Annotated in this window: 36 protein-coding genes and 3 pseudogenes (2 of these 39 cut by a window edge); 22 read left to right on the top strand and 17 right to left on the bottom strand. The window is 40.8% G+C overall.

All coding sequences use genetic code 11. The features are described 5' to 3' along the window. The 4 genes and pseudogenes from nhaD to AM608_RS12660 form a co-directional block, all read right to left on the bottom strand. On the bottom strand, nt 1-73 hold the 5' end (the start) of the coding sequence (gene nhaD, locus AM608_RS11035) for a sodium:proton antiporter NhaD (protein ID WP_053581778.1). 1253 nt of this gene lie to the left of the window's left edge; only the first 73 of its 1326 coding nucleotides appear in the window; its start codon is at nt 71-73; its stop codon lies beyond the left edge, outside the window. Between the two features lie 71 nt (nt 74-144). Then, complete coding sequence (locus AM608_RS11030) at nt 145-3075, bottom strand: glycoside hydrolase family 3 N-terminal domain-containing protein (protein WP_053581777.1); 2931 nt, start codon at nt 3073-3075, stop codon at nt 145-147. Nucleotides 3076-3163: 88 nt separating this feature from the next. Continuing rightward, on the bottom strand, nt 3164-4540 hold the full coding sequence (locus AM608_RS11025) for a sigma-54 dependent transcriptional regulator (protein WP_002670899.1): 1377 nt from the start codon (nt 4538-4540) through the stop codon (nt 3164-3166). 1367 nt (nt 4541-5907) lie between these two features. Continuing rightward, nucleotides 5908-5994, bottom strand: a pseudogene (locus tag AM608_RS12660) (glycosyltransferase); the annotation flags it as partial. Between the two features lie 202 nt (nt 5995-6196). Here AM608_RS12660 and AM608_RS11020 point away from each other — a divergent pair. From AM608_RS11020 to AM608_RS10990, 7 genes are all read left to right on the top strand, one after another. Further along, nucleotides 6197-7426 carry a 3-phosphoshikimate 1-carboxyvinyltransferase gene (locus AM608_RS11020; RefSeq protein WP_053581776.1) on the top strand — a complete coding sequence of 410 codons (1230 nt, stop codon included), beginning with the start codon at nt 6197-6199 and terminating at the stop codon, nt 7424-7426. A gap of 227 nt (nt 7427-7653) precedes the next feature. Beyond that, nucleotides 7654-7968, top strand: a complete 315-nt coding sequence (locus AM608_RS11015; protein WP_002670816.1) for an HU family DNA-binding protein — start codon at nt 7654-7656, stop codon at nt 7966-7968. A gap of 187 nt (nt 7969-8155) precedes the next feature. Further along, on the top strand, nt 8156-9700 hold the full coding sequence (locus AM608_RS11010; protein WP_002670818.1) for a ribonuclease E/G: 1545 nt from the start codon (nt 8156-8158) through the stop codon (nt 9698-9700). Nucleotides 9701-9757: 57 nt separating this feature from the next. After that, on the top strand, nt 9758-10441 hold the full coding sequence (locus AM608_RS11005) for a uroporphyrinogen-III synthase (protein WP_053581775.1): 684 nt from the start codon (nt 9758-9760) through the stop codon (nt 10439-10441). 226 nt (nt 10442-10667) lie between these two features. Next, a complete protein-coding gene (locus AM608_RS11000) occupies nt 10668-11978 on the top strand; it encodes a regulatory iron-sulfur-containing complex subunit RicT (RefSeq protein WP_053581774.1) in 1311 nt (436 codons plus the stop codon). Then, the gene (locus AM608_RS10995; protein ID WP_053581773.1) at nt 11965-12453 is read left to right on the top strand and encodes a gliding motility lipoprotein GldH; all 489 of its coding nucleotides are present in this window, start codon (nt 11965-11967) and stop codon (nt 12451-12453) included. The genes AM608_RS11000 and AM608_RS10995 overlap by 14 nt, the downstream gene beginning before the upstream one ends. A gap of 29 nt (nt 12454-12482) precedes the next feature. After that, nucleotides 12483-14801, top strand: a complete 2319-nt coding sequence (locus AM608_RS10990; RefSeq protein WP_053581772.1) for a penicillin-binding protein 1A — start codon at nt 12483-12485, stop codon at nt 14799-14801. A 116-nt stretch (nt 14802-14917) separates the two neighbouring features. Here the strand turns inward: AM608_RS10990 and AM608_RS12740 are convergent, their stop codons facing one another. Both AM608_RS12740 and AM608_RS12805 read right to left on the bottom strand, forming a co-directional pair. Beyond that, nucleotides 14918-15046, bottom strand: a complete 129-nt coding sequence (locus AM608_RS12740) for a hypothetical protein (RefSeq protein ID WP_256379112.1) — start codon at nt 15044-15046, stop codon at nt 14918-14920. A 221-nt stretch (nt 15047-15267) separates the two neighbouring features. Beyond that, a pseudogene (locus AM608_RS12805) lies at nt 15268-15348 on the bottom strand (phosphinothricin acetyltransferase); the annotation flags it as partial. Nucleotides 15349-15844: 496 nt separating this feature from the next. Here AM608_RS12805 and AM608_RS10985 point away from each other — a divergent pair. From AM608_RS10985 to AM608_RS10960, 7 genes and pseudogenes are all read left to right on the top strand, one after another. Then, nucleotides 15845-18910: a TonB-dependent receptor gene (locus AM608_RS10985; RefSeq protein ID WP_009751619.1), complete on the top strand. Its 3066-nt coding sequence runs from the start codon at nt 15845-15847 to the stop codon at nt 18908-18910. Between the two features lie 12 nt (nt 18911-18922). After that, entirely contained in the window at nt 18923-20728 is a 1806-nt protein-coding gene (locus tag AM608_RS10980; RefSeq protein WP_053581771.1) for a RagB/SusD family nutrient uptake outer membrane protein, read from the top strand. A gap of 1 nt (nt 20729) precedes the next feature. After that, nucleotides 20730-21830 carry a DUF5017 domain-containing protein gene (locus tag AM608_RS10975; protein ID WP_053581770.1) on the top strand — a complete coding sequence of 367 codons (1101 nt, stop codon included), beginning with the start codon at nt 20730-20732 and terminating at the stop codon, nt 21828-21830. Between the two features lie 76 nt (nt 21831-21906). Continuing rightward, nucleotides 21907-22053, top strand: coding sequence for a hypothetical protein (locus AM608_RS12195; protein WP_172672756.1), 147 nt, complete (start codon nt 21907-21909; stop codon nt 22051-22053). Between the two features lie 94 nt (nt 22054-22147). Further along, nucleotides 22148-26278 (top strand): response regulator, encoded by a 4131-nt coding sequence (locus AM608_RS10970; protein ID WP_053581769.1) that lies wholly within the window; start codon nt 22148-22150, stop codon nt 26276-26278. A 46-nt stretch (nt 26279-26324) separates the two neighbouring features. Next, nucleotides 26325-27907 (top strand): annotated as a pseudogene (locus AM608_RS10965) (glycoside hydrolase family 31 protein). 29 nt (nt 27908-27936) lie between these two features. Then, on the top strand, nt 27937-29418 hold the full coding sequence (locus AM608_RS10960; RefSeq protein WP_053581768.1) for a DUF4832 domain-containing protein: 1482 nt from the start codon (nt 27937-27939) through the stop codon (nt 29416-29418). A gap of 731 nt (nt 29419-30149) precedes the next feature. Here AM608_RS10960 and rpmA read toward each other — a convergent pair. The 7 genes from rpmA to AM608_RS10925 form a co-directional block, all read right to left on the bottom strand. After that, nucleotides 30150-30410: a 50S ribosomal protein L27 gene (gene rpmA / locus AM608_RS10955; RefSeq protein WP_002670844.1), complete on the bottom strand. Its 261-nt coding sequence runs from the start codon at nt 30408-30410 to the stop codon at nt 30150-30152. Between the two features lie 27 nt (nt 30411-30437). Beyond that, nucleotides 30438-31064, bottom strand: coding sequence for a 50S ribosomal protein L21 (gene rplU, locus AM608_RS10950; protein WP_009420522.1), 627 nt, complete (start codon nt 31062-31064; stop codon nt 30438-30440). A gap of 143 nt (nt 31065-31207) precedes the next feature. Next, the gene (cydB, locus tag AM608_RS10945) at nt 31208-32242 is read right to left on the bottom strand and encodes a cytochrome d ubiquinol oxidase subunit II (protein ID WP_053581767.1); all 1035 of its coding nucleotides are present in this window, start codon (nt 32240-32242) and stop codon (nt 31208-31210) included. Nucleotides 32243-32254: 12 nt separating this feature from the next. Next, entirely contained in the window at nt 32255-33601 is a 1347-nt protein-coding gene (locus tag AM608_RS10940) for a cytochrome ubiquinol oxidase subunit I (RefSeq protein WP_053581766.1), read from the bottom strand. A gap of 267 nt (nt 33602-33868) precedes the next feature. Continuing rightward, entirely contained in the window at nt 33869-35356 is a 1488-nt protein-coding gene (locus AM608_RS10935) for an LptF/LptG family permease (protein ID WP_053581765.1), read from the bottom strand. Beyond that, the gene (locus AM608_RS10930; RefSeq protein ID WP_053581764.1) at nt 35357-36004 is read right to left on the bottom strand and encodes an outer membrane lipoprotein carrier protein LolA; all 648 of its coding nucleotides are present in this window, start codon (nt 36002-36004) and stop codon (nt 35357-35359) included. Between the two features lie 74 nt (nt 36005-36078). Then, nucleotides 36079-40419 carry a translocation/assembly module TamB domain-containing protein gene (locus AM608_RS10925; RefSeq protein ID WP_053581763.1) on the bottom strand — a complete coding sequence of 1447 codons (4341 nt, stop codon included), beginning with the start codon at nt 40417-40419 and terminating at the stop codon, nt 36079-36081. Nucleotides 40420-41421: 1002 nt separating this feature from the next. Here AM608_RS10925 and gyrB point away from each other — a divergent pair. Then, nucleotides 41422-43398, top strand: coding sequence for a DNA topoisomerase (ATP-hydrolyzing) subunit B (gene gyrB / locus AM608_RS10920; RefSeq protein WP_015782574.1), 1977 nt, complete (start codon nt 41422-41424; stop codon nt 43396-43398). Between the two features lie 72 nt (nt 43399-43470). Here gyrB and hemC read toward each other — a convergent pair whose 3' ends face one another. After that, nucleotides 43471-44337, bottom strand: a complete 867-nt coding sequence (gene hemC / locus AM608_RS10915; protein WP_053581762.1) for a hydroxymethylbilane synthase — start codon at nt 44335-44337, stop codon at nt 43471-43473. Between the two features lie 117 nt (nt 44338-44454). Here hemC and AM608_RS10910 point away from each other — a divergent pair, with 117 nt between their 5' ends. Both AM608_RS10910 and hemA read left to right on the top strand, forming a co-directional pair. Next, nucleotides 44455-45375, top strand: a complete 921-nt coding sequence (locus tag AM608_RS10910; protein ID WP_015782576.1) for a dimethylarginine dimethylaminohydrolase family protein — start codon at nt 44455-44457, stop codon at nt 45373-45375. A gap of 158 nt (nt 45376-45533) precedes the next feature. Then, the gene (gene hemA, locus AM608_RS10905) at nt 45534-46778 is read left to right on the top strand and encodes a glutamyl-tRNA reductase (RefSeq protein ID WP_053581761.1); all 1245 of its coding nucleotides are present in this window, start codon (nt 45534-45536) and stop codon (nt 46776-46778) included. 88 nt (nt 46779-46866) lie between these two features. Here hemA and AM608_RS10900 read toward each other — a convergent pair whose 3' ends face one another. Beyond that, nucleotides 46867-47613, bottom strand: a complete 747-nt coding sequence (locus tag AM608_RS10900; RefSeq protein ID WP_009421152.1) for a murein L,D-transpeptidase catalytic domain family protein — start codon at nt 47611-47613, stop codon at nt 46867-46869. Between the two features lie 1076 nt (nt 47614-48689). Between AM608_RS10900 and deoC the strand changes: the two genes are divergently transcribed. After that, entirely contained in the window at nt 48690-49352 is a 663-nt protein-coding gene (gene deoC, locus AM608_RS10890; RefSeq protein WP_053581759.1) for a deoxyribose-phosphate aldolase, read from the top strand. Further along, nucleotides 49352-50116, top strand: coding sequence for an exodeoxyribonuclease III (locus AM608_RS10885; RefSeq protein WP_053581758.1), 765 nt, complete (start codon nt 49352-49354; stop codon nt 50114-50116). The genes deoC and AM608_RS10885 overlap by 1 nt, the downstream gene beginning before the upstream one ends. Before the next feature lie 66 nt (nt 50117-50182). Here the strand turns inward: AM608_RS10885 and AM608_RS10880 are convergent, their stop codons facing one another. Both AM608_RS10880 and AM608_RS10875 read right to left on the bottom strand, forming a co-directional pair. Further along, nucleotides 50183-51457: a cell wall metabolism sensor histidine kinase WalK gene (locus AM608_RS10880; RefSeq protein WP_053581757.1), complete on the bottom strand. Its 1275-nt coding sequence runs from the start codon at nt 51455-51457 to the stop codon at nt 50183-50185. A gap of 2 nt (nt 51458-51459) precedes the next feature. After that, nucleotides 51460-52131, bottom strand: coding sequence for a response regulator transcription factor (locus tag AM608_RS10875; protein WP_002670879.1), 672 nt, complete (start codon nt 52129-52131; stop codon nt 51460-51462). A gap of 146 nt (nt 52132-52277) precedes the next feature. Here AM608_RS10875 and AM608_RS12335 point away from each other — a divergent pair, with 146 nt between their 5' ends. From AM608_RS12335 to AM608_RS10865, 3 genes are all read left to right on the top strand, one after another. Continuing rightward, nucleotides 52278-52421, top strand: coding sequence for a hypothetical protein (locus AM608_RS12335; RefSeq protein WP_192829492.1), 144 nt, complete (start codon nt 52278-52280; stop codon nt 52419-52421). Between the two features lie 697 nt (nt 52422-53118). Then, nucleotides 53119-56418 (top strand): gliding motility-associated C-terminal domain-containing protein, encoded by a 3300-nt coding sequence (locus AM608_RS10870; RefSeq protein WP_053581756.1) that lies wholly within the window; start codon nt 53119-53121, stop codon nt 56416-56418. Between the two features lie 9 nt (nt 56419-56427). Then, a protein-coding gene (locus AM608_RS10865; RefSeq protein WP_053581755.1) for a PorP/SprF family type IX secretion system membrane protein crosses the window boundary here: on the top strand, nt 56428-57671 show its 5' portion. The gene runs 160 nt beyond the window's last position; only the first 1244 of its 1404 coding nucleotides appear in the window; it begins with the start codon at nt 56428-56430; the stop codon falls past the right edge of the window.

The raw sequence follows: 57671 nt of genomic DNA, 5'->3' as shown, positions 1-57671 counted from the left end.
CTACCTTTATTTGGTGTTCGGTAGTAATACAAAGATAGCCAATGAGAAAAATGGCAATAATCCACGCTTCCATATAATAAATTCTATTTTAAAAATTAACGTGGCGCAAATGTACTAAAACTTCTCGTTATATACCAAATCTTTTTAAAAGTTTTTATTCGCAGATAGGGCTTGGTACACCACTCCTTGTATCTTTTGGCGCACCAATCGGTTTACCAAAAGTTTATTGTCAGAAGAGGGATAAGTGCGGTTCGAGAGGATAACTATTACTATTTCATTAGTGGGGTCAGCCCACGCAAAAGTGCCTGTAAAACCGGTATGTCCAAAGCTATCCATTGGCACACAACCACAAGTAGGACCTGATTTGCCTAACTGTGGCTTATCAAATCCTAAGCCTCGACGGTTGCCTTCTGGACAGTAATTACAAGTGTTGAAGATTTTTATAGCCTGAGGTTGCAAGAACCACGTACCACCGTAATACCCTTGTTGGAGGTACATTTGCATCACTTTGGCTACATCGTCGGCAGTTCCAAAAAGTCCTGCGTGCCCACCAACCCCTCCTAAAAGAGCAGCTCCTTGGTCGTGTACGTACCCACGAAGCTCCTGAGCTCGGAAGGTTTTCTCATCTTCGGCAGGTGCAATATTTACAGGAGAGAAGCGTTGCAAAGGAAGAAAAGTAAGCTGGTAGGCTCCTAAACCTCTATAAAAGTGCTTCTGAACGATTTCTTGTAGGGGCTTCTTGTTTTTTTTTTCTATGTACTTCTTGAAATAATAATAAGGGAGGTCGCTATATAAGTACTTTTTATCTTTGATAAGCTCACTCTCGTCAATTGTTTTATAAATACTGTCAGTATACCCTTCTCTAAGATATAAGTCTTTGGCTACCTCAGTAGGGAAAGAATCACTTTTGGTAGTGCTGTAATACTCAGGCGAAGGCTTTTTATCAATGTCTAAGGTTTTTCGGTAAAAAGGAATCCACGACTGGAACTGAGCATAGTGCGAGAGCACATCTTTCATTACCAAATCTCCCTTGTTTGTATGTTTGAGCTTTGGTAGCAAATCCTCAAAAGTATCTACGGGTTTGAAATCTCCACGCACATAAAGGCGCATCAATTCGGGGAGAGTAGCCAATATCTTCGTAAGCGAAGCGAGGTCGTAAATAGTATTGTCGGTCACTTTATTAGCTGGATTGTAATCTAAAGTACCAAAATTTTTGCGGTAAACTACTTTTCCTCTTTTGGCAACCAATACTTGCATCCCGGGTGTCATCTTTTGTGCTACAGCATCAAGAGCTATGCTGTCTATCTCTTTTAGTTTAAGAGAATTAAGCCCCACGCTTTCAGGTAAGCCGTAAGCTAAGCGTCCTATTCTGGGAGTAGCAATTGAAGTGCCTACGGGTAAGTTAGGGTGTGCTGTTACAGGCAAAACTCCTTTGCCCTCAATAGCACCAAAAATGAGCTGAGCGGCTTTCTCTTGGGCTACTTTGTGGTTTTGGTAAGCAAATACAATGGCTTTAATAGGAGCTATATTTTTCACATCGAGCATCGCATAGGGGCGAGTAAACACTGCGAGGATTACCTTTTTTTTCTTAGCAATATGCTCTAACCATTTCAGTTCGTTCTCTGTAAACTTGTATGCGTCCCAAGGGGTCTTATTTGGTTTGTGCAACCCGATGATAATCGTGTCAAAAGGTTCAACTGCTTCATATAGCTGTGCCTCATTCTTAGACTCAATAAGCACGGTCTCTGCGTATTTGCGTAAAGTGGAATAAAACGCCCAACCACTGTCGTTGCCAAACTTCACATAGGCTATTTTTCGCTTGTCCAAGTCTTTTATAGGCAGTATATTTTCCTTGTTTTGCCCTACCGTAATCGCATTTTCAAACAGTTCCTCAGTGAGCAAATCGTCTTCTATTGCGTGCAAGGTAGAGGTTACAGTGCTTTCGTCTAGCTGTTTAAAAGATGTGAGCCCCACTTTGTATTTAGCCATTAGTATTTTCTTTACTGAATGTGCTAAGCGTTCCTCACTGATGCGTTTGTTCTGGTAGGCTTTCTTCATTGCCTCAAAACCCTTAGCTACATTAGCTGGCATCAGCAAAATATCGTTACCCGCCAAGAAGGCTTCTACTTCCACTTCGCCTACGGGCAAGTATTCCGATACCCCTTTCATACCAAGTGCATCGGTAAAGATAAGCCCTTGATAACCTAATTTCTTTTTGAGTAAATCAGTGATAATAGCACTTGATAACGACGAAGGTAGCCCTGTTTTAGGTTCTAAGGAAGGAATATTGAGGTGCCCTACCATTATGCTAGCTACTCCTTCTCTGATGAGGGCTTTAAAAGGGTAAAGTTCTACCTCGTCAATACGGTTAGCAGCAAAAGATATAAGCGGTAAAGTTTTATGAGAATCTTTAGAAGTATCACCGTGACCAGGAAAGTGTTTGGCACTGCCCAACACCCCTACCGACTGCATTCCGCGAGTAAAAGCAAGCCCTTTTTGGGTTACATTCTCTTTATCCTCGCCAAACGAACGATTTCCTATAATAGGGTTATTCGGATTTGTGTTAATATCAATATCAGGAGCAAAGTTAAACTGCATACCCAATTGTTTGCAGTGTAACCCTATACGTCTACCGGTACGTTCTACAAGATAGTTATCTTTGATAGCCCCAAGGGTCATATTCCACGGGTAAGCATAAGTAGAGTCCAAGCGCATCGCCAATCCCCACTCGGCATCCATTGCCATAAAAAGCGGAATTTTAGAAAGTGCTTGGTATTCATTAGTGAGCTTTGCCTGACGCTTCGGTCCTCCTTTGGAGAAGATAATCCCTCCAATGTAGTATTTCTTTATGAAGTCTTTTACCTCTTCGGCTTTTTTTGTGCCTATATGGCTTGAAAATACCGATACCATAAACAGTTGCCCAATCTTTTCATCAAGGCTCATTTTGTTATAAGTGTCGTTCACCCACTGCTGTTGTGCTTGGGCATCGGTAGTTGTTAAAGGAGATTTATTTTGGGCAAGTGTAGTAAATAGTGATAAGTAAAAAAAAGTAATTAGTAAATAAGTCTTTCTCATTTTTTAAGATAAAAAGTAAAAGGTAAGAAATAACAGATAAGAGGCGTTTTACTTGCCTTTTACCTTGTTACCTCTTACCCTTTACCTATTAAAATTCGTCTATATTATAGGCTTTAAGTTTGTTGTAAAGTGTTTTACGTGTAAAGCCTAACAGCTTAGCTGCTTCTGTTTTATTATTATGGGTCTCGTGTAGCGCACTAATAATGAGTTCACGCTCGTTTTCTTTGGTTGAAAAAGAAAAACGCTCGGTAGGGAAATGGCGTGTTTCGGTAATTACAGGCTCTGGCAACTCATTTTCGGTAATATAATCACCTTGTGTGAGTAGGGCAGCGCGTTTCACCGTGTTCGATAGTTCGCGCAAGTTACCTCCCCAAGTGTATAAAAGCATCTTTTGTACCGCCTTTTCAGTAAACCCTTGTACGTTTTTATGTAGCTTTTCATTTGCTTTTTCCAAGAAATATGAAGCAAATATCATCAAGTCGTCTTTGCGCTCACTTAGCGAAGGTACTTTTATCGAAAACTCGTTCAATCGGTGATAAAGGTCTTCGCGAAACTCTCCTTTTCCTACTGCTGCCAATAAATCTTCGTTGGTAGCTGCCAATACACGAATATCAACTTCTATTTCCTTAGAACTACCAATAGGTTTAATACGGCGCTCTTGTAGGGCACGTAGCAACTGTATTTGGTTGTCATAGCTTAGGTTTCCTACCTCATCAAGGAAAATAGTACCACCATTTGCCTCTTCAAAGTGTCCTTTTTTATCGGTAATTGCTCCCGTAAACGAACCCTTTACGTGACCGAAGAACTCACTCGATGCAATTTCTTTAGGAATGGCACCGCAGTCCACCGCAATAAAAGGCTTGTTACGACGCTCACTTTTCAAGTGAATAGATTTGGCTATCACCTCTTTACCCGTACCACTTTCACCAGTAATGAGTACCGACATATCCGTAGGGGCTACCAAACTGATAAACTTATTCAGCTTTTTAGAAGCGGCACTTACGCCTTCTATATATGAATTTTCGTTCGTAACAACAGGCTGAGCAGCTTTGCCAGGGCTGTTGTCCGCCTTCACATTTTCCTTCTTAGGTAACGAAGCCGTACGCGTACTGCTTTGCGCATTCTTAATAACATTCAGTACGTCCTCTTGTTGGAACGGTTTCGATATATAATCAAAAGCACCCAATTTCATTGCCTCTACCGCAGTCGATACTTCCGCATAGCTGGTCATTACCACTACAGGCAAATCTGGATATACTTCTTTCACCTTTTTCAAGAAATTGATACCATCACCATCGGGCAAACGTAAATCAGTGAATACTAAACTTAGCGATGCATTTAGGCTTTTCTCCGCTTCTTCTAAATTATAACATCTTACTACTTCATATCCATTGCGCTCCAAAAATTTACCTAACATTTTGGAAAAAACTACATCATCTTCTACTAAAAGAATTGGATTCTTCATACTTTATATATGTCTTTTTAAATTAAAAAATATACTGTTTTTAGCCGTCCTCTCACTTATCATTATATGATAAAAATATGAACATCAGCTTTGTGCGTTTAAAAAGCGCTCTTTAAAACAGGACAAAAATTTTGCAAATATACAAAACTTTTCTAATAAACATACTATATTAATAAAAAAAGACTTTCTTTTTTCAAGAAAGTCTTTCTTCAATGCATATAATATAAATACTACTACTAACTCCCAATATTTGTTAGTACTTTAAGCTAGCTTGGCTAAACTTAAAGGAATGTCTTAAAATAGTTTAATAAATGATTGTGTTTAAACAATTAAAATTTTAGCAATGTTCTTAATATAAAAGTTGTTTCCCAACAACACAATGAAATGAAATTTAATTTTTAACAACAGTTTTGTTTAATGATTCTTATCTAACAATGTTTCTTTTAGCAATTTTTTCAGTAATTTAATTTTTAACCATTTTCTGTTTGTGACAAATCATTTATTTTATTACTATGCACAATAAGTCTTATCAACTTACGCCTACTATATAGAAAATTCCGTGCCAAAATACCGCAAATCTGTTCATAACTACATTAAAACACTTATTATCAATATAATAAGTTATTAACAACCTGTTGACAACTTGTTAGTATCCCGTGCATAACCTGTGTACAAAGTGTGTAGTTATACACAAAACGTGTAAATATGTAACTCTTTACACACTATCACTCCTCAGTTCAACCCCTCCTATACAATATCATCTCCTCTCCTTCTCTTCATCTTATTTTCATCTTAACCTCAATTCAACCATCAAATTCATCTCACAAGTGCTACTTACTCCACAAATCTGAGTGTACAAAAGAACTATTTTCTCCACTACCCTTCTACCAATTCTCTACCAATTGTCCGTGCAGCTCATCTCTACCCGTCGTGCTATACCCTCACATTACCTTCACCATTCGTCCCTCGCTATTCGTCATTTCTTCACTTTTCCGTCGCTACATTCCCCCTCTCCGAAGTAGCCAGCAATAGCTGGATATATGCCTCGCGAAAGCTGGGTATGTGTAAAGGGGGGAGATTTGTCTCCTTTTCCAGCTTGTCCCCCTTTGGGGGTTCGGGGGCTTACCCAATAAGTAACTCACCACATTTCCCCTTTGAACGGAAGTCCGCGAGAGCGAAGTATGTGTAAAGAGGAATGTTACCCCCTAGTGCCTATGACCTAAGGCCTATCACCTATTCCTCTTTCTTTCGCCTCGAAACCTCGTTTTTACCATTTTTATACTCGTTGTATCATATTATGAATCAACTACTTATATACCCTTTCTATACCAATCGTCCAAGATTCGTATAAGCTTCCTATAAGCTCTCTATAAGCTAACCCCACCCTCCTTACACCCTTTTTTCACCAAAAATCCTCTCAACTCCCTTCCGAACTTCTCCGTTTCCTTCCGAACCCCTCAACTCTCCAAATTTGCTAATTCAACAGCCTGTCGTGCTACAACTGCCTGTGCGGCTCGCACCTTTGGCAAAGTTAATTATCAGTATTATTATTATTAGTATTATCAGCATTTTTGGTTTTATCAGCATTATTCCCTACCTTTGCACCCTATTAAACACCCATTAACCATTAACCATTAACTTTTTACCTTTTACCTTATGAACATACAATTACCTCATTCTACATTACAGTCAGGAAAACATTTGTTGCTCTCAGGCTCCAAGTCCGAAAGCAACAGAGCGCTTATATTGCAAGCGCTCTTTCCTGAACTCACTGTGCAAAACCTCTCCACTGCCGATGATACCCTACTGCTACAACAAGCTCTTACCTCTCACACAGAAGTTGTAGACATTCATCACGCAGGTACTGCAATGCGCTTTCTCACCGCTTATTTTGCAATACAGCAGGGCAAAGAAGTGCTTCTCACAGGTTCTCCCCGAATGAAAGAAAGACCCATAAACCTATTAGTAAATGCATTACAACAGTTAGGTGCCGATATTACATATACTGAAAAAGAAGGATTTCCACCTATATATATAAGGGGAAAAAAGCTTACTAACAACGAAGTACATATTCAAGGCAACGTCAGCAGTCAGTACAGCTCAGCTTTATTGCTTATTGCTCCTGCTTTGCCTAATGGACTCACCTTGCATTTGAAAGGAAAAGTTACCTCTCTGCCTTACTTAAAAATGACTACCAATCTCTTAGCTCATTACATAGGACAAGAGCAAGTGTTGTTCAAAGCCAATATTATAAAGGTAAACACAATGAAAGGAAAAAACTTACTACATAACAGTTGGGAAGTAGAATCCGATTGGTCTTCCGCCTCCTATTGGTATGCTTTTGTTGCCTTATCGCCCATAGGCACCACCCTTTCATTGTCCTATTTTAAACCGCATAGCCTGCAAGGTGATAGTGCCTTAAAAACTATTTATGAGTTTTTTGGAGTGCACTCCTCATTCAAAGGTAATGAATTAACTATTGAAAAAGTAGCTGAACCTCAGCAAAAGCGTTTCGAGTATAACCTAAATGCAACCCCCGATATAGCACAAACCATTGCCGTTACCTGTGTAGCAATGGGCTTAGAGTGCCATTTAACAGGTTTACACACTCTTAAAATCAAAGAAACCGACCGCCTTCAAGCACTACAAACCGAATTGAGAAAGTTAGGAGCAGAAGTAAGTATTACTCACGACAGCTTGCATTTAGCACCTTGCCCACACTTGCGCTCTGGCATTAGCATTGCTACCTATAACGACCATCGAATGGCAATGGCTTTCACACCTTTGATGCTAAAAACTACCCTCGAAATAGCCGATAAAGAAGTTGTGAGCAAATCTTATCCCTTTTTTTGGCACGACGTAACTCAGCTTACAGTTAAAAGATAATCATTAAAACTTATTTTCAATCAGTAACATAAAAATCTACCGCAATACGACAAAAGTATATTTTAATCGTAAAATATTAGAAAACAATGTTTTAAACAACTAATTATCAGACACTAAAAAATAAAAAATAAAAAAGTTGTTCTAACATAGTGTTTATTAAATAATTAATTTGTACCTTTGCACGCTGAAAGGATTTAGAGAATATTATTAATAAAAACAATATAAAGATGACAAAAGCAGAAATTGTATCAAAGATTTCCGACAAGTTGGGTCTTGATAAAAACGACGTTCAACTAACGGTTGAAAACTTTATGAACGAAGTAATCAACACATTAGAAAGTGGTCAAAACGTATATCTTAGAGGCTTCGGTAGCTTTATTATCAAAACTAGAGCTGAAAAAACTGGACGCAACATCTCTAAGAATACCACTTTGAAAATTCCCGCTCATAACATTCCTGCCTTTAAACCTGCAAAAGTATTCGTTGAAGGAGTTAAAGCTAAGGTAAAAGTAGCTAAAACTGATAAAAAAGCGAAAAAATAACATTGTATTAATAAATCACAATATATTAAATAATTAAGTTATGCCAAGCGGAAAAAAAAGAAAAAGACATAAAGTGGCTAACCACAAACGCAAAAAAAGAGCGAGAGCTAATCGCCACAAAAAGAAAAAGTAGTTTTTAACTACTTTTTCTCTTTAAAGTAGTATTGTTTAACTAAAATCCAACAAAGTGGACAAAGAATTAATCATTCGTTCTGGTTCCTCTTACGTAGATTTTGCTTTGCTCAGAGACGGTAGGCTCATCGAACTTCATAAAGAAGAAGATACTAACGGCTTAGGAGTAGGAGATATAATGCTCGCTAAGGTGCGCAAACCTATACAGGGGCTCAATGCAGCTTTTGTAAACGTAGGTCACGAAAAAGACGCCTTCTTGCATTATCACGACTTAGGCCCTCAATTAGCTTCTCTACTGAAGTTCCTTAAATGGGTAATCTCTGGAAAACTAAAAGACTTTTCTCTTAAAGATTTTCCCTTAGAACCCGATATCGATAAAAATGGTTCTGTAGCCGAAACACTTAAACCTAATCAACCTATACTGGTACAGATAGTAAAAGAACCTATCTCCACCAAAGGTCCTCGTATCAGCTCTGAACTCTCTATCGCAGGTCGTTACCTCGTGCTGGTTCCCTTTTCTGACCGCATTTCTATCTCTCAGAAAATAGAAGGTAAAGCCGAGAAAGAACGCTTGCGTAAACTCTTGCAAGGCATTAAACCCAAAGGTTTTGGTGTGATTGTACGCACCGTAGCCGAAGGTAAAAAAGTAGCGGAACTCGACAAGGATTTGCAAAGTCTCTTCAATCGTTGGGTTTTGATGTGCCGAAAAATTCAAAAAGCGGTTTTTCCCTCTAAGGTAATGAGTGAAGTGAACAAAACGGGGGCTATCCTCCGCGATATGTTCAACGATTCCTTTACAGGTATTCACGTAGATAATGAGCAACTCTATGAACAGATAAAAAAATACGTACAAGAAATTGCTCCTGAGAAAGAGAATATCGTAAAACTCTATCACTCATCAGTGCCTATATTCGAAAAGTTCCATATCGAACGACAAATTAAAACGGCTTTCGGTCGCACCGTATCGATGCCAAAAGGAGCTTACCTCGTAATAGAACACACCGAAGCCTTACACGTGATAGACGTAAACAGTGGCAACCATTCCAATAAAAATAACGACCAAGAAACCACCGCTCTATCCGTAAACCTCATCGCTGCTACCGAAATCGCACGACAACTCCGATTGCGCGATATGGGTGGTATCATCGTCGTCGATTTTATCGATATGGGCAATAGCGAAAACCGCCGTGTATTATTCGATCACTTGCGCAATGAAATGGCTGAAGACCGTGCTAAACACAAAATCTTGCCCCCGAGCAAATTCGGTCTGATACAAATCACACGCCAGCGAGTGCGCCAAGAACTAAACATCAAAACAAAAGAAGAGAATCCAAGCAAAGAAGGCGAAATCGAAGCGCCTATCGTTCTAATTGATAAAATCAATATAGAACTTGAAAGCATTATTAAGGAGGAAGCCTATAAAGGACGTATCGTGCTAAATGCGCACCCTTTTATAGCTGCTTATTTAACCAAAGGGCTATTTAGCTCTATCCGTTTCAAGTGGTTCTTGAAATACAAGCGATGGATAAAAATCCTACCGCGCGATGCCTATACTTATTTAGAGTATCGCTTCAAAACCAACGAAGGAACCCCTCTTTAACTTTACCAAACTCGGTGCGTAGCAATACTCACCGAGTTTTTTTATTAAATAACAAATATGAAAACCATCGTCTCTACAAAAGTCTTATCCCAAGAACAGAAAGCAATCCTTTCAGTTCTTCCTATACACCTCATCGAACACAACTTTATCACCGTAAGCCCTATAACAATGAGCCTCACACCACCCTACGACTTGCTCATTGTTACCAGTCAAAATGCAGTGAAAAGCCTATCACAACACCCTTTGGCAACTACCTTAAAAGAGACTCCTGTTCTTTGTGTAGGTGAGCAAACTCAACAACTACTCACTCAAAACGGTTTTAATGTATTGTATTTTGCCCACTATGCCTCTGATTTGGTTCAACATTTACAGCAAAACTTAACTTCCTTAAAAAAACTTACCTCTATCGCATTCTTTGCAGGTACTCAACGCCTTAATACCCTCCCCAACTTCTTTGTTGAAAACAATTTAAAAGTAAAAGAAATCACCGCTTATAAAACTGAATATACTCCTATTGAGATAAAAGAGAACGCAAGTGCTATTCTCTTTTACAGTCCGTCGGGAGTAGAAAGCTACTGCACGCGCAACGCCCTTACCGCTGAACAACAGATATTTTGTATAGGTAAAACTACCGCCGAAGCCGTAAAAAACAGATTTAAAAACCAAACTGAAAATATAATCCTCCCTCCTATTCCTACTGTAAAATCTCTTTTAGAAATACTGTCTATAAAGCTAAAATAACAGACTATATTAAGGTAATAATCCTAAAAATAAAGAAAATAATCACTAAACATTGTTGCTCTAATTATATTTTTTTGTATTTTTGCCGATTGAGGTAGTATGTTACCTAAACACTATTAACATAATAAACAGGAAAATGAGTTGCAATAGTTGCACAATCAATCATACAAAAAAAGGGTGTATATCCAACTGTCGAGCCAGTAGCTTTGGGAGTGTAAAACTCTCAGTGTTCGATTGGCTTGCTAATACTCAATTAGCTGGTGGACAAGAGTTTTTCGACTGCGTGGAAGTACGCTTTAAAAACAGTCGAAAGGAATACTTCCGTAATGTCGACAAGCTCCCTCTGCAAATAGGAGATGTCGTGGCTACTGAAGCTCCCTCAGGTCACGATGTGGGGGTAGTAACGCTCACAGGTGAGTTGGTGCGTTCGCAAATGAAGAAGCGAAAAATAGATTGGGAAGGCGACTTGCCTCGCGTATACCGCAAAGCTAATCAGCACGATATAGATGTTTGGCAACAGTCACGTGCCAAAGAGATTGAAGTACAAAAACAATCACGCGAGCTGGCTATTGCCTTAGGACTCGAAATGAAAATCTCAGATGTCGAATTTCAAGGTGATGGCTCTAAGGCTACTTTCTATTATACAGCTGAAGGACGCGTAGATTTCCGCCAACTCATTAAGGATATGGCAAAAGCCTTTTCTGTGCGTATAGAAATGCGCCAGATAGGTTTCCGTCAAGAGGCAGCTCGCTTGGGTGGTATAGGCTCTTGTGGGCGCGAATTGTGTTGCTCTACTTGGCTTACCGATTTTAGAAGTGTTTCTACTTCGGCTGCCCGCTATCAGCAACTCTCTTTAAATCCACAGAAATTAGCAGGGCAATGTGGTAAGCTAAAATGTTGCTTGAACTTTGAGCTCGATACTTATTTAGATGCTCTGCAAGACTTCCCAAGAACCGATACAAAACTCCATACACAACGCGGTATGGCTACTTGTCAAAAGATAGACATCTTTAAGCGATTAATGTGGTTCACTTATGATGAAAACCCTATTACTTGGCACAAACTATCTGTAGACAGTGTAAAAGAAATCTTAGAAATCAATAAGAACGGCGAACCTATCGAGGAACTCGAAGAATATGCCATTGTAACCGACTTGTCTTCTCGTAAGAGTACCTCAGTATATGAGGGCATCGAACTCACTCCGGTAGAAGAAGATAGCATCACCCGTTTCGATACTCCTAAGCGCAAAAAGAACAAACGCAACAATAAAAAGGACAATAAAGGAGGTCAAAAGAATGCTAAATCTGCTCAAAGTAACAATAATAACTCCTCTAAACAACTGAAATCACAGTCCAATCAAGGAGCTAAGAAAAACAATAACAATGCAGAGGTAGCAAACGAGAAACAAGTTCAAAAGCCACAAGCGAAACCTAAAAATACTCATTATACCAATGGGAATAACAAAAAGAACCCTAATTATAAAAACAAACAAAAAGTTAATAATAACGACAATACACCAAAAGATGAGAATTCTTAGCCTGCTAACCTTCTTTACCTTGCTTATTTCTTGCCATAGTGGGGTGGAATATAGCCAATATGTTTCCCTACCCAACGGTTGGGAACAGCATAAACCTATGTTTTTTGAATTAGAAGAAAACGACACAGTAGCAAAGAAGAACCTTTTTATAATGCTCCGAAATGACGAACATTATGAGTTCAGCAATCTGTTTCTGATTACTAAAATGGAATTGCCTAACAGCAATAAAGTAATTGTAGACACTTTGGAGTACGAAATGGCTACCCCCGAAGGTAAATGGTTAGGCTATGGCTATTCATCCGTAAAAGAGAGTAAATTGTGGTATAAAGAGAATTTCACATTCCCTACTAAAGGTAAATATCTCATAAAAATAGAACAAGCAATGCGAAAAATAGGCGATAACAACGGCGTGCCTGTGCTCAAAGGAATTACTGAAGTAGGATTAAGAGTTGAGGAAGTAAAAAACAGAAAGTAAACTTTCATTGATAAACTGATAAATAAGATATGAAAAAAACAAACGACACAGAAAACAATAGTCAAACCAAAAAGGGTATAAGCCCCGTCGTAAAATGGTTTTGGTATATCTTTGCTGGTGGAATTGTAGCAATTATGTTGCTGTTCTTATCAGCGTCTTTGGGACTATTAGGCGAGATGCCTGACTTCAAACACTTAGAAAATCCCGAAACCAATTTGGCTACCGAAATAATTACCGCCGATGGTAAATCCTTAGGGAAATTCTATTTAGACGAGAATCGCACTCCTATTAAGTTTAAAGATTTGCCCAAATCATTAGTCGATGCGCTTATTGCTACCGAGGACGAACGCTTTTATGAGCATTCAGGCATCGATATACGTGGCACCTTGCGCGCAATGTTTTTCTTCGGTAGCAGAGGAGGAGCTTCAACTATTACCCAACAGTTAGCTAAACAGCTCTTCCATAAAGAAAAGAAAAGAGGCTTAGGGCGTTATACTCAAAAGATAAAAGAATGGGTCATTGCTACTCGTCTCGAGAAACAATATACCAAAGAAGAAATATTGGCAATGTACTTTAATGTCTACGACTTTAATAACAATGCCGATGGTATACGCTCTGCTGCCAAAATTTACTTCGATAAAGAACCTAAAAACCTCAAGATAGAAGAGGGGGCAATGTTAGTCGGAATGTTTAAAAACTCCGCTCTTTATAACCCAGTGAAAAATAAAGTAGGCGTCACCAATAGGCGTAATGTAGTACTTGCCCAAATGGCAAAGAACAATTACATTACTCAAGAGGAAAAAGACTCTCTACAAAAACTGCCTTTAAAAATTAAATTCACTCCTGAGAGCCATAACGACGGTTTGGCTACCTATTTCCGCGAATACTTGCGCACTTATATGAAAACTTGGATTGAAAACAATCCTAAGCCAGATGGTACCAAGCACAACTTATACCTCGATGGACTAAAAGTCTACACTACTATCGATTCTAAGATGCAAGCCTACGCTGAGGCTGCCGTTAAAGCTCATATGCAACGACTACAAAAGGCTTTCGACGCCGAAAATAACCCTAAGAAGAACCCTATGTTCCCTTTCGTGAAGGTCTCAAAAGATGAGTACGCAGCCCTAATTGAAAAGGCAATGAAAAACTCTAATCGCTGGGCTCACTTAAAGTATTTAGGCTATTCCGAAAAGGAAATCCGCGACTCTTTCTATAAAAAGACCGATATGCGCGTATTCAGTTGGAAAGGTGAGAAAGACACTGTAATGACTCCTCGCGATTCTATACTGTATTACAAGGCTTTTTTGCGCACAGGAATGATGTCTATGGAACCCCAAACAGGGCATATCAAGGCTTGGGTTGGTGGTATTAACTACAAACATTTCCAGTACGACCAAGTCATACAAGGAGCTCGCCAAACTGGGTCTACCTTCAAACCTTTTGTTTATGCCACAGCTATTGACCAGCTCCACTATTCTCCTTGTTTAGAGCTGCCCGATATACAAACTTGTGTAGAAGCTCATAAATATGGTAACCTGCAAGCGTGGTGCCCGCGTAACTCCACAGGTAACTTTACCGGTAAGATGATGACTCTCAAATATGCATTAGCAAACTCCGTGAACTCTATTACGGTGAATTTAATGGATAAAGTAGGTCCTCTTCCTGTCATTAACTTAGTGAAAAAATTAGGAATTACTTCTAATATGCCTCAAGCTCCTTCCATCGCCTTAGGTACTGCCGATGCCACTGTTTTCCAAATGGTAGGTGCTTACGGTACTTTTGCTAATGAAGGCGTATATGTAAAACCTGTACTGATTACCCGTATTGAAGATAAAAACGGTACAGTACTCTTCGAAAATACTCCTGAAACTCACGATGTAGTAAATGCCGAAGTAGCTCGCGCGGTAGTAAATCTTTTGGAAGGTGTTACTCGCTACGGTTCAGGGGCGAGATTGCGTACCAAAGGAGCTGATAGCTACAACGCTGTATATAAAAATGTAATGACTGGCTATCCTTACCAATTTACCAATGCCATAGCTGGTAAAACCGGTACTACCCAAAACAACAGCGATGGTTGGTTTGTCGCAATGGTGCCTAATCTTGTAACAGGCGTATGGGTAGGAGGCGAAGACCGTGCAGTACACTTCCGTAGTATGGCTTATGGACAAGGGGCTACAATGGCTCTACCTATTTGGGGATACTATATGAAAAAGTGTTATGCCGATGCTGACTTAGCTGTTTCCAAAGCTGCATTCCCTGCTCCTCAGAATGTACAAATCCAAATAGATTGTAGCAAGGAGAAAGAAGAAGACTCTGGAGAAGACGATACCTCTATCGATTTTTAATCATTAAATATATTAAAAAAGGGATACCTTCGCTTTTGCGTTGGTATCCCATTTTTTTTGCATTGATAAATACAACAGAACTTTCTTCATATCCCTATCTTAGCTTTAAGTTACCTTCACTTTTTCTTCGTCTTTTCTTCATCATTTCTTCGTCTTTTCTTCGTCTTTTGTTCGTCTTTTGTTCGTCTTTTGTTCGTCTTTTGTTCGTTGTAGACCCACTGTAGAGCCACTGTAGAGCCACTCATTGTTCGTTCTTTATTCGTTCTTTATTCGTTCTTTGTTCGTCTTTTCTATAAGCTCTCTAAATCTACATTATTTAATTCTCCCGCCCCCATTTGCTAATTTGCTAATTAACTCATTTACTAATTTTATCCGCCTGTGTATCTCGCACCGTCATTTGTTCGTCATTCGTCTCTCATCATTCGTCCCTACATTCCCCCTTTGGAGGAAGCCAGCAACAGCTGGGTATGTGTGAAGGGAAAGGTTTGTCACCTTTTCCAGCTTGTCCCCCTTCGGGGGTTCGGGGGCTTACCGAATAAGTAAGTCGCTACATTCCCCCTTCTCCGTCGCTATATCCCCCCTTTTCCGTCATACTCCCTCCTATTGCCTATGGCCTAAGGTCTATTACCTATTCCTCTTTCTTTCGCCTCGAAACCTCATTTTTAGCACTTTTTAATCGTTGTATTATAGTATTAATCAACTACTTATATACCCTTTCTATACCAATCGTCCAAGATTCATATAAGCTTCCTATAAGCTCTCTATAAGCTAACCCAAGCTCTTTTCAACCAAAAAACACTTTTACTGGTTACTTATAATTCCTTTTTATTTCCTTTTAAAAAGCCCTTGCGCCTCTATTCTGTATATTTTTCGTAACATAAATACTACGATATTTCTTACGTTGAGCTCACGTTAACTTATTGATTACTTACGTTTTTACCAGAAAAATAACTTTTAGTAAAGAAAAATGTACAATAAGTAAAGTGCTTTTTGTTAAGTATTCCTTAATTTTGTCCCAAAGAAAAAACTTTAAATTTTATATAATGAAAAGCATCATTAGCATTTGTATTTTGCTGTTCAGTATCCCAATGCTGGCGCAAAAAGTAACTATTACGGGGGTAGTTACCGATGAAAACAAACAACCCCTCCCTGGTGCAAGCGTTGCTGTAGAGCACGCACATTCAGGTACGGCTACTGATTTTGAAGGGCGTTTCTCCCTAAGTGTAGCTCCTACCGATAAAATAGTAGTGAGCTTTATGGGCTATCGCTCCAAAACCATAGCCGTAGGTAAAACACGTACTTTCAATGTATCTCTCGAACCTGAGGTCACTCAGATTGATGAGGTAGTGCTTGTAGGGTACGGTACACAGCGCAAAAGCGATATCTCTACGGCAGTAGCTTCGGTGAAGATGGCAGATATTGCCCAAAGCAGTCCGTCGCAGGTATTGCAAGCGTTGCAAGGTAAAGTGAGTGGGGTGCAAATCATCTCTTCCGATGGTTCTGCTTCCAGCGGACTCACATTTAGAATTCGCGGGGTGAACTCCATCACAGGAGGTACGCAACCGCTCTTTGTTATTGATGGGGTGCCAATGCCTACCCAAAGGGTAACCAATACCAATGAAGATGTGGCTACCAATCCGCTACTCAGTTTAAACCCTAACGACATTGAGTCAATGGAAATCCTCAAAGATGCCGCTGCAGCAGCTATCTACGGGTCTAACGGTTCTAATGGAGTAGTGCTTATCACCACCAAAAAAGGTAAGGAACTCGCTAAACCTAAATTTAACTTCAGTTATGCAAGTTCTATTGAAATGATGCCTAATATCCCTTTGAAGGTGCTCAGCGCTGAAGATTATGCTCACAAAATGCTCGATTATGGCACTTGGGGCAATCAACCTCAAATAGACTTTTGGCAACGAATGATTGCCGAAAAAGGCTGGAATCACCCTGCCGTAAAAGATTGGCTGAAAGAAGTTACCCAAACAGGTACTAAAAACGAAGCTAACGGTAGTATCACGGGTGGTACCGACCAAACCCGCTATATGCTTTCAGTGGGCTATCTCAACCAAGAGGGACTTATCAAACGTTCTGCTTTCAACCGCTTCACTTCACGCCTCAACCTCTCACAGAAGATTAACGATAAGATGAATGCAGGTATCAACCTCTCTTATGCCGTTTCTAAGGATAAAAATCCCGTAAGCGATTGGTCTCAAAATGGAGTGGTTCTCAAAGCTTTGCAAACTTCTCCTTTCTTAGACTACCCTGGTTTTGGTACCCTGATGAGCTATCCTAATATTCGTACGATGAGCCCTAAGGTAGCAGTAGACCAAGTGGATATCAATACCAAATACAACGAGCTCAACGCCAATGTATACCTCAGCTATCAACTGCTTAAAGATTTGACTTTTAACACCAGTGCTTCTTACCGTTTACACACTATTGGTCAAGACCGTTTTTGGGGGCCTGACACTTGGTTCGGACAGTCAGAACGCGGACGTATGGAACTCTCTCATCGCAATGAGAACAGCTGGGTATATGAAGCCCGTTTGCAATACTCTAAGAGCATCAATAAGCACTATTTTTCTATAATGGGTGCTTTTGAAGCCAATAAGTATTGGACAGATTATACTTACAATAAGTCTACCAACTTCGAGGATACCAAACAAGGCATTTGGGGTATCAACCAAGGGTTAGTAACCTATGCGCCTTTGTACACTTATGATGGTAACCAATTAGTATCCTACATCAGTAGGGCTACTTATAGTTATAACAACAAGTATGTACTCAACGCTTCTTTGCGTGCCGATGGTTCTTCTAAATTTGGTAAGAACAACAAATACGGTTACTTCCCTGCCGTTTCTTTGGCTTGGAATGCTCACGAAGAAGACTTTATCAAGAAAATAGAAGCTATTTCCAATTTGCGTTTGCGCGGTAGTTTCGGTATGACAGGTAACAACCAAATCCCATCTTACCAATCTTTAGCGCAACTCGCTAAAAACAAAGTAGTATTAGACGGTAACAAAGTGGAAATCGGTCGTTATACCAGCAATATTGCTAACGACAATCTTAAATGGGAAAGCCAAAAGCAATACAATATCGGCTTAGATTTATCCTTCCTCAAAAACCGTTACACCCTTTCTACTGAATTGTATTACAAACGCATAGACGATATGCTTTTGGAAGTGAATATCCCTTCTACTTCGGGATTCCAAAAAGCGTGGAAGAATGCAGGTTCAATGGAAAACAAAGGTCTCGAAGTGAGCTTCAATGCACAATGGTTGCGTGAAGGCGATTTCAAATGGACAACCGATTTCAATATTTCTTTCTACCGAAACAAAATCCTTTCATTAGACGAAGGTCAGTATCAACAATTTTACGACCGAGGTATCAACTCCAAAATCAAAAGCGATGTGCTCTTGCGCGTAGGTATGCCAGTAGGTATTTACTACGGTTATGTAGCCGATGGTGTATTCCACAACCAAAACGAAGTGGATAACGCTCAGCCAGGGCCTAACGTAGCTTTAGGTGGTTTGCGCGTGAAAGACATCAACCACGATGGTGTAATCGACACTAACGACCGTGTGCCCGTAGCCGATGTAAACCCATTGCACACGGGTGGTATAGGCAACACTTTCTCATATAAAGGTTGGGAATTGTACGCTTTCTTGCGTTGGTCGTATGGCAATGATGTAGTAAACGGTAATGCTTACTACCTCACAGGTACTAAGAATATCGACAATATCACACAAAGCGTTTATAACAACGTGTGGTCGGAAGCACACCCCGACCGTAACTTCCCGCTCTTTGGAGGTGGTTTCTGGGCTGAAAACGCTTTCCGCAGTGACTTAGTAGAAGATGGTTCTTTCTTGCGTTTGCAAACTGTTACTCTTAGTTACAACTTGCCTAAAGAAGTGTTAGAGCCTTACAAACTTAACAAATTGCGTGTAGGCGTTACCGGTACCAATCTTGCGCTTTGGACACGTTATTCAGGGTTTGACCCCGAAGCCAATACGGGCTATGGCACTATAGCTCGTTTGGCACCAGGACTTGATATGAGTCCGTACCCACGACCTACATCGGTTTTATTCTCAGTAGAAGTTGGTTTTTAAAAAATATAGATTATGAAATTACATATTACCACCATTATAGCAATAGGGGCAAGTCTTGGATTGAGCAGTTGTGCTAAGTTCTTGGAAGAAACCCCCAAGAGCACCCCTACATCTCAATTTTTCTATGAAAATGAATTGGATGCTCGCCAAGCAATGAACGGGACTTACCGTTACCTCACCGATGTGTATGTTACAGGGCACGGTACCAAACAAATCAGTACCGACCTTGCCAAACGCGCCGATTGGGACGAAGGGGGAGGCTTGCGTAACTACAAGTTTGGGTCAGACAACGATTATATTACCCAAATGTGGCAACAACATTATGCTGCCATTAAGAACTGCAACTCGGTAATCGATAATGTAACCGAACACAAAGATCGTATCAATAACTGGGAACGCTATGTAGCCGAAGCTCGTGGTGTGCGCGCTTACTTGTACTTCGATTTGGTGCGTTGGTTTGGCGATGTGCCTTTGGTACTAAAAGAAACCCAATCACTCAACAACCTCAAAGTATCTCGTACCCCACAAAAGCAAGTGTTTGAGCAAATCATTGCCGACTTTACTTATGCAATGGCTCACGTAGCTGAAAAAGGCGATACAGGCAATGGTTACCAATACGGACGTATTACCAAAGATGCTTGTCGCGGTTTCTTGGCTAAAGTACACTTGTGGCTTGCTTCAGTAGCACAACGCGACGGACGTGAAGTGCTTGGTTCGGCTACTGAAAACTACACCAAAGCAATGAACTATGCCAAAGAGGTCATACAAGGCGGTCGCTACCAATTAGTAGAATACTATCCCGATGTATTCAACGCTAAAACCAAAATAAGCGAAGCTCCAAAAGAAGTTATTTGGTGCGTACAAGGTCTTACAGGCGACGACACTGGTACCCTCACAGGAATGCTTTACGGAATGAGAGGTAATGAAAACTTAGGAGGTTCTTGGGATAACATCTCCAGTTCCGATTACCATCGTATGATTTATGAACCCTCCGACTCTATTCGCCGGTTGTGGAACTGCCCACGTGTGCAAGTACTCGACAATGGTAAGTTATGGGGTTGGGACTACAATATTTACAAAGATACCCGTGTAGACCAACCCCTTAGTAAGGCTACCGAAAACAATAACTGGGTGATGTGGAGCATCGGTAAGTTCCGCCGTTTCCCATTAGCTGATACCTCTTCGTATAACTACAAGAACTTCGGTATGGATGAACCGTTACTTCGCTTTGCTGATGTACTTCTCATCTATGCAGAGGCTTATAACGAGGTAAACCATTCACCTGGAGCTTACACACCCTCATCTTCTTTAACAATGAATGGCACCAACGTACAAAGTGCTTACGATGCGGTGAATTTAGTGCGCAAACGCGCTCGTATCTCTAACAAAGCAGGCGGACGCATCGTACACCGCGATGTATTGCCTCGTGATTTGGATAAAACTCATATCAACGATGTAAATACTGTAGTACCCGATTGGAAAACCTCCTCTTATGGTTATGACTATGCAGGTACTGCTATGTGGACAGCTAAACATTACAGCGATGATTATACCGCTTTCCGTACTGAAATCTTAAACGAACGCGCACGCGAGCTTGTAGGAGAAACCACCGACCGCTGGTGTGACCTCGTACGCCGTGGCATTCTGGTACAAGCTTTCCAAAACTGGCGTATCAACAATCCGTTTATCAGTGGGGAGGAACGCCGTATTCCAGCACCTGCTGCGCCTGAGAATGTTCGCCCTTATCACCAGCTATTACCTATTCCGCTTAGCGAATTGGACGCAAATAAGAATTTAACTCAAAATCCTGGATATTAAAATGAAAACATATATATTACTCATTAGCAGTTTGCTACTCACGGCTTTGGGTGCTTGTACTAAGGATAAACCTGAAGACGTAGACCTATCAGTAACAGCTGATAAAACCCAAGTGAAGGTAGGCGACCCCGTAACTTTTACTATTCATCACAATGTAAATGCTTTGGCTATTTACACCGGTGATGAAGGACACGATTACCAAAAGAGTATAGACAATGTACTCAAAGGAAAGACTTCTGAGGAATTGCAAGGTAAAAACTATCGCCCTACCGACCCTGATGTGAAACCTTACAAAGTAGACTTTACTTCTACACAAGTAGGGAGCACTACTTTAGCCAATGGCGCTTTTGAAGTGCGCAACGCCAATAGCGGTGATAACTTAGTTGGCAGTCAAGCCGAAGTAGTAACCGATGCTACCATAGGTAAAAATGTAGTGAAAGTGAATGCCAAACACCCTAACTGGTGGTATGAAGCTTTGCGCCTTAATGTAAACACCAAAGTAGGAAGCGACAAGAAGATGACTTTACGAATGAAGTTTGCGACAACTACTTTGAAAAGTACTAACGACCAAAGCGAACACCCCGAAGAAACAAAGTTCCCTATCGTGATATTCTTAGGAGGAATTGCTGAAGGAGAAACAGCAGTCACTTTCAAAAAAGAAACCGTTTGGGATTTATTTGTAGAACCCAAAACTGAGTATACCGATTACACTTTTGATATTGGTCGTACCATTTCAGCGTGGGAAAGTGCTGTAAACAAAAAAATGGCAACACTTTCTTATATTCAGATTCTGTTTACTACCGTGGGTGCTGGCATTGGCTATATAGGCGATTATTTTGTTGAATCGGCTAACTTTGGAGCTATTGACTATAAGGCTTTCGATACAGGAAAAGGTATTACTATTACCGATGATTCTGGTGTGACCAAATACACTCATACGTATGACAAAGCAGGAACTTATGAGGTAGTGGTAGTGGGCAGTAGCAGTGGTTTTAAAAGCTATTCAAAAGACGGCTATAAAACTGATGTAGGAACTGTAAGTGCTGACGAGTACAAGTACAACACTGAATACCGCACTATCAAAATTACGGTAACCCCATAGGATAGTGATGAGGTGTAATCTGTACGAATAGGGTAAAGAAAAGACGAAGAAGAGGTGAACGAAGAGTGGCTCTACAGTGGCTCTACAGTGGCTCTACAGTGGCTCTACAGTGGCTCTACAGTGGCTCTACAGTGGCTCTACAGTGGGTCTACAACGAACAAAAGACGAAGGAATGACGAACAAAAGACGAATCTACGATGAAGGTAAGGCGAATCTAAGATGAAGAAATGAAGGTTACTTATCAGTTTTTAGATTTGGGTATTTTGAGCTTTTGATAAGGATTTTATATCTTTGCCCTCTAAATGAATTTTTGACAAATGAACAGAACGATAAAGCTCCTGCGAATCCTGCTGTTGTGGTATTTTCTCTTTCCTATCGCTTTCACAGAAGAGTTGGTGGTGAGAATTCAAGCGCAAGAAACTTTCCTTTTCCACCATCTTACGCGCAATGAAGGTCTGTTGCACGACAACGTTACTTGCATTGCTCAGGATTCGTTGGGCTTTATTTGGTTAGGCACCCACAGAGGGCTCAACCGTTTCGATGGCTATGCCCTTGATGCCTACAAGTACGAGCAAGACCCTATCAACTCGGTGTACTACAACCGTGTGTACAGCTTGCAACCTATGGGGCGTTACCTTTGGGTAGCTACCGAAGCAGGAGTAGCTTGTTTTGATATTCGGCTCAAACAGTTTGTCAATTTCAAAATAGACGACCCTCTTGATTTGGCTTTCTATACCAAAGTAAAACTCTTACAAAAAGGCACAAATAATGAACTTTGGCTTTTGAGCGAAAACCAAATTAGGCGTGCTAAAGTAGTGTGGAATCAGCGCGAGAAGGCACTTACGCTAAAAACATTGCCTATTGGCTCTGCCTCACAACTCACTACTTCGCAACTCAATCCGCAAATAGCAGTGAGCGAAAAAGGAGAAGTGTGGCTTTCGGGGTCCCCTTGGTTATCGGCTTACGTTCCTGACAAGGGCACACTAAAAGCCTTACCTGAAAAGGTGAACAACATAGGTTCGGGTATCGTAAAGATGCTCTATGCCGATGGCTACTTGTGGGTGATTTACCGAGATAGCTTAGTGAAGTACGCCTGTAAGCCCGATAACACCTATGCGATAGTTGCTAAAAAGGAATTTGACCTGAACAAACATTTGCTTTCTCTTACACTGAGCGGGCAATACGTGTGGGTAGTGAATGAAGAAAGCATCTTTCAGTTGGATAAAAACAGTCTTTCTCTGCTGAAAGAACACAGTCACTCGCCTTTGAATCCGTATTCGGCAAGCAATCATATCAACAGTGTGTTCTTAGACAAGGATAGCAATTTGTGGGTATCGGCTTGGTCTAATGGTGTATCGTACAGCAGTACGCGCGATGCGTTCTTCAAGACGGTATGGATAAAACCCCAGAGCAAAGTGGGTTCAGAGTTTGTAAGCACGATGCACTACGACCCCGATGGCTATGTGTATATAGGCAATAAGTTCGGCGGAGTGATTAGGTTTCACACCCAGAGCCAGCAGTTAGACGAGCACTATTGTAATGCTCCTGAGCTTTCGCCTAACGTTACGAGTATTCAGAGCGATAAAGCACACTTGTACGTATCGGTTCGCGAACGGGTATGGGTGATAGACAAGCAAAGCCGAAGCATTATCGGTTCGTTTGCAACACAGTGCAACGATTATATATTTGATATCAAGCTCGATACCTTTCACCGTTTGTGGATTACTACCTATTCAGGATTGGAATGCTTTGAAGAGCAAAAAGGACAATGGCAAAACGTCTACACCTTTACCGAAACAACGCCTGAACCTCGTAGGTTATCTACTAACAAGCTCCACAAAATATATGTGGATAAAGCTAAGAACGAACTGGTGATAACCTCGGTAATGGGCTTAAACAGATTGCAACTCAATGCCAAAGGCGAGGTAGTGCGTGTGCTCAAATACGCTGCCGACGCTAAAACCCCGCACAGCCTGAGTAGTAATTATCTTTGGGCAATTGATAAAGACAAAGATACTTATTGGATAGGCACTATGGGTAGCGGACTCAACAAGGTGGTTCTCACTGATAACGCTAATGGCAAACTCACTTATACTGCCGAACATTACGGCATAGAAGAAGGGGCAACCTCTAACGATATTGAAAGTGTGGAAGTAGATGCTTTTGGCAATGTGTGGTGTGGAGGCTTTTACTTGAGTTTCTTTGATACAAAACTAAAACGTTTTGCGGCTTTCAGCAACAACGATGGCTTGCAAGGACACAGTTTCGGGACGGCTTCCTCTTGCAAAGATGCTGAGGGGAATCTGTATTTTGGGGGCTCACACGGCTTTAACTATTTCAAACCACAAGCGCAGATGTTTTCGTCAGCTCACCTAAGAGTACATTTTAGCAGGTTTGAAAACAACGGCAAAGTAGTCAATTCGTGTATAGAGTTTACCGATGCGCTTTCGATAGCGTACCCGAACAACGATTTTTCGGTGTACTTCACCACTTTGTCATACAATGCACCTCAGCGGTTGCGTTACCGTTATAAATTAGAGGATTACGACACTGATTGGCATTATATAACCGTGAATGACCCTGCCCCACACGCTACTTACCAAAAGCTCCCTTATGGTACTTACAAACTATTAGTGGAGGTAGGCGATTGGCAACAGTGGAGCGGAGCGCAGACCGAGCTTACAGTGGTCTCCAAGCCTCCTTTTTGGCTTACGTGGTGGGCGTACACCCTCTATGCACTTGCCCTTGCAGGCTTGCTGTACATAGGTTTCAGGTACTTTATGCGATGGACGCAAATGAAGCATACCATAGCTGTACAAGAGGAAAAAGAGCGACATAAAGAAGAGCTAATGCAGATGAAAATGCAGTTCTTTACAGACGTCTCACACGAGTTCCGTACACCACTTACCCTAATGAGCCACGCAGTAACTGAAATGGAAGAGGAAATGCCTTCCAATAAGTATGTGCATACCCTCAAACGCAATACGGGTAAGCTCAGTAATATGGTGAACGAACTGCTTGAAATACATCGTATGGACGTGTATACACCTCAGCTAAAAGCTAATTATATTTCGGCAAACAGCTATGTGCAAGCCATTTACAACGAGTTTAAGGAGTGGGCAAGCAAAGTGGCTATAACCTTGCAATTAACACTACCTGAACAAGAAGTAAAGTTGTGGTTAGATGAGAAGTATTTTAGCAAGATACTTTCGAATATTCTTTCCAATGCTATTAGGTACTCCAATGCGGGAAGCACTATACGCTTATCGATTTCGGTAGAGAATTTGAGCGAGCTCACACCGCTCTACAAAAGCGCCTTTGAGAACACTGCGCATACCTTGCCAGGCAAACAGTTGGTGGTGAAAGTGCAAGATGAAGGCGTAGGGTTGGAGAAGAATGCCTTATCCGAAATCTTTGAACGCTTCCACCGTGTAGAGGGACAAGGACAAAAAAGAGTAGGTTCGGGCATCGGGCTTTCTTTGGTAAAATCATTAGTTGAAGCGCATCGCGGTGGGATTATCATTAGCAGTAAGCCCAATGTAGGTACCGAAGTCATTATCACCTTCCCTATGGACGATAGTTACTTATTGCCCGAACAGAAGTTGCAGGACAGTGCTTTTCAGCTAAAAGAATACTTATCGGACTATGCGGTTGAGTATGAACACATAGGCGAAGAAGAGGACGAAATGTTAAATTTGCCCCAAGAAGATAAACCTACCTTGCTTTTAGTAGACGACAATCACGAGGTACTGATGATACTCAAAAACATCTTTATCAAAGAGTACAACATCATTCTCGCCTCCGACGGCGAACAAGCGATTGAGAAGTGTAATCAGCATTTTCCTAATTTGGTCATATCGGATGTGATGATGCCTAAAATTGACGGATTTGAGCTCTGTGCTATCCTGAAAAAGAACCTGCAAACGTGCTTTATTCCTGTGATATTGCTCACGGCGAAATCGCAAATAGAGTCGCAGATAGAAGGAATTGAGTTAGGTGCTGATGCCTACCTTACGAAACCTTTTGATGTGAAACTGCTCAAAACCAATGTACGCAACTTGCTCAACAAGAGCAAACAGCACACTCCTATTGAGAATATCCGTCAGAAAGTGATTGATAAGAAACAACAAGAACAGTTAGACAAGCTCACTCACTTGGTAGTGACCAATATGCAAAACCCACATTTCTCGGTAGATAATCTCTGCCTTGAACTCGGTATGAACCGCACTAAGTTGTACAGCTTTGTCAAACAAGCTACCGAGCTTACCTTGGCGAACTACATTCGCAAAATACGCTTAGACAAAGCTGCCGAACTGCTTAAAACTACCGATAAACTCATCAGTGAAGTGTGCTACGAAGTAGGAATCGATAGTCCGTCGTATTTCACAAGAGCTTTTAAAGAACAATTTGGGGTATCACCCTCAGAATTTATTTCAGGTAAGAGGTAAAAAGTTAACGGCTAAGAACTAATAACTAACGACTAAAAACATACAAATGAAAAGAATATTTGCTTTTATTACTTTGTGTAGTTCGCTATGGGCGAGCGCACAACAGCCCACTGAAATCACCCTACTACCCAATGAACAATGGTGGGGTGGCTTTACGGGCGTAGGCAAAGAGATGCCTTACCAACCATCGGAGCGTATTTACAACTTGCGCACCGAGAATTTTAACAACCAATCAGTGCCCTTTCTGTACTCTAATCAAGGGCGTTATATCGCTTCAGGAGCTCCTTTTGCTTATCAATTTAAAAACGGAAAGATACTTATCACTCCTTCACGGGGTGAGGTGAGTTGCCACACAGCAGGTACTACCCTCAAAAGTGCCTATCAGGCAGTGAGTAAACAATATTTTCCGCCTTCAGGGGTAATCCCCCCGAAGTGTTCTTTACCAAACCACAATACAACACTTGGATAGAACTTATTTACAATCAGAACGAAAAAGACGTTTTAGCCTACGCCAAAGCCATTCTGGACAACGGAATGCCAACGGGAGTAATAATGATTGATGACAACTGGCAAAAAGACTATGGCGTATGGCAATTTCGCCCCGATAAGTTTCCTACACCTAAGGAAATGATAAACCAGCTCCATCAAATGGGCTTCAAAGTAATGGTATGGGTATGCCCATTTGTATCACCCGATAGCCAAGAATACCGCTTTTTGCGCGACAAAGGCTATTTAGTGAAGAAAAAAGGAGCTGACACCCCTGCTATCCTCGATTGGTGGAATGGGCTCAGCGCTTGCTATGACCTCAGCAATCCCGAAGCCTTTGCCTACTTTGTGAATATGCTCAAAGACCTACAAAAAGAATACGGCATCGATGGATTTAAGTTTGATGCAGGTGACCCAGAGCGCTATTTGGCGGAAGATGTAGAGGTTTTCGACCAAAAATCTTACGATACTGAACAGACCTATCTCTGGGGTAAATTAGGTTTAGAATTCCCTTACAACGAGTTCCGCGCTTGCTGGAAATTGGGCGGACAGGCTTTGGTACAGCGTTTGGGTGACAAGAGTTACTCTTGGGACGGTGTAGCCCGTTTAGTCCCCGATATGATAGCCGCAGGACTCAACGGTTATGCATTCGCTTGCCCCGATATGATAGGCGGAGGGGAATACGGCAGTTTCTTGAATGTAGACCCTACTAATTTCAATCAGAAGCTCATAGTGCGCTCTTGCCAAATACATTCGATGATGCCTATGATGCAATTTTCAGTAGCTCCTTGGCGCATTCTATCGAAAGAGAATTTGGCTATCTGTATCAAATACGCTAAATGGCACGAACAATTAGGCGACTATATCATAGCCGAAGCTAAAAAATCGGCACAAACAGGAGAACCTATTGTGCGCAGTATGGAGTATGCTTTTCCTCATCAGGGTTTCGCTAATTGCAAAGACCAATATATGCTGGGCGATAAGTATTTAGTAGCCCCTGTAATGACCGAAAGCGATATTCGCACAGTAAAACTCCCCAAAGGCACTTGGCAAGACGAACGAGGCAAAAAGTACAAAGGAGGCAAAGAATACACCCTAAAAGTACCTTTGGAGCGATTGCCTTATTTTGTAAAGATTAAGTAATAAATTATACATTGTAAACTTAAAATTCTATGAAAAAATATCTTTTAACATTTTTTGTTTTACTAACCACCATAATCTCTTGCCAAAGCAAAGAAGATGACGTTAACAATGGAGGAGGTACACAGTCACCTACTACCAAAACCTCTACTACTACGTCTACTACCACCCCTATACCACCCGTTACACCCCCAGCAGTTCCTTCTCTCAATCAGACAGTGAGATATGAAGGTACTAATGAAGTGTTTTTAAATCCTGAAAGAGGTTTTTTAACCCATCAAGACCAAGGAGAAGGCGATTGGACACTTAATGCAGATTGGGTGAGACAAAAGCGAAATCAGGAGGGGATAAGTCTTATTCTCACGATTTATTATATGAATAACTTTCGAGAGAAAGACATTCCGGAGTACTTTTTAAATAGGATTCGGAATAATATGCGAGTCATTCGCGAAGGAGGCTCTAAGGTAGTTTTACGCTTTGCTTATTCAAAAGACCAAGGTGATTATTACAATGGTAGAGGAGATACCTCGTGGTATTGGACGGAAAGACATCTTAACCAATTGGCACCAATAATTCGTGAAAATGCTGATATCATAGCTGTATGGGAAGCAGGTTTTGTGGGTGTTTGGGGCGAATGGTATTACACCAATCATTACGGCTTTCAACCCCAAGAAAACGCAGGAGCTTATGAAGCCCGCAGAAAGGTATTAGCAAAAGAATTAAGCATTTTACCTAAGGATAGAATGGTGTGTGTGCGCTACCCAATGGCAAAGATATTTACCCAAAACATCAATGTGCACACGAATCTTACAGAGGGAAATGCTTATAATGGCAGTGACTTATCACGCATAGGCTTCCATAACGATTGTTTTTTAGCTGATGCTCCTAATATGGGTACTTATCCTAATGAAAACTACCGCAAGTATATGGAGCGGGAGACGCAGTATGTGGTGATGGGCGGAGAGACTTGCACCTCGCCTAATAGTTTTACAGAATGTAGCAATGCTTTAAGAGAAATGGTTTTGTATCATTGGAGTTATATTAATATGGACTTCCACGAGGGTACTATTAATAGTTGGAAAAACAGATGTATGGACGATATGAAAAGAAAATTAGGCTATCGTTTTGCACTTAATTACAGTAAATTTACGGGCAACCCAGTACCTGGGGGACATTTGCAAATAGAGCTTGAACTCAAGAATGAGGGCTTTGCTTCGCCGTATAATCGTCGTGATGTGCAGATTGTTTTAGTGAGAAAAAACACTTCGGAAAAACAAGTATTTAAACTCAATGACGACCCTCGACATTGGTTTGCAGGTAAGACTGTGAAAGTGAAAGCAGACATTACTTTACCTCAACATCTTTCCAAAGGGCTTTATGACATTTATTTGAATTTACCAGACCCTTACCAAAGTCTTGCTCATCGTCCGGAATACAGCATTCGTTTGGCTAACAAAGGCATATGGGAAGCTCAAACAGGTTATAACAAACTCAATACGATTACAATACAGTAAAGATTAGGATAATAGAAACAGAAGAAAAAGGTCAGCAAGAAGAGTTTTGCTGACCTTTTTTAATAATATAACGTGAGTTCGATGTAAGAAAAGTGTAGCTTACGCTACAGAAATCTTACAAATCTTTAAAAAAAATCAAACAAATAGGCAGCAAGCTGCCTGAAAGTCTTACACGGATAGTCTTTCAATTGACAATTGTGATGTGGACGGATTGGCAACTTCGTTGCTGGATTTCACAGGTTATAACACAAATACTATTGTAAATCAGTTTATATACATCGAACTGACGTTAACATAATACCAGAAATACTGATGGGCGATGGAAGGTCGGAGTTTTCGTAAGGAAACGGAATATTTCAGAAGAGGCTGGGATGTAATTTTGATGAAAAAAGGTTATTAGGAGGGTATGCTTAGCTTATAGAGAGCTTATAGGAAGCTTATACGAATCTTGGACGATTGGTATAGAAAGGGTATATAAGTGGTTGGTAATGAAGAGTTAAAAGAGGTGAGAAAACACTAATTTTGAGGGAAATAAAACGAAGGAAAAACAAAGTAAAGTAGCGGATAAGACAAGGTAAGAAAGATGATGCTACTTTTTTTGATTTTGTTTTTGACCCGCGTACTAATATAGACCTTAAATACACTATTATAGTAGAATAGGATGGTATTATTTACAAAAAAAGCCTTTGGAGTTCCAAAGGCTTTTTTTGTTGTAACATTAAAAAACTTTATTATGATTCTAATGGAATAACAGAAACAAATGATTTGTTATCTCTCTTCTTTTCGAACTTAACGATACCATCGATTTTAGCGTGCAAAGTATGGTCTTTACCAATATACACATTCTCGCCAGCATTGTGTTGAGTTCCGCGTTGTCTAACAATAATGTTTCCAGCGATGGCAACTTGTCCACCGAAAATTTTAACACCTAAGCGTTTAGAGTGAGATTCTCTACCGTTCTTAGAACTACCGACACCTTTTTTGTGAGCCATTTTTTCTTAGATTTTTAGGTTTAACAATTATTTTACGATACCACCGTTCAACTCGTCTTGCCATTTTTTAAGTTCGTCCCATTTGCCGTCAGCGGCTAATTGAGCTTGAGCTGCCCAAGTTTGAGGGTCTAAGTGTGCCAAGGTTGAACTTGTTTCTGATAGGATGGTTTTGATTTCTTCAACTGATTTCTTAGCTAATTTAGCAAAGGTGTCTACCCCTGCTGCTACTAAGGCTTCTGCTGCTTTAGGCCCAATACCTTCTATCTTTTTCAAATCATCAGCTTTTGCTGACTTAACAGGAGCTTTTTCTGTCTTAGGTTTTGCTTGGGTACTTTTAGCACCACTTGCAACGATGTTCTCAATTACAATTTGCGTAAGGAACTGACGATGTCCGTTCTTAACTTTGTAACCTTTACGTCTTTTCTTTTTGAACACGAGCACTTTGTCGCCTTTCAAATGTTTCAAAACCTTTGCTTCTACGGAAGCTCCATTTATAGCTGGGGCGCCTACGGTGATGGTTCCGTTGTTATCTAAAAGGAGTACGTTATTAAACGCTACTTTCTCTCCTTCTTGATTAGGCAAACGGTGAACAAACACTTTTTGGTCTTTGCTAACTTTAAATTGTTGCCCTGCTATCTCTACAATTGCATACATAGCTTTGTTATTTAATAATGGTTTAAATCGGGCGCAAAAGTACGAATTATTTTTTACCTACCAAAATAAAAGAGAGAAAAAGTTTTAAAACCTTTTCTCTCTTTTTCTCTCTTTCTTATTTTATAGTGCCTATAAGGCTTGTATTAATAACTGTTTTCATCAATCTCTACTTTGCCCCAGAATACTTTGTAGGCGAAATAAGTGTAGAGAAGCAATAACGGCGCTCCTATCGCGGTGATAGTGAGCATAATCTCTAATGATTTCTGAGAAGCTGCTGCGTTGTAAACCGTGATGCTATTGCCAGTTTCTAAAGTAGTTCTCAAGAAAGTAGGGTGTAAGTTCAGTGCTGCTACCACCATAAAGAAAACGATGGTGAGAATAGTACCGACAAAAGCCTTTTTATAGTCTTTTTTCTTCATAAAGAAAGCTACGCTTAAGATGCTGAGGAGCAATAACGCAGGGAATACTTTCAGTGCAGTGCTATTAGCAATATTTTCAGCTAAATGAGAAGTGAGCATACTGTAAATCGCTACTGCTGTAAACACTACCAAAAAGCCGAGGTATGCATAGTTAATGCGTTTCTCGATGCGGTGGTGCATATCACCGTGAGTTTTGAGAAGCAAATACAAACCTCCGTGTACCATAAAGAGCAAGAGTGTCATTACACCTACAAGTAATGCATAAGGGGTAAGGAAAGTAAAGAGCGCTCCTCCGGTGTACTGAAAGTTCTCGTCTAACGGAAGCCCTTGTAGTACATTGGCAATTACCACGCCTAAGAGCACAGGCAATACGATGCTGCACACGCTATATACGGTATCCCAAGTGTTGCGCCAACGGTCGCTGTCCTCTTTGCCTCGTACCTCAATAGCTACCGCTCTAAAAATAATAAAGGTGAGGAAAAGCATAAAAGGCGTGTTCATAGCCGAAAACAATTCGGCATACATTAATGGGAAACCAGCAAAAATACCTGCTCCCCCAATTACTAACCACGCTTCATTACCGTCCCACACTGGTCCGATAGCATTCAGAGCTACGCGGCGTTCTTTTTTCTTATCGAAGAACAAATGCCACGCCCCAGCTCCAAAGTCAAAGCCGTCTAAAATAGCATAGCCTGTAATCAAAAATCCTATAATGATGAACCACCACGTAGGGTAGTCGATTCCTAAAAATGTTTCCATATCTGTATAATGTTATGCTGTTTGTAATTGTTCTTGAGTTTCGTGTTCATCTATACCGTGAACGATTTTCTTGTTCATCAAGTAGATGAATAGAGCGAAGAGGATAATATAAATAACAGTAAATAAGATAATCGCGAAGAGTATTTGGTTAGCCGATACCGATTTAGAAAGGGCTTCGCTCGTACGCAAGAGTTTGTACACTATCCAAGGCTGGCGACCCATTTCGGCTGCAAACCAACCTACTTGATTACCTATTTGTGGCAACAATACACTCCATACGAAAATGTGCAAGAGCCAACGTTTGTTGTATAATTTGCCTCTCCACAATAAGAAAGAAGCATAGAGAGTGAGTGCGATGAGCAACATACCAATGGCTACCATTATATGATAGAATTGGAATACAGCATTCACTTGCCCTGGACGGTCTTCCACTGGATATTGGTCAAGACCTGTTACGGGGGCATCAGCATCAAAATGCACCATATACGAAAGCCCTTTAGGAATACTTAACCCGTGAGTTTCCTCATTCTTTTGGTCTACCCAACCAATAATGTAAGCATCACCAGGCCCTGTTTTGAAGTGTCCTTCCATAGCTGCTAATTTCTCTGGTTGATTTTTAGCTACACCATCGGCTGAGCTGTGTCCTGAAACCAATTGCAACAAGCACACAATTGTACCGATGATAAGAGTTACTTTAAAGGCTTTTTTAGAGATTTCCACGTGGCGACCTTTGAGTAAATACCAAGCGTGAACGCTCAATACCAAGAAGATACCAGCTAAGAAAGCTCCTTGCCATACGTGCCATATACGGTCTATGCTCGAAGGGTTGAACACCATCGCCCAAAAATCAGTAATTACGGCTTTAGCTTGCATACCTTCGCCTGCAATTACATAACCTGCGGGGGTTTGTTGCCAGCTGTTGGCTATTACTATCCAGATAGCGGAACACATAGAGCCTAAGAACACCCCAAGGGTAGCCAAGAAGTGCCATATAGGCTTTACTTTATTCCAACCGAAAAGTACAATACCAAGGCAGGTACTCTCTAAAGCGAAAGCAAAAACACCCTCAGCAGCCAAAGCACTACCGAAGATATCACCTACATAACGCGAATAGGTAGCCCAGTTGGTACCAAATTCAAATTCCATTACAATCCCTGTAGCGACTCCTAAGCCGAAGGTAAGTGAGAAGATGCGCGTCCAGAAGCGGGCGAGCGTGTCATACTCTTTTTTACCAGTGCGTAGGTAGATACCTTTAAAAGCTACCATTAGTAATCCAAGCCCTATACTTAAAGGCGGATAGATGTAATGGAAAGCAATCGTCAGTGCGAACTGCACCCGTGCTAAAATTTCTGTCTCCATATGTCGAGTAATTTAATTAGTAAAATATGCGACAAAAGTACACTATATGAGTAATATACCAAAAGAAAAGTAGAAAACGGATATTAATTTATATTACATCTAAATAATATAGCTCTTTCTCTACTCTCATACCTAACTTATCGCTAGCTTTACCTCTGATAATTGGTTTTATCATTTTTTTTCGGTATTGTGATGTTATAAAAAATCAATGGATACTCAATACTCTGAATATCCATTGATGAACTTATAATTAGATATTATCGATTTTTACTTGTTCTTTTTAATTTTCCCTTTTATTTCTTTCACTTTGTCTTCTACAAAGCGCATTAGTTTATTGGTAATAGGAAAATTGAACACTTCTTTATCAGTAGTAACCCTTGTAGTGAGGTAAATACCCAAAGGCAGAAGTATCAAAGCAGGTATCCACGGTGCTAAGGCTGGGTTGATAGTGTTGTTCTCAGCTATATTTTTCATAAACATTCCTATAAAATAATAAGCTAAGAACAGTATCATTGCTATTACCAAAGGCATACCAATCCCTCCTTTGCGAATGAAAGCTCCTAAAGGTGCCGCTACGAAAAAGAGCACAAAACAAGCCACCGTAAGAGCAAACTTATCACTGAGATTTAAAATGTGTAAGTTCATTAGTTTATAGCGATATTCAAGGTCGCTTTGCCGGAACTCCACATTGTCTAACTGAGCTTGGTTGGTATTGATAGCCATATCAAGTACCATTGATTTTTGTGTGTTATTCAGTTTGTTAAAGAGCTCTCTCACCGAAGTAATCTCCTTAACAGGTTTAGGTTTCTCTTGTTTTTCCCCTTCGGCAGAAGAGGGTGGCGGAGGGGCTACTGAGAAACCTGTACGACGAAACATATTATTGCCATAGTCAGTAATATTCTGTTTGAAATCGGTGCGGAGTGAGTCGATAGCGTAATTAAGCTGTCCTACATTCATCATACGATAGGTAGTAGCATCGGTTTTCTCGTTAAAATCTACATTGTTCAAATGCGAAAGGTCTAGATTGATGATGTATTTTTTAAAGTATACCTTGGCAAAAGGTTCTTTTTGTTGGGCTTCGTAAGTGTTGGTTTTAATATCCTCGTAATAAGTCCCGTCTTCCAAAATAAGCTGTAAGAAGTTACTATTAGTCTTAGAACTTTTGAGTTCTCCTCGCTTGGCATTGATTACAGTGCGATTTACTTTATCGGGAGTCTTTTTGTGAATGAGCACATTCTCTAAAAACTCGTCATTATCACCTCTTTTTTTTCCTACTTTTATGCTTATATCCTCCCCTATGTTAGAGAATACACCTTCGGCTATAGCCATAGCAGGTTTCACTTTGGCAATGTTCGATCTAAGGGTATACACCTCGCGATAAGCTACTGGAATTACATTATTGGCTAAAAAGAAAGTGCCTAAACTCAGTAATGCCATCAGTATAATCAGCGGACGCATTACGCGCATTAGCGAAATACCTGAGGCTTTCATCGCAGCAAACTCATAGTTTTCAGCAAATGCCCCAAAGGTCATAATAGAGGCTATTACCACTGCCAAGGGCATAATGATAGGGATAAGTTGCGGAATAAAATAAATTAGAAACTTGAATATAATCCATAACTCCAAACCACGCCCCGCTAGCTCATCAATGTATGTAAAGATTGTGTGGAATACAAAGATAAGAACAAGTATAGAGAGTGCTCCTAAAAAGTTAGTAAGGAACTGAGTGATAATGTAGCGGTCTAATATCTTCATCTATAATTCACTGATAGTATAGCCGTCTTTTTTGTACTTCTCGCGGTCGAATTTAAAGATATTGTTCGAAATAGGCTGGTTTGTTTTAAAAGTATTCACTGTGATAGTGGTTTTAGTACCGTTCTTTCCTATTTCAATAAGGTTGTAGATGTGTTTAGTTTGTATATCTATCCCCAACAGAATTTGCTTTACATCAGTATTAGCTTTCTGTGGTTTTAGCTCTACATATTGTATTTTGCGCCCGCGTACATTTTGCTGTATATCCCATTTGTACTTATAACCTTTCTTATAGAAGGTAAGCATTTTTGAAGGAGTAATCGCATTGTCGTCATTGGTGTTTTTCTCTATGGTTACTTCTTCATTCTCGGGTACTATGGTATAGGTCTTATGACCATCGTATATTTTAGTAGCCCCCAGATAATTTAGCACATACTTGTTTTTGGCAATGGTTACATTACCTTTGGTTTCCTGATTGATATTCTCAGCAATATTATCGAGGTTATACTTAAAATCTATATAGATATTATTGTAAGCAACCATCTTGTTGTACACTTCGTCCAATAGCTTTTTTGCCTTGTCTACTTGCTGGCTATGTGCCTGAAATACGCCTAAAAATAAAGCAAAAGCTACAATAAATATTCTTCTCATTTCTAGTGTTTTTAATGATTTAGTCTCTGTCTAATAGCAATTATTGTTCCAAAGTTTTATTGCGATATATATTTTTACTTCTCTGTCTTGGGTTCTATCACTTTGCCTCCCTTTTTAAATATCTTTTGCATCAACCCTTTAAAGGTATTGAAATCTACCGAATAGGTCAGTCCTACTCCTTGGGCATACCCTATACGGTCGAGCATATACTGTTGCCATTCGTTCTCTCGGTTGAATATTTTAGCTGTGAGGCTACCGTCGGAGTTTAAGCGGAATTGTACCTCTACGTTACCCGCCACTGCCGTACGGCTCACTCCTCCCACAGGGATACCCACTTTGGCATTCACACTCGCCCAATCGGTGATTTGGGTAGAGACAGTAAAGCCCAAACGGTCGCTGTTGATGTCGGACGAACCGTCATTAATCCCCGCTTCGTACGATACTCCCAAGTTCAACTTGTTGTCTTCGTCCGAGAGCAATTGGTTAAACAAGCCTGCTGCCGTTTCAAAGAGGTTGTAAGCTACCAAACGGTTATCGGTATTCTTTTCGCTCATAAACGAACCCTGTGCCAAGAGCGAAAAGGCTTGTAACTGCTTGCGGTCTTGGTCTTCAAGCTTGTAGTTGAGCTCCGATACCAAACTCGGGCTACTATCAGGGAAAGTAATGTCAAACAAGGTTTCGGGGCGCATCAATTCTCCTTCTAATTTAATGATTACCTGAGTGTTGATTTTCCGGTTATACTGACTGCTTTCCAATAGCGTACTTGGGTTCGCACTGAGGGTATACGCCGCTTTCAAGTCGCGCAAAGTGGCTCTTAGCGGGTCGCCACTCCAAGAAATAGACCCCCCTGGGAGCACCGTAAAACGCTTGTCGATGATGTTTTCGTACTTGAAATTATAAAAGCCCGAATAGGTGATAAAGTCCCCCCACATATTAAATTTGCCGTTGGTATTGATTTCAATAAGGAGCGTACCTGCCCCACGCCCCACAAGGTTACTACCCGTTTTTCTATCCATCACAATTTCCACTTCGGCAGTAGGAAGGATATCAAGCTCAAAATTCAGTTCTAACCCCTTGATAGACTCCAATTCTCGGTTAATTTTTACTTTTTTATCGCCCTTCTCTACAAAAGTGATAAACGAGTCATCGCCCACACTCTCACTATCGCTGAGCGGTATTTTGAAGGACGTACCCTCTTCGGTCTTCGCATTTACTTTAATCGCAATTTCGTCCAATGCTCCTTTAATGCTTGCATTCCCTTTGATAAAGGCAGTCCCGTAGAACAACGCATCATCAGTATAAGGGGTGTTGAGCACCATAAAGCGCTTGCCAAGGGTTTGCAATCTTAGGTCTAAAAACCAATCTAATAGTTTGTTATGCCTAATCGAACCATTCAGTTTGGCTTGTGTTTTATAAGCGGTATCGGTCAGTAGCCAGTTGTCTATATCAAACGTCTTGTTGTTTACCTTTATCCGTGCACCTTCCTGAATATCAGTGTTCAGTTTCAGGTACGTAATCCCCACACCTGCTTTGTGCAAGGTGAGTTCGCCGTCCATCAGTGGGTCGGTTACGCTACCGTCTATCTTCACTTGCCCCGACATCGTGCCTCTAAGGTTGTAGAAGACTCCTTCCAAGAACGGATTAAAAGGCGAGAGCTCAAAGTCTCTAAAATAAGCCGTAAGGTCAAGCAAAGTACCCCGCTTCTTGTCTAAGTTAATTTTCCCTCTCGTAGCAAAGCCAAGAGCCCGCCCGTTAGAGAAAAACGCCCCTACATCAAACGACGACAAATCACTGTTACCAAAGATACCCACTTCCAAATCGCCATAGTCATAGCCATTCAGTTTAAAATAGCGTATAAAAAGGTCTGCCGAAGGGTAATATAAGTTCCCGCGTTGAGTAAGCGACACGTTACCATTGAGCGTTCCCGTGAGGTTGAGCCCTTTGATTTCGGGTACTATCTTGTCCATCGCTACGTTATGCGCAACTAAATGTAGGTTCTTATAATCTTTGGTAGTGATGAGCCCACTGAGGTTCATATATTGGTTTTGGTGCGCCATCTTGAAGTTGCTCACCTTAATCGTATCGGCAGTGCGATTGAGCACAATCTTGTTGTACTCATTCATCGCATTCTCGCGGTTGATATACCACGCATTGCCTTTGAAGTTTATCAGTGATTTCTTAATCCCTATAATCGACTGTTGTTTCTTGTTCAAAGTATGGTAGAAATTCAGCTCATAAGTATCTCTGCCGGTATCGCCCCCTTTGAACTCAGTACGGAAGAAAAGCGTATCTTTGATAGTGGTATTAATCAGGTTAAAATCTTGAATGGCATACACCCCAAAATCGGCTTTCTTCACTTCAAAATAAGTATTGTACAGCGGGTTTTTATTGTCTATTTCAAGACTGATACTGTCTATCTGAGTGCCGTATGCATTCACGCTGGGCGACTTCATTTGGAACTTAAAACTCCCTTTATCGGCATCTATATTCCCGTTGATGAAAGTGTTTCTGCCTATCTTCACTTTGGGCACAAACACTTCTACTATCTTGTTGTAAATATCAAAATGGAAGTCTACGTACTGGTTTTTCTCTATCTTATACGGGTTGTATTGGGCATAGATACTTCCCACCGCATTTTGCATTACCTTTTTTAGCTCAGCTAACTTGAACTTTCCTCTTACATTCCCGCTCACAATATCAGGCGAATTAATCGTGATTTCTTTCACGCCATTGTTCAAGGTTGAAACGACCTCGAAGTCTTTAAAGGTAAAACTTCCTGCTGAATTGATGTAATTGGTGTGTTTAAATGATATTTTACCCACAATATCGTCCAACTGATTGCCCGAAATGTCTATCACTACCTTACCACATAACTGCGATATGCTGTCCATTTCCATAAAGTGTAAAGCGTGCAAATCGGCAATAGCAATATCCGCTTGAAAGTCAAATTTGTTGTTTCTCCCCGATAGGTCAGCAAGTCCGTTGAAGTTCATCGTAAGGTTCGGGTCTTTTGCGTCTATTTTGCCGTTAAACACCTGATTCCTAAACTCCCCATTAATGCCTATGCGCTGGTAGTTATAACCGTTGTAGCCCACCGAATGAACCGTGCCATTGGCGTAGAGTTGCATAGTTTTAAAGTTCAATCCCTGTCCGCGCACTGTCATATCGGCAGTGAGTGCGCCCATAGTCGGGTCGTCCAAAATCTTGCCCAAATGAAACTGATTCGTAGTGAGCGTACCTCTAAAAGCCGTTTTATCGGTATGGGTAAGGTCTTCCAAAGAGCCGTCAATATGTGCTTCGCCGTCATTGGTTTTCAGCAGTACATTGGCTTGTAGCGAAGTAGTTCTGTAAGCAAAATCACCTTCTACTGAAAACATTCCTAACCTTTGTAGTTCCCCTGGAATATTTTCACCCAAATCCTTAGGCATTAAGTAAGCCAAATCGTTATAAATACTCTCGGCATATACACCTTTGCCTATCACGGCTATATTAGCGTGTTTTGCTAATAGGTTTTGGAAAGTTAAATCTCCCTCAATAAGCGTGTTCTGATAAGATATTTTTCCCTGCGGAATAGTGAAGTTGTTGAGCGTTCCTTTCATCGTTACGCCCTCTAACACAATGTTTCTACCTCCGTTGAAGCCATTGTAAAAAGCGTTCAAATCGGTAGTGTTTACCGTAGCTTTGGGCAGATTAACGTCAAAGACTACCTTGTTCACAAAATCGCCAAAACTGCCGTTGTGAGAGAACATCGTTATAGTACCCTGAATGTCCGTCAATGCCGTTTGCAGTCGCAAATCCTTGGCTTGCATCAAGCTATCGGTATAGCTGAACTGTGTATTTAGGTGGGTAACATTCAGTTTGTCATCAAAGCGGAAGTTCCCTTCTTGCATCTCAAAAAACACTTTGCTACCCAAGATTTTAAAGTCGTTTAGCTTAGTGTTCAGATGGTCTACTTTCAAGATAGAAGGATTGGCGTTATTCTCGTCCGAAATACGGCAATAGCTATCTTTTAGCTTGATGCTTTTTGCCTTCATCACAAACTTGCCCGTGCTGGGTTCTCCCGAATCGAATTTGTTTACAAACACGTCCAGGTTAGACAAAGTATCACCCTTATGGGTTTTCATATTGAAAATGAGACTATCACCCTTTATGTGTCCAAAGTACAAATTACCGTCAAACAGCTGTTTAAAGTCTAAAATAGAAGTCGTGAGTTTCTTTGCCGAAATAAGCGTATCTTGCTTGTGGTCGCGAATAAGCACTCGTTTGATATCCACATCCCCGTTGATTTTCAGATGTATGCGCTCTATATTTAGGTCGATATCAAAATCTTCATTCAGGTAGTTCACCACCTTTTTAGCAATGAAGGTTTGGGTGGCGGGTAAGGTCAAAAGCAGAGCCGTAACCCCAAGTAACACAAGGGTTATAAGGAAGAAACGGACAAGTATTTTTCGTAATCTTTTGATAGAATGAGTTCTTTACTGCTGACTTAGCGTGCAAAGATACGAATAAAATTGAAAAGCAAAAAAAGATATACTGAAAAAATACCCAAACACACTAAAATAGCTTCTTTTCTCCTTCATCTTACCCCCGCTTTATCTTCATCGTGCCTTCGCTTTATCTTCATTGTACCTTCGCTTTATCTTCATTGTACCTTCACTTTCTCTTCATTGTGCCTCCGCTTTATCCTTATTGTACTTTTACCTTATCTTCATTGCGCCTTCGTTCATTCATCACCTGTCCGTATGACTCGCATCGTCTTACCACCACCGCAATCTCCTTTTGAAGAAAGTCCACATTTGTCATTCGTCACTTGTCATTCGTCATTTATCGCCTTTTCCCTCGCCACACTCCCCCTTTTCTGTCATACTCCCTCCTATTACCTATGCCCTAAGACTCCACACCACCCATTTTCTCATTTTCAAATTTGCTAATTCCCTAGATTATCCCTTCTCCTTTCCGTCACACTCCCTCCTAGTGCCTATGGCCTAAGGCCTAGTGCCTCTTCCTCTTTCTTTCGCCTCGAAACCCCGTTTTTAACATTTTTTGTATCGCTGTATTATATTATGAATCAACTTTTTACACAACCTTTCTATACCAATCGTCCAAGATTCGTATAAGCTTCCTATAAGCTCTCTATAAGCTAACCCCACCCTCCTTATACCCTTTTTTCACCAAAAATCCTCCCAACTCACTTTTTATATTTTTCGTTTTCCTCCGATAACCCAGACCAGTCCAATTTGTCCGACAAGTCAGACCCGTCAAAAAAACTTTTTATCACTACCCATTTGCTAATTTCCAAATTTCCTAATTCTCTAATTTTCTAATTTTCTCATTTTCTAATTTTATTTATCTATTATAAAATTTGCTCATTAATAAATTAATTCATACCTTTGCACCCTTGATTCGATATTAAAATTATGGCAGAAGAATTATATAACGAACAACAAAATTCAGCTGAATATTCGGCAGACAATATCCAATCCCTTGAAGGAATGGAACACGTGCGTATGCGCCCCTCAATGTACATCGGCGATGTGGGCACGCGCGGGTTACACCACCTTGTATACGAGGTGCTCGATAACTCTATCGACGAAGCGCTCGCAGGCTATTGCGATACTATTTCGGTAACCATTAATGAGGATAATTCTATCACCGTGGAAGACAACGGTCGCGGTATTCCAGTAGATGTCCACAAGAAAGAAGGCGTTTCTGCCCTTCAAGTGGTAATGACTAAAATCGGTGCCGGAGGTAAGTTCGACAAGGGTTCTTATAAAGTATCAGGTGGTTTGCACGGGGTAGGAGTTTCCTGCGTAAATGCCCTTTCCGACCATCTTACTGCTACCGTATACCGCGACGGCAAAATATGGCAACAAGAATACCAACGCGGGGTAGCGATGTACCCTGTAAAACAAGTGGGCAACACCGATAAACGCGGTACTAAGGTTACTTTCCACCCCGATGAAGTAATTTTTGAACAAACTATTGAGTATAAATACGATACCCTCGCAGCCCGTATTCGCGAGCTCGCTTATTTAAATAAAGGAATTACTATCACCCTTACCGACCTTCGCAATAAAGACGAAAAAGGTAACTTTATCACCGAAAAATTCTATTCACAAAACGGACTAAAAGAGTTCGTTAAATTCCTCGATGGCAACCGTATGCCTATCATCGGAAACGTGATAGCTATGGACGGTGAAAAGAACGGTATCCCTGTGGAGGTCGCTATGATTTACAACGATTCATATAACGAGAACCTACACTCGTACGTCAATAATATCAACACTTCCGAAGGAGGTACTCACCTACAAGGTTTCCGTATGGGGCTCACTCGTACCCTCAAAGCCTATGCCGATAAATCAGGCTTGCTCGAGAAGATGAGTAAAGATAAAAAGAACCCTGTGGAGATTGAAGGTGATGACTTTCGTGAAGGGCTTACCGCTGTCATTTCGGTAAAAGTAGCCGAACCTCAATTTGAAGGACAGACAAAAACCAAACTCGGTAACCGCGAAGTAACCTCAGCCGTATCTCAAGCCGTAGGACAAATGCTCGAAGATTATCTCGAGGAAAACCCTAACGATGCCAAAACCATTGTCGAGAAAGTGATTTTGGCTGCTCAAGCACGTCAAGCAGCACGCAAAGCTCGTGAGATGGTACAACGTAAGAGCGTGATGAGTGGTGGCGGTCTTCCTGGTAAACTCGCCGACTGTTCTGAAGAAGATCCAGAAAAATGCGAACTTTTCCTTGTCGAAGGAGACTCAGCGGGCGGTACAGCTAAACAAGGACGTAACAAAGATATCCAAGCAATACTACCCCTCAGAGGTAAAATCCTCAACGTCGAAAAAGCAATGCAACACAAGGTGTTCGATAGTGATGAAATTAAGAATATCTATACCGCTTTGGGTGTAACTGTGGGTACTGAGGAAGATGCCAAAGCACTTAATTTGAGCAAGCTCCGTTACCACAAAGTAATTATTATGTGTGATGCCGATGTAGACGGTTCGCACATCACTACTCTTATCCTTACGTTCTTCTTCCGCTATATGCGCGAACTTATAGAGAACGGACACGTGTATATTGCCACACCACCGCTCTATTTAGTAAAAAGCAAAAACAGCAAACGCGAAGAGTACGCTTGGAACGACAAACAACGCGATGCGCTTTCAGCTGAAATGGGCAATGTGAATATCCAGCGTTATAAAGGTTTGGGTGAAATGAACGATCACCAGTTGTGGGATACCACTATGAATCCCGAACACCGCACCCTTCGCCAAGTAACCATCGACAACGCTACTGAAGCCGACCGCGTATTCTCTATGCTGATGGGTGATGAAGTACCACCACGTCGTGAGTTCATCGAGAAAAACGCTAAGTACGCTAAAATCGATGCGTAGTTATAGTATAACAAGCAATAAAAAAGCGCAACACTTGGTTACAAGTGTTGCGCTTTTTTTAACCATTAATCGTTAACTTCTTACCATTGTAGCAAGTTTTTCTCCCGTATATTCATCTATTTGAGTGAGTACTTCGTTTATTACCGAAGACTCTTTGCCATCTTCGCTCCACAAGCCTCCTTTGAAGTAGAGTTTTTCATCTTTAAACTCAGCAAAAGCTCCAATAGGTGCGGTACAGCCGCCTTCTAAAGCGCGAAGAAAATCGCGTTCTAATTGAGTAGCTATATAAGTATAATCGTCGTGGAGAGGGAGTAGTTTTTTCTGCAAGGCTACGTTATCCTCGCGCACCACCACTACGATAGCTCCTTGCGCAGGTGCAGGTAGCATCCAATCCAGTACCAAGTGTTTTTCAGGTAATTTATTAATGCGTTCCAAGCCCGCAGCAGCAAAGATAGCCCCATTCCAAGGGTTATCGGTGAGCTTTTGCAAGCGGGTATTTACATTTCCCCTTAAACTCTCTATATTATGATGTGGGTAGCGGTGTAACCATTGCGCCTTGCGTCGCAAACTGCTGGTGGCTATAGTTGCTATTTCCGCCTTTAAAAACGAAAGGTCACCCTTGTACACTAATACATCGTGAGGATTCCCGCGCTTGAGCACCGCCCCTACGACGATTCCTTCAGGTAAAGCCGTGGGTACGTCCTTCATACTATGTACGGCAATATCTATTTCGCTATTGAGCAAGGCAATATCCAGCGCTTTGGTAAAGATACCGGTAACTCCCATTTCGTAGAGTGGTTTGCTTAGCTCTATATCTCCGTGAGATTTAGTGCTTACTATCTCAGTGGAATAGCCTAAGGTTTTTAATTGGTTTTGTACCGTTTTAGCTTGCCAGAGAGCCAACTCACTATCGCGTGTACCTATGCGTATGGTGTTCATTGTATTGAATTTAGGGCGACAAAAGTACGAAATAATTATCAATTAGCAATTGAGAACTGATAAATTTGCTAATTACCAAATTATTTGTATCTTTGCCCAAAACAAGACAATATTAATATGCTAAAATTACATATTACAAACGAAACTGATCAATTAGAAACTGTGATTTTAGGCACAGCTACTAGCAATGGACCTACTCCAAAGCTCGAAGAAGCCTATGACCCTAAATCGGCGGAGCATATCAAAGCGGGTACTTATCCCATAGAAAAGGATATGGTTGCTGAAATGGACGCTTTTTGTGCAGTACTCCAAAAATACGGCGTAACCGTTTATCGCCCTGAAATCATTACTGACTGCAACCAGATATTCACTCGCGATATCGGTTTTGTGATTGAAGATACTTTTATCAAAGCTAATATACTACCCGATAGACAAGAAGAATTTCAGGCTATTGAGTACATCGTAAACCAAATAGACCCTAAAAAAGTGATAACCCCTCCTGCTGATGTTCATATTGAAGGGGGCGATGTAATGCCCTGGAACGACCATATTTTCATTGGGACTTATAAAGGGGAAGATTATAAACAGCAAATCACAGCTCGTACTAATGTAGCAGGGGTGGCTTTTATTCAAAAGCTCTTCCCTCAGAAAAAGGTAAAGGAGTTTGATTTGGTGAAATCACAAACTGAGGCGCGCGATAATGCCCTCCACCTCGACTGTTGCTTCCAACCGATTGGTAAAGACAAAGGAATTATCTACAAAGGCGGTTTCCGCTGTGAAGCTGATTATCAGTATTTGGTAGACCTCTTTGGCAAAGAGAATCTCTTTCATATAGAGCGAGAGGAAATGTACCATATGTTTAGCAACATCTTTTCTATTAGCCCAGAGGTGGTGGTTTCTGAAAAGAATTTTACACGCTTGAATAACTGGTTGCGCTCACAAGGTTTTACCGTAGAGGAAATACCGTATGCCGAGATTGCCAAACAAGAGGGATTGCTAAGGTGCTCTACTTTGCCTCTCAGTCGCTGTGGCAATTAACAAATAGACAAAATGATAAAAAGACTAATTATTTAGATTGTTTACATATTTTATTTTTTTAGAATAAAAGTTCGTCGTATCTTATGTGATTTACGGCGAACTTATTATTTTTGCGCTTGCGAAACACAACTACTGATAGTATCAATTACTAAAAAACTATGTCACAACCTACTATATCTAAGAATAAAACCTTTTACTGCATTGGACTCAGCTACCAGAAAGCTGATGCAACGATGCGTGGAATGTTTAGTCTTACCCCTGAAAACAAAGACCAATTGCTCTCCCAAGCTAAAAGTGAAGGCTTTGAGGAGCTATTGGTAATTTCTACTTGTAATCGTACGGAGCTCTATGGTTATGCCGAACACCCTTTTCAGCTGATACAACTGCTCTGTGAAAATTCTAATGGGTCGGTAGATGATTTTCAGAAAGTGGGTTACGTAACAAAGAACAAAGAGGCTGTGCATCATCTTTTTGAAGTAGGTACAGGTTTAGATAGCCAGATTCTTGGGGACTTTGAGATTATAGGGCAGATAAAACAAGCCTTTACCCTCTCGCGCGACAAAGGTCTTGCCAAAGCCTTTTTGGAGCGATTGATGAATTGTGTTATTAACGCCAGCAAGCGTATCAAGAACGAGACGGCGCTTTCTTCAGGGGCAGCCTCAGTATCGTTTACGGCGGTGCAATATATTATGCAGAATATACCTGAGGTGTCGCAAAAGAATATTCTTCTCTTTGGTGTAGGCAAGATAGGTCGTAATACGTGTGAAAACCTCATCAAGCACACTCAAAACGAACATATTACTCTTATCAATCGCACACGCGAAAAAGCAGAACAAATAGCGGGTAAGTTTAATGTAATAGTTAAAGATTTTAACGAGTTACGAAATGAAATTAGCAAAGCAGATGTACTCATAGTTGCCACAGGGGCTGCTACTCCTACGGTGTATAAAGATTTTATCAATCCGGCTCAACCGATACTCATTTTAGACCTTTCTATTCCTAAGAACGTGGAGGAACAAGTGGCAACACTCCCCAATGTAACCCTTTTGCATATGGACGAGCTTTCTAAGCGCAAAGACGAAGCCTTAGAGCGTAGAAAAGAAGCGATTCCACAGGCTTTGGAGATTGTAGAAGAGGTAAAAGAAGAGTTTTTTCAATGGTTAGATAACCGCAAGTTTGCGCCTACTATCAAAGCGTTAAAAGCGAAGCTTGAAAGCCTTAAAGAAGCTGAAATGGACTTTCAGCGAAAGAAAATCGAAAACTTTAACGAGCAACAAGCTGAAATGATAAGTAACCGCATCATTCAGAAGATAACCACGCAATTTGTAAACCACTTGAAAGATACCTCGTCAATAGATGAAAGTATCAGTTGGGTACAAGAGGTGTTTCAGTTAGAAGTATAAGACATCTATATAAGAAAAATAAAAAAGACTGCTACACAGCAGTCTTTTTTATTTTTTAAGTATTCAGATAAGGATAATCAAAATTTATTTAGAAGACGGATTCGTCGTCAATAAGTTTTAAAACATTTAAGTATTTAGAGGAGCTGAGGTATTTTGCATCGTCGTAATAAGCAAAAATCATTGTTTTTTCTTTGATAGTTTCAATGACTTGTTTATATATGTTTTCGGGCAATACAGGACAACCTAAACTTCTGCCCATACGCCCCGTACGAGCTATGTAATTTTCATTGGCGTAATTGGCGGTGTGGATAACTACTGCACGTTTGGCTAAGTTACTATTATAGCCTTTTTCATCGCCGTACAACATTAGGCTAAATCCTTTACTACCGATGTAAGTAGTACCTGTAATGTAAAAGCCTATACTGCTTTTGTTGGATTCCATCGCATCTGAAAAAGAGGAGGACTTTATTTCTCCACTATTTCTACCGTGTGCTACATAGGTGTAATACACTATTTTCATCTTCTCTAAGTCGATGGTATAAAAGCGCTTAGAGCTACTATCTTTTGTAAAATCAATAATAGAAAAGAGGTCTTTTTCGTTTAAGCGGTGTTGCTTTCTGAGAGATTGATAGCCTATATAAGCGTAGCGAAAAGCTTCGAAGCTAAGGTCGTATTGGGCGGCGTTTAGCTCGTTATACAAATCTTTAATGTTAAGTTCGACTTTTTTTAAGGCTAATAGTTTTTCTTTGCTAAGATGTGAATTTTGGGCGTGTACGAAATACAAAAAACTGCTTAATACAAAAATAAGGAATAAGAAAAAATACTTTTTGTTCATAGTGTTGTTGTTCGAAACATTTTTTAATTGTTAAATAAGAATTCATTGCGGGTGCAAAGGTAGTATATTTTTTTTACGTTGTATCAGAAAGGTGACACTTTAACATTTATTTAACACGTTTAAATAATTTCCATAATACCCATAAGAAGTAGCGTAATAGCCTTTGTGATGGTTGATAGCAGTATTTTTCAGCCACACCATAACGCAATAATTGTACCAATTTGATGTTGATAATACCAGAAATTAGAAAATGAGGAAATTAGAAAATGAGGAAATGAGGTGGAGTTTACAAAAACGTGCTAGTGTATTGATTGTTAGTTTATTCAACTTTGGTAAAGTTTTAAACTTTGCTAAAGGTCGTAGCACGACGGGCATAGAAAATTAGAGAATTAGGAAATTTGGAAATTAGCAAATGGGTAGTGATAAAAAAGGTTTTTTGACGAGTCTGACTTGTCGGACAAATTGGACTGGTCTGAGTTATCGGAGGAAAACGAAAAATATAAAAAGTAAGTTAGGAGGATTTTTGGTGAAAAAAGAGTGTAAGAAGGGTGGGGTTAGCTTATAGAGAGCTTATAGGAAGCTTATACGAATCTTGGACGATTGGTATAGAAAGGGTATATAAAAAGTTGATTCATAATATGATACAATGAGTGTAAAAATGGTAAAAACGGGGTTTCGAGGCGAAAGAAAGAGGAAGAGGTGATAGGCCTTAGGCCATAGGCACTAGAAGGGAGTGTGACGGAAAAGGGAAGAAATGACGAATGATGAATGACGAGAGATGTGACGCAAAAGCAATCACGATATTGTTAATCAGAGATAATCACTCTTTTTAATTCTTAGATTCGCTTTACTATCTTTGCTGTTAGAAAAAAAATATCTACCTTTGCCAAAAATATTTAGAGCTACGCAGGCAGAAATTGTAAGATTTGAAACAGAAGTAAGTGCGTTAGACTTCTCTTTACTTACAACTGTTAAGAAGAAAGTTGTAATAACACGAGTGTAAGAACAAATAAGAATTGACAAATAGAAAAGAATCGGTTGGACTCTTTTCAGTTTTAACTTTTAACTAAAACAATATGGAATTAAACAAACTAATTGACCACACACTTCTAAAAGCAACGGCTACCATTGCGGATATTGAGACCCTTTGCAAAGAAGCAGTGGAGTACGATTTTTATTCGGTATGTGTGAATAGCTGTTATGTAACAACAGCTAAGAAATTTTTAGCAGGCACTGATATCAAGGTGTGTAGCGTGGTAGGCTTTCCCTTAGGAGCAATGTCGGCTAAAGCAAAATACTTTGAGGCGGGTGAAGCTCTCTCCGATGGTGCCGACGAGATTGATATGGTGCTAAACGTAGGCTTGTTAAAATCTGGTGAAGTGAACAAAGCGTTAGACGAAATTATATCACTGAAACGCTGTGTAGGTGAGAATAGAGTGCTAAAAGTAATCCTCGAAACTTGCTACCTCACTGACGAAGAAAAACGCTTGGCTTGCCGTATAGCTCTTGATGCTAAAGCGGACTTTGTAAAGACCTCTACAGGATTTGGCTCAGGAGGGGCTACCCTTGCTGATGTGAAACTAATGAAAGAATGTGTGCAAGGCAAGGCAAAAATAAAAGCCTCAGGAGGTATACGCGACTACGAAACAGCTATGCAGTACGTGAACTTAGGGGTACAACGCATTGGTACATCGAACGGTATTGCTATCTTAAAAGGAGAAAAAGGAACAGGCTACTAATGAAAATTATCAGTTATAACGTAAATGGCATTAGGGCAGCGCTTACGAAAGGCTTTGCCGAGTGGCTGAAAAGCGCTAACCCCGATGTGTTGTGCTTGCAAGAGATTAAAGCCACAGAAGACCAAATTCCTACGGAAGTTTTTTCGGAATTGGGCTATAAATATCAGTATTACCACAGTGCAGAGAAGAGAGGTTATAGTGGCGTAGCGATACTCTCTAAAATAGAACCTAAGCACGTGGAAGTAGGTACGGGTATCGACTATATGGATAGGGAAGGACGGGTGCTTCGCGCCGATTTTGAGACGCTATCAGTAATGAGTCTGTACTTGCCCTCAGGTACAAACCCTGACCGTCTTGACTTCAAACTGACTTTTATGGCTGACTTTCAAAAGTACATAGACAAACTGAAACAGAAGGTGCCTAACCTCGTTATCTGTGGTGACTATAACATCTGTCACGAGGCGATAGACATTCACGACCCCATACGAAATGCCAATGTATCGGGCTTCCTTCCCGTAGAGCGCGAGTGGTTGGATAAGTTTATGAAGAGTGGTTTTATTGATAGTTTTCGCTATTTCCACAAAGAAGCACATCAGTACTCGTGGTGGAGCTATCGCGCGAATGCTCGCAACAACAATAAGGGTTGGCGCATCGATTATCACTTGGTATCTGCTCCCTTAGAAAACCGTATGGAGCGCGCGCTTATTCTCCCCGAGGCTAAACATAGCGACCACTGCCCTATCTTATTAATGGTTAATGATTAGTGGTTAATGATTAAAGACTGTCCGAAAAGTTTATGCTGTTTATGTTTTTCGGACAGCCTTTGTTTTTTATTTCTTCTTTAAAGTAAAACAGTGCATTTCCTCTTCAAAACTATACTTCACCTGCAATTGATAACTATCGGCGATAGACTTTACAATAGCTAAGCCTAAGCCGGTGGAAGTAGCGTCCTGTTGCCCTTTGTGGAAGCGCTGGAAAATCTTGTTGGGGTGTAAGCGTATTCCGTCTTTGGCAGTATTCTTCACTTGAAAACAGTTTTCTTCTAAACGGACTTGTATCTCCCTTCCCTTTTCGGTGTATTTAATGGCATTGCACAATAAGTTCGACACGAGTACCGTTGCTAAATCCTTATTCATTTCCACTTGAAAATCACTATCTTCTTTCACCGTAATTTTCAATTCTTTAAAAGCTATTAAATCACTGAGATCTTCTATAATAGTTGCTGTGAGCGCTTGAAACGATATGCTCTCAGCTTGCTTGTATTGGTGATTTTCTATGCGGGTGAGCATCAGTAGCGACTTGTTTAAGTGAGTCATTCGCATTAGTGACTGCTTGACTTCGCTAAGCTGAACTAATTGCTTTTCGGTCAGTGAAGGGTCATCGGTTAATAGTTCTAATTTGTTGAGGGTAATAGCTAAGGGTGTTTGCAATTCGTGTGAAGCGTTCTCAATAAACACTTTCTGTTCTTCAAATACCACTTCATTGCGTTGCCACATTTGCTGGATATTGTCGTGCAACACGTTGAACTCAATTACATCGGTAACGATGGGCTGTAGTTTGGTTTTATTCCCTACTTCATATTGGCGAATAGCTGTGAGTATCCTCTTGAAAGGTTTCCATATTTTGTTGATAACTAACAGATTGACAAGATACATTGAGAGTACCAACACCACATACAATACCCCCAGCGCAATGGCTAAATTGAACAGCAAATCGTCTTTTTCTACCGTAGAGGTGCGTATTTCAAGCGTATAGGGATTCATATCGCGGTCGTAGAAGCTCGTTTTGAGTACCCTGTATGGCTCGTCTTCATCATCAAAAGGCATATAGAAAAAGGCATTACTAAGAATATTGTGGTGGGAGAAATCTTCTTGCGAAGGGTACACTCTAAAGTCCTCGATACCAAATTCATTTATCTTTAACAGTTCGGGGTGGCGAAGGATATTTTGAATAATGAGCGTCTTCTTGTCTTTCAGTCCGTCATCGATATTGTCGTACACCTCGTCTAAAATATAAGCGTAGAACACCGCCGCCCACACCGCCAAGATGAGCAAAAAGGTGAGCGTGAGGTAGCGCAAGGTGTAGTTTTTCAGTGATATTTTCATAGTTATACCAATTTATAACCAATGCCATAAACCGCTTGCAGGTCTATTTCGGCTTCGGCAGTTTTGAGCTTTTTGCGGAGATTCTTTATTTGCGAATAGATAAAATCGAGGCTATCCACTTGGTCGATATAGTCTCCCCAGACGGCTTCGGCAAGGGTGGTTTTCTCCACCAATCGTTCAGGGCGAATGATAAAGTAATACAACAGGTCGTATTCCTTTCGGTTGAGAGTAAGCGTTGTATTGCCTACCTTCACGGTACGGGTTTCGGGAAAGAGCTGTACGTTTTTGAGGGTAATCACTTCCTCACCTTGCTGGTTTTTGCGTCGTATAATTGATTTGACGCGAGCCAAGAGTTCGGCGAGGTGAAAAGGTTTTGCAAGATAATCGTCAGCACCCTTTTCGAGTCCGAGCACCTTGTCCTCTACTGAGTCTTTCGCCGAGATGATAAGCACGGAATGGTTCTTTTTCATCGCCCTAAGCTCGTCGAGCAATTGCATACCGCTACCGTTGGGCAACATAATGTCCAAAAGAATGCAATCGTAGTCGTAGTCGGCAAGTTTAGCTAGCCCCGAAGGGTAGTCTTTTGCTGTTTCCACCAAAAAGTGTTCTTGTTCGAGGAACTGTCGCAGGGTGAGGCGGAGTTCTTTTTCGTCTTCTATAATCAGGATTTTCATACGGGGGCAAAGATAAAAAATAATTGCGAATGAAGAATGATTGGGAAATGAGGAAATTAGAGAATGAGGAAATGAGGAAATTAGAGAATGGGGTAAATGAGAAAATGAGGAAATGAGGAAATTAGAGAATGGGGTAAATGCTAATAATGCCAGAAATACCAGAAATGTCAATAATACCACCAAGGGGAATGGACGGGTCGGACAGGTTAGAGGAGGGATTGGAGGATTCGGAAGGAAACGGAGATTTTCAGAAGAAGGTTAAGGGCGTTTTTGATGAAAAAAGGGTGTAAGGAGGGTGGGGTTAGCTTATAGAGAGCTTATAGGAAGCTTATACGAATCTTGGACGATTGGTATAGAAAGAGTGTATAAAAAGTTGATTAATAATATAATACAACAATGCTAAAAATGTTAAAAACGGGGTTTCGAGGCGAAAGAAAGAGGAATTAATGACAAGGGACGAATGACGAATGACGAAGGTAATGTGGTGAAAATATCTCCCTTCTCACATACCCAGTTGTTGCTGGCTATCTCAATGAGGGGGAACGTAGCGAGTTACTTATTTGGTAAGCCCCCGAACCCCCGAAGGGGGACAAGCTGGAAAAGGTGATAAACCTCCCCTAGCCCTCTTCAAAAAGGGAATGTAGAGACGGGGATTATACCGCTTATGGTTTTACCTTTTAGCTTTTACCTGCGTAAGCTTTGCGTTAAACATTCTTAAAAGATTCTTAATTGATGCTTAAAATTTCACAGGAGTAGCACGATGGTATAGGGAATGTGAAGGAGAATTATATAACGAAAAGTGTGTAATTTTCAGCAAGTTATAACAAAAAGCAGGTAGAGATATTGGGTAAAGGTAACAGAAGAGTGTAAAAAAAATGGACAATTATTTTTGTGTAGATATTTCTTTTTCGTATCTTTGCACCGTGTATAGTACCCAGTGGGTATGATTTATAGTATTTTTAGCAATGTTTTAATTCGTATTTTAAAATGAAAGTAAGCAATTTTTTTAAATACATAAGTGTTTTTCTGCTTTTATACTTCTTTGGTATTGAGGGGGTACAAGCACAGCAAAATAAATTACTACACGCAAAGAGTAATTTTAATACCAGTTTCTGTGTTACTCCCAATTATAACGGAAAAGTCATCGTTACTAATCCTGATGGTAGTAAAACTACTTCAGGATTTAGAGTTAAAGTTCGTTGGTCTCCTCCTCTTCCAAATGCGGATAATAAATATATATTTGAACTATCAGATGCTAACGGAAGTTTCAATAATCCTACTGTATTACCTTATGAGACTGATGGTATTCCAAAAGGGAAAACAATAAATAATGTTCTATTTTTTGATGCTTATCTAACTTTTCCTAAGACTCTAAATGGTAAAAAATATAGAATTCGTCTTCGTTCAACTAATCCAGCAAGTGAAGTAATTGTTATAGGTGAACTAAGCGGTAAGGAAGAGTTTGAGGGTAATTTTATAAATGCAACAGGATCTGTAAAAACAGTACCTTCAGGTAATGTAAACCTTTGCCCTGGACAAACTACAGAAATATCTGTAACCCAAATATTCACAACAGCAAGCAATAATATTTCAGATTATAATTATGTTTGGTATAAAAGTGATATTGGGGGTAATAATAGTGTAAGAATAAATGGACAGACAGGTCCAAAAATAACAGTAAGTGAAGAGGGAACTTATAGGGTTTATATTGATTATGGAGCTTGTACAAATTCTGACCAAAACATTTCCAAATCCAATAATATTAACGTTAGAATAAAAGGAGGAGGACAGTCGTTAGTACTTAGTAGTTCTGCTACTGAGATATGTAGCTCAGAGAGCTTTACCCTTACTGCTAGCCCTGCGGGTACCGATACTTATTCGTGGTATCGCGACAATACTAAGTTGGGTGAAACTAACGGGGTGGCTACCTATGTGGTGTCGCCCCCCAATAACTTGCCAGGTAAATACCGCGTACAAATAGGCGACGGAGGTGGTTGTGGCGTGCGCTCTAACGAGGTGGAAATAAAACATAAAGATGCTATTAAAGCTAATATTACTACCACGGGGGGCAATGTATTGTTACCCAACAAACAGCGTACCCTCAGCGTAAACACCACTGCCCAAAATCCTTCGTACAAATGGTTTAAGGACGGGGTGGAAATACCGGGGCAAACTGCCAATACTTATGTAGCCACCAGCGCAGGCAAATACAAAGCCCAAGTAATCCAAACGGGCAGTTGTGCCTCGACGGTAGAAACGGAGGAGTACGAACTTAAAGCCCCTGATAGCTTCAAGGTGAGCATCAAGCCTAAAACTTCTTATCAGCCTTGCGAGACGAACAGCATAGACCTCACGGTAGACAAAATCACAGCCGTATCGGGTGCTACTGAGCTTGCAATAGACCCGAGCGACTATTCGTTTTTCACTTTTCAATGGCAAAGAGAAACGGGCGGTGCATTTACCGATATCAATACCACGCAAGAAATCACCCTTAACAGCGCTACCCAAAACGGCAAATACCGCTTGAAAATAACGGCTTCGGGGTTTCCTGCCATTCCTGAATCGAATGTATTAGATATCCAATTGCAGGACAGCAATGCGTTGCGCATTAACAACAGTGTAGATAATGTGGATTTCTGTGGAGAAGTGTATACGCTCACGGTTACCACTGGTGCCGACCCTACGGCTACTTACACTTGGTTTAAAGACCGCGCACAGATAGCGCAAGGGGTAGGAATGACCGAATATGGGGTAACTACCACAGGAGTGTATTATGCTACCATAGGCGGTACGGGCGGAGGTTGCCCCGCTACGTCCAACTCGGTAGTGGCAAAGCGTACCGTTATCACAGCACGTTGGGCGGAAGATATGAACACTCGCGAGATTTACTACCCTGCAAAAACTACGGTACTGAAAATATCGCACAATATGACCAACCCTACTGTGGAATGGAAGAAAAACGGCACCGTAATAACAGGCGTTACGGGGGTAGAATACACGGTTACTGATACGCCTGTATCGGCTGACGTATACGAAGCAAAAATCACCGATGGCGGTAGTTGTGGTACAAGTATCAGCCTTACCCCTATTTACTTTGAAACCATTGCTGATATTAAAGGCGTGAGAGTGGGAACGGTAGCGTCTACCAACTGTGAAACCCGTACGCAAACCACTCTTGAAGTACAAAAGATAACCGTACAGCTAAGCAGTAGTGGAGAACAGGTGGAAGTAAAGAAAATAGATTACCAATTCTTTAACTTCCAATGGCAAAAAGACAGCAACGATGTGCCAGGCGAAACCCGACAGCAGTTTGTCGTGTCGCGCGCAGGCAACTCAGAATCGGCTAAATATTCTGTGCGGGTTAGTTATGGTACGATTATCAAGACTTCGGACGAAAAACCGGTAGCGTTTACTCCTATCCCCGATTTTGAAATATCGTCGGCTGACGGTGCGAAAGGAACAGTATTCCTTTGTCAAGGAGGAACTATTAGTCTTACCGTAGCTGCTGATAGCTTCGACCCTAACTCATCAGTAGCCGATAGTTTTTCATACGTATGGAAGAAAGTAACGAGTGCCAATTACACTAACGACACTCCTATAGGCAGTGAAAACCCTACGGCAAGCGTGAACGAAATAGGCGAATACTATTTAGAAATTAACAACGGCGGTTGCCCTAAACGCGCTCATATACAAGTGAAGAACTACCAAGTAGGCGGTTTGAAATTGAGTTTAATGCGCGACAGTCAAGGCACTGCTCCTGTGAAACAAGTATACCAAACCAGTACAGCACGTGAGCGCAAGTTCGACGTGCGTATAGGTGATAGATTAGTTGCCGAAGGAGGTAATAAATTCAGCTGGACAAAAGATGACGGCACGGTGAAATACGGCACAACTTTGGAGGTAACCTCTGAGGATATGTCGGGTTCTTATACACTGAAAGAGGAGTCGTGCGTGGCAGCAGGCGAGAACATATTGCCTTTTGAACTGAATATCTACCAAGTGGTGGAAGTGCCTAATGTGGTAACTCCTAACGGCGATGGCATTAACGATAAGTGGGAAATACCGTCGGTATACCTCACTCCGAAAGTGAAGGTAACGATATACTCACAAGAAGGTAAAGAAGTACTCTCGACAAACAACTACCAAAATAATTGGCCTGATGAGCGTACTTTCAATGACCTTGGCAAGCGTGCGCTTATCTATATCTATACCCTCAAAGGTGAGATTACCGAAAACGGCGAAACGAGAAGCGTGGATAAGAAAGGAACCATTACAATACTTAAATAAGAATTGACGATGAAGATAGTACATAACATAACGATAACAGTGTTGGCGCTTAGTGTTCAGTTTTTATTTGCACAAAGTGATGGTAATTACCTACCCTACGAAATGCCTGGACATACGGCTGTAAAATACAACACCTACCTAATGAACCCTGCGTTTCCAATATTTAGCAAGAATGAGTCGCAAATTACCTTCTTTCATCGCAACCAGTGGATGGGCTTTAAGGAAGATAAGTTCAATACCTTTGGGCTCTCTTATGGCAAGAAGTGGGGTGGCGATGCAGGTAGAAAGAATGATTACTACGATGGCAACAATATGGCACACGGGTTGGTTTTCCAACGTACAGCAGGCATATTTGCCAATATAGGTATACTAGGGAACTACGTACACCAAGTAGAGATATCAGATGATAACTTTTTGCGCTTAGGGTTAAACGTAGTGTTTGCCCGCAGTAGTATCGACAGAAATAAAGTGCGCGCAAACGTGCAAGACCCCTTGATAGAGAATGCGAAACCTACGAGTATCATCAACTTACAACCAGGGGTAGACGTAAACTTTAACTTTTGGCATTTTGGTATTACCGCGGAGAACCTCTTAGACTATTCGTTTTCGGCAGGAGAAATGGCAGTGCCTTTTAATGAAAAGTCGCTCACCGCTCACGTGATGTATCGCAAAGAGTTGGATTCTCGCAGTGATTTCTTAGAAGATGGCTTTTTTAGTGTATATGCTAAAGCTAAGAGAACCAAAGATAATTTTCAAATGGGCGGACACGTGATGTTGGACGTTCCTCTGGGTTGGGCTTACGCCGGTTATGACCAAAAATATGGAGCTTTCGGTGGCTTAGGCTTCAACGTGACTAACCACTTGAGCGTAGGATTTGGCTACGAACAAACCATTGCTAACTATGTAGCTGAATTGGGTGGTAGTTATGATGTGGTAGTTTCTTATCAGTTTGGTGGCAAACATCACATTAAGAAACCAATTAAGACCACTCCTCCTGAACCTACTGTGGTAACACCTCCAACGCCTAAGGTAGTAACTCCTACGGTAACAGAAACAAAAACACCTACGGTAGAAACTCCTAAAACAACAACTAAAACACCTACTGTTCAAGAAGAATTAGACAAGCGCATAAGAGTGGTAGAAGACCCAAAAATAGAGGGTATAGCACAAGGCTATTATGTGATTGCAGGAGTATTCCAAAATCCTAAAGGAGCCTACCAAATGAGACGAGATATAGAGAATTTAGGTATCAA

It is taken from the genome of Capnocytophaga sp. oral taxon 323, from assembly GCF_001278825.1.
Lineage (GTDB): Bacteria > Bacteroidota > Bacteroidia > Flavobacteriales > Flavobacteriaceae > Capnocytophaga > Capnocytophaga ochracea.
This window is presented reverse-complemented; position numbering and strand designations above follow the sequence as displayed.

Coding starts and splice junctions, on each gene's coding strand:
- AM608_RS11030 (WP_053581777.1), bottom strand. CDS start 3,075: ATGAGAAAGACTTATTTACTAATTACTTTTTTTTACTTATCACTATTT.
- AM608_RS11025 (WP_002670899.1), bottom strand. CDS start 4,540: ATGAAGAATCCAATTCTTTTAGTAGAAGATGATGTAGTTTTTTCCAAA.
- AM608_RS11020 (WP_053581776.1), top strand. CDS start 6,197: ATGAACATACAATTACCTCATTCTACATTACAGTCAGGAAAACATTTG.
- AM608_RS11015 (WP_002670816.1), top strand. CDS start 7,654: ATGACAAAAGCAGAAATTGTATCAAAGATTTCCGACAAGTTGGGTCTT.
- AM608_RS11005 (WP_053581775.1), top strand. CDS start 9,758: ATGAAAACCATCGTCTCTACAAAAGTCTTATCCCAAGAACAGAAAGCA.
- AM608_RS10995 (WP_053581773.1), top strand. CDS start 11,965: ATGAGAATTCTTAGCCTGCTAACCTTCTTTACCTTGCTTATTTCTTGC.
- AM608_RS10990 (WP_053581772.1), top strand. CDS start 12,483: ATGAAAAAAACAAACGACACAGAAAACAATAGTCAAACCAAAAAGGGT.
- AM608_RS12740 (WP_256379112.1), bottom strand. CDS start 15,046: ATGAGTGGCTCTACAGTGGCTCTACAGTGGGTCTACAACGAACAAAAG.
- AM608_RS10985 (WP_009751619.1), top strand. CDS start 15,845: ATGAAAAGCATCATTAGCATTTGTATTTTGCTGTTCAGTATCCCAATG.
- AM608_RS10980 (WP_053581771.1), top strand. CDS start 18,923: ATGAAATTACATATTACCACCATTATAGCAATAGGGGCAAGTCTTGGA.
- AM608_RS10975 (WP_053581770.1), top strand. CDS start 20,730: ATGAAAACATATATATTACTCATTAGCAGTTTGCTACTCACGGCTTTG.
- AM608_RS10970 (WP_053581769.1), top strand. CDS start 22,148: ATGAACAGAACGATAAAGCTCCTGCGAATCCTGCTGTTGTGGTATTTT.
- AM608_RS10960 (WP_053581768.1), top strand. CDS start 27,937: ATGAAAAAATATCTTTTAACATTTTTTGTTTTACTAACCACCATAATC.
- rpmA (WP_002670844.1), bottom strand. CDS start 30,410: ATGGCTCACAAAAAAGGTGTCGGTAGTTCTAAGAACGGTAGAGAATCT.
- rplU (WP_009420522.1), bottom strand. CDS start 31,064: ATGTATGCAATTGTAGAGATAGCAGGGCAACAATTTAAAGTTAGCAAA.
- cydB (WP_053581767.1), bottom strand. CDS start 32,242: ATGGAAACATTTTTAGGAATCGACTACCCTACGTGGTGGTTCATCATT.
- AM608_RS10940 (WP_053581766.1), bottom strand. CDS start 33,601: ATGGAGACAGAAATTTTAGCACGGGTGCAGTTCGCACTGACGATTGCT.
- AM608_RS10935 (WP_053581765.1), bottom strand. CDS start 35,356: ATGAAGATATTAGACCGCTACATTATCACTCAGTTCCTTACTAACTTT.
- AM608_RS10930 (WP_053581764.1), bottom strand. CDS start 36,004: ATGAGAAGAATATTTATTGTAGCTTTTGCTTTATTTTTAGGCGTATTT.
- gyrB (WP_015782574.1), top strand. CDS start 41,422: ATGGCAGAAGAATTATATAACGAACAACAAAATTCAGCTGAATATTCG.
- hemC (WP_053581762.1), bottom strand. CDS start 44,337: ATGAACACCATACGCATAGGTACACGCGATAGTGAGTTGGCTCTCTGG.
- AM608_RS10910 (WP_015782576.1), top strand. CDS start 44,455: ATGCTAAAATTACATATTACAAACGAAACTGATCAATTAGAAACTGTG.
- hemA (WP_053581761.1), top strand. CDS start 45,534: ATGTCACAACCTACTATATCTAAGAATAAAACCTTTTACTGCATTGGA.
- AM608_RS10900 (WP_009421152.1), bottom strand. CDS start 47,613: ATGAACAAAAAGTATTTTTTCTTATTCCTTATTTTTGTATTAAGCAGT.
- deoC (WP_053581759.1), top strand. CDS start 48,690: ATGGAATTAAACAAACTAATTGACCACACACTTCTAAAAGCAACGGCT.
- AM608_RS10885 (WP_053581758.1), top strand. CDS start 49,352: ATGAAAATTATCAGTTATAACGTAAATGGCATTAGGGCAGCGCTTACG.
- AM608_RS10880 (WP_053581757.1), bottom strand. CDS start 51,457: ATGAAAATATCACTGAAAAACTACACCTTGCGCTACCTCACGCTCACC.
- AM608_RS10875 (WP_002670879.1), bottom strand. CDS start 52,131: ATGAAAATCCTGATTATAGAAGACGAAAAAGAACTCCGCCTCACCCTG.
- AM608_RS12335 (WP_192829492.1), top strand. CDS start 52,278: ATGCCAGAAATACCAGAAATGTCAATAATACCACCAAGGGGAATGGAC.
- AM608_RS10870 (WP_053581756.1), top strand. CDS start 53,119: ATGAAAGTAAGCAATTTTTTTAAATACATAAGTGTTTTTCTGCTTTTA.